The sequence below is a fragment of the Thalassomonas sp. RHCl1 genome, assembly GCF_947387555.1.
Taxonomy (GTDB): domain Bacteria; phylum Pseudomonadota; class Gammaproteobacteria; order Enterobacterales; family Alteromonadaceae; genus Thalassomonas.
Genome location: NZ_CANDNZ010000004.1, coordinates 173015 through 230685, shown reverse-complemented (window position 1 = coordinate 230685; position 57671 = coordinate 173015). Strand labels below are relative to the sequence as shown.

Genomic DNA, 57671 nt, shown 5'->3' with positions numbered 1-57671 from the left:
AAATGAGCGAATTGCTCTTTGTCGGTAAAGGCAGAGGTAATACCGCTAACGGCCATCATGGTATTGTTTTTGTGGCCTGAAATATCTGCGAGTTTGCTGATGGCGTCATCTAAATCCTGGTTGGCTAAACCGTTAAAAATAGCCATTAAACCGGCTGAGTTGGCGCTAAAAGCCCCCTGATTCGGGTTGTTTTCCTGGCTGTTGAGGTACCAGTTGTAGGCACCTTGTGGATCCTGTTTCGACCAGGCACCGATAACAGAGGCCATGGCTGCCATTTTGGTCTGTGATGAGCTGATGTTATCTTCGGTGAAAGCAATCGCCTGCTGCGGATTTAACTCGGCGTAACGCCCGAGTATCAACATCAGCGGCATCATATTGTTTGCCTGCTCCAGTTCATTTTTTAACAGCGACAGACTCTCCAGAACATCCTGCTCGGAGAAGGTTTGCACCAGCAGATAGGATTGGGCTATGCCTTCCATATCCATCAGCATATTGCCATCACCGAGCAGGGATTTTATCTGCACCAGGGAATCTTTTACCTCAGCGGGAGCCGGGGCGCTTGGTGACGCTGTTTGTTTTACCACCAGCGCTGTACTGACACTTTGTTCATTATTGCCGGCTAGCTGAGTGGCGGTATTGCTTTGCACCCGGGATTGGGCAAATGTCGGCTGCTGCCCGCTTGTTTGAGATTGGGGCGCAGGACTTAGCTGGTATCCCAATAAAAACGCCAGGGCAAGCGAAGCCGGCCATAAGGCGAACAATCCTTTTTTCATCATGATAATTTATTGTAAATTGAGGAGAAACGCCTCGGATGTTATCAATATTACCCGGGGTAAACAAGGCAGAGCAAGCCGGGAGAGCCAAGGCGCATCAACAGATTAAATTGCTTTTATAAAAATGTGCTGCAGCAAGCGGGAATATTTCTCTGTCGGGTACTTTAAAAAGGTAATTGTTATCCCCACTTCAATAAAATTAAACCCTTTGCTAGGGGTTAGCGAAATTGCTTGATATAATCCCCGTTTATATCAATATCTGCCTAAGGTCATTTTAGAGGTTAATTAGATGTCGGAAACTGAGAGCCGTCCAACAAATTTTATTCGTCAAATCATAGACACGGATCTTGCCCAGGGCAAGCATACATCGGTGCAAACCCGGTTTCCGCCCGAGCCGAACGGCTATTTGCATATCGGCCATGCTAAAGCCATATGTTTAAACTTTGGTATCGCCCAGGACTATGACGGTTTATGTAATCTCAGGTTCGATGACACTAATCCGGAAAAAGAAGATATCGATTACGTGCACGCCATTGAAAAAGATGTTCACTGGTTAGGCTACGAGTGGGCCGGAGATGTGCATTATTCTTCCGATTATTTCGACCAGCTGCACGGTTATGCGGTTGAGCTGATTGAAAAAGGCCTGGCTTATGTTTGTTTCTTAAACGGCGAACAAACCCGAGAATATCGCGGCACTTTGAAAGAGCCGGGTAAAAACAGCCCGTACCGGGATACCAGCGTTGAAGAAAACCTGGCCTTGTTTGAAAAAATGCGTAACGGTGAGTTTAAAGAAGGTGAGTGTTCACTGCGCGCCAAGATCGATATGGCCTCGAGCTTTATGTGTATGCGCGACCCGATCATTTACCGGGTGAAATTCGCCCATCACCACCAAACCGGTGACAAATGGTGTATCTATCCCATGTATGATTTCACTCACTGTATCTCGGATGCGATTGAGGGGATCACCCATTCTTTATGCTCATTAGAGTTCCAGGATAACCGCCGTTTATACGACTGGGTCATTGATAATATCTCAATTAAAACCCAGCCAAGACAATACGAATTCTCACGCTTGAATCTTGAATATACCGTGATGAGTAAGCGTAAGCTTAACTCATTGGTGGAAGAAAACCTGGTTAGCGGCTGGGACGACCCGCGTATGCCGACCATTGCCGCTTTCCGCCGCCGCGGTTATACCCCGGCGTCTATCCGTGAGTTTGCCAAGCGCATCGGTGTCACTAAGATGGACAACACGGTGGAAATGAGCGTGCTTGAAGCCTGTATCCGCGAAGATCTGAACGACAATGCCCCGCGCGCCATGGCGGTGCTTGACCCGATCAAAGTGGTAATAGAGAACTTTGACCAGGATAAGGTGGAAACCCTGAATGTTAAAAATCATCCCAGCGATGAAAGTCAGGGTACCCGGGAAGTGCCGTTTACCCGTGAACTTTATATCGAAGCGGAAGATTTCCGTGAAGAAGCCAACAAAAAATACAAACGCCTGGTATTAGGCAAAGAAGTACGCTTGCGCGGCGCCTATGTCATTAAAGCCGAGCGTTTTGAAACCGACGACCAGGGCAAGGTGACTACGGTTTACTGCAGTTATGATCCTGAAACCTTAGGAAAAAATCCTGCCGACGGCCGTAAGGTGAAAGGTGTTATTCATTGGGTATCTGCCAGTGAAGCCCTGGATGCGGAAGTGCGTTTATATGACCGCTTATTTACCGTGCCAAATCCGGGCGCGGCGGATGATTTCCATAGCGTGATGAACGATGAGTCACTGATCGTGATTGAACATGCCAAGGTAGAGCCTTACCTGGTTAATGCCAAGCCGGAAGCTGCTTTCCAGTTTGAACGCCAGGGTTATTTCTGTCTGGATAACCAGGACAGTGTCGAAGGCAAGCTGGTGTTTAACCGCACCGTTGGCCTCAGAGATACCTGGGCTAAAATCGAAGCGAAATAAGAGTGCTGTAGCTTTAGTTGATACTTTAGCTAGCCTTTAAGTAAAGCCACCCGGGCCTATGGTCCGGGTGGCTTTTTTTATCGCGATAAAAACTTTAGCTGCCCGGTTTCGCTTAACAGGGATGCTGTTAAGGGGAATTGGTTTGAGATGGAAAATAACCTCATTTAACACTAGACAACACAAATGATAATTATTATCATTTGTGTTATCGGCGTTATGCAAGTGATTCTTTTTTATTGATATCCAGCGCCGGAAAAAGATCTGTTCCTGACTCAGTGAAGGTTTGGTGCAGGTAAAGTGAATGATTGAGCAGCTTTTAAAGGACGTCTATATGATTGGGTGGCAGGACTTGCTGGGTAATGGCAACAGGTGTTTTGACAATAAAGATTATTTGCAAGCCGAATATTATTATCAGCAGGCGCAATCATATCTGGATGAATTATGGATGCAGGACGGCAAGAACAGTATTTTATTAACCGCCTGGATCAAGGCGTCACACCGGCTGGCGAGTTTGTTTGAAGATCAGGGAAATGCACAACTGGCCTTAGCCTATTTACAGCTTCCGCACCAGCGGGTGTTAACCATAAGCCAAGACCAGGATTATGATGAAGACATGCGCCTTATTGCCCTGAGTGCATTAAGGCTGACCTTAGCGGCTCTGTTGGAGTTTGCACAAAGACATCCTATTTGCGAAAACTGTTTGAGGCAATTAACCGAGCTGGAAGCGCAGATCAGCCTGGGCCGCCCCAAGTTACATTGAGGATACAGAAGCTATGATGAAATTTAACTCTTTACTGTGCATGATAATGTTATTGGTCAGCTTTACCGTGCGGGCACATGGCGGTCATGATCATCAGGCGCCCGAGGCAACACTAATCCACCTGTTGTGGATTATCCCGGGTATTATTGCCCTGGCGGTTGTGGCGGGCAGAATCTATCTGAACTCGCTGAGCAAAGCGTATAACATCAATCAGGCAAAAACCAAGAAATATCAAGGATAAAGCGAATGTTCTATCAAGTTATTGCTCTTTTAGACAAAAAATTTAACATCGCCACCGTATCAGCATACAGTGATAGTGCGGAAAAAAGTGCTCTGCTGGCCGGGCACCTTGAGCAGACTCAGCCAAGCCCCTGTTCATCCTTCTTCGAAGATCCCTTGAACTTTTCCGGCAGTGCCTGTGACGGGGGGATATTTTGATTTTCTTCGGCTTTAAACTCTGGAAAGTGCAGGGGCACAGTATGTTTCCCCGTATACCCCAGTCCAGTTATGTGCTGGTCAATCACTGGTTCAGGCTCAGACCCCTGGAAGTGGAGCAAACGGTTTTAATCCAGCATCCCCAGCTTGGCTTGATTATAAAAAAAATTGCCCTGATTGACCGCAATGGCCTGATCTGGAGTAAAGGCGAAAATCCTGCCAGCATTTCCGTTGAACAATTTGGCCCGGTTAATAAAAACCAGGTGATTGGCCGGGTGCTTAAGGTCTTTAAAAAGCCCGAGAACTATCGCGCACCAGAGGCATTATAGCCGACAGTATCATCAGGTTAAGACGATTCCCGTTGCAAGACTTTATCTAAGGTTGCCATATCCGGCATTTCTTCATATTGCACGCCATCATCGCCGATAACGTCCCACTGGCATTTGGAGCCGACAAACAGGTGGGCGGCTACCTTAATATCACTCTCTTCTTCAAGTAAACCCACAGGTATCCAGTACTGTTTTTGGTTGTTCATCAGGTGAGGCACCGTACTGCCGCAATTTTGACAAAAATCCGATCTAAATCCGGTTTCGGTTTGGTAAGAGGATATAAGTTGCTCTCCCGAGTGCCATGAAAATTGCTCGCGGGATAAAAACATCGCACTATCTGAGGATGAACCGGTTAACTTGCGGCATAAGGAGCAGTGGCACTGGTAGATATTGGGGAGTGTGCCGGTAATGGCAAAGGTGACTTTGCCGCATAAACATTTTCCGTTCACGGGATTTCCTTAAAGGTTATTAAAGGTTTAAAACAAATTGTACGGGGGAAGCGGAGCAAGGGCAATTCTAGAGCCAAATACAGACAAGGTTATGCAGCTTGTTTTATGTTCAGGTATTTTACCTGTGATTGAAAAAACGGCCTGGATGAGGGGTTGTCGTCACAAAGTTCTTTCAGTAAGTCAGGGGTAATAAAAAACCGGCAGTGCCGGTTTTTTATTAAAGCAAATCTTTAGTGATTTTCTTTACGGTATGCTTCGCATGCCTGGGTATCTTCACACTCGCCGTAGAGGTACAGGCTGTGGTTGGTCAGCTTAATATTGTGAGACTTAGCAATGTCCAGCTGGCGCTGCTCAATGGTATCGTCTTCAAATTCAACCACTTTACCGCATTTTAAACACACCAGGTGATCGTGGTGTTTTTTATGGGACAATTCAAAAACCGACTTGCCTCCTTCGAAGTGGTGACGGGTGACGATCCCGGCATCATCAAATTGGTTTAATACCCGATAGACGGTGGCTAAGCCAATTTCTTCCTGTTGATCTAATAAAATCTTATAGACATCTTCAGCGCTGATATGCTGATTTTTAGGGTCCTGAAGAATGCTGAGAATTTTGATCCGGGGTAAGGTGATTTTTAAGCCGGCTCTTTTTAGCTCTTCGTTTTGATCTGGCATCTACTGTCTCTGAACGATAATTTTTTATGAGCAAAATTATAGGGGGTTATTGCATAGGTTAAAAGCCTTTGTTGCCTTTCGTGTAAATTTAGTAGTAATTATTCTATGAATTGATGATAATCCGCCTGGTACGATGAGTTGTATTGAAGGATAAAAAGTTGTTATTAGGTAGTTTTCAATGAATTTAATGTTTAAAAAAGCCTGGGTGATGCGCTGGGCGCTTAATTTATGGCCGCCGATATTTTTTAGCGGCATTAAAATCAAGCATTTGTCAGCAGATTATCGATCGGCGCAGGCAACACTGACCATGCGGCCATGGAATACCAATGCCATGGGGGCGCATTTTGGCGGCTCTTTGTATGCGATGACAGATCCCTGCTATATGCTGATGTTGATGGCGCAGCTGGGCAAAGATTATGTTGTCTGGGACAAATCTGCAGATATTGATTATATCAAACCGGGCAAAGGGCTGGTGACGGCTGATTTTCTGATCAGCGAAGCCTTGCTGGACGACATCATCAAAAATACCGCCAATGGTGATAAATACCTGCCGCAATTACCGGTTTATGTCAAAGATGCCCAGGGGGATGTTGTCGCTAAGGTTAACCGTACCTTGTACATTCGACGCAAACAAAATCGTCATAAGTAAATCGACTTTTAAGCGGGCGCCGGGGTTATTTTTCTTAAGTGAACTCTTGAGTGAAAATAATCCCGCGCCGTTTTAACACTTATCATTACTAATGGTTATATGCCTTTCCAGCAGTGACTTTAGCCAGGCTTCAAAGCGTTTAATTTTCTCCCAGTGAAAATGATGGGCGGGCGCCACCAGGTATAAGGTTTTTGGCGTGATATAAGCGTAATCAAGCACATTGACTAAATTGCCGTTTTTTATATGCTCCGCCACCAGGACTTTACTGACAAATGCCATCCCCTGACCGGCCAGTACATGTTGAATGATAGGCACGGCGTCCGTGGTTTTGAGTTTCGCTTTTAATCGGTCACGTTTTACCTGGTACCTCAGGCAAAAGTCTGCAACGGCTTCTTCAATATCGCTACTGGTATCTTCAAGCAAGGGGATAGCTAAAATGCTTGCCAGATCCACCTTGTTTGCCGGTAATAGCCTGGGACAGGCGACAAGCATAATGGCATCATCAATCAGCTTTCTGCTTTCAAGCCCGGGGTAAGTGCCCAGCCCCCGGCGAATGGCAATATCAATATCGGTATCATTAAAAGAGTCCAGGCGGTTGTTGGGGGAAAACTGGATACTGAGTTGCGGATGGTGCTGTTGAAAGTCATGAATTTTTGGGATCAGCAACAAAGAGGTGGTGGAATGCAGTGCACTGATCCTTAAGTTGTTGGCATTGGGCTCAAAGGAAAGGGCATGGATCCCAGAGCTGATTTGTTCAAAGGCCTGTTCAATATAGGGCAGCAATAACGCTCCCTTGGCGCTGAGGCGGGTGTGTTTAGCTTCCCGTTCAAATAACTTGCAGTTCAGATGTTGCTCCAACAGGCGAATTTGTTGGCTCACGGCGGCCTGGGTAACAAACAGCTGCTCAGCGGCGGCTTTAAAGCTGCCGTTACGGGCGGCGCAAAGGAAGACCTGTAACGATTTTAATGGTGGTAATGATTTCATGGCTTAAGAAAAACTTAATTGTTGTTAATTTTATATCGTTTGTAGCACAGGAAAACAAGCGCTAATTTAATAACCGAGTTTAGTTATTTTTAATTGAGGTTATTATGAAATATTTGGCCGTGATAGCAATATTTGTGACATCTGCACTGATGGGAACCATCGCACAGGCGAATGCGGATAAAGTTTATTCCGCCCAGGGTTATCCCTATAAGTTACTGATCAACCGTGCTGATGAAGTTAAGATTTTCTATCGTGAACATAAAACCGGCATTAGTTGCCATGTGGAAGTATCCCGTAACAGGGAAAAAATGACTTCAGTGAAGGTCGAGGTCACTGCTGAGCAATTTGAACAGTTGCCGTTGGCGAGCTGCTTGCCGAGAAAAGCGGCTAAAACCCTATTAGCCAATACCTTCAGCCAATACCTTTAGCAAGAGTTGTAATATCTCCCTTGGATGACGGGTAAAAAAATCCCGGTGAAAGTGCCGGGATTTTTCCTGGCTGATATTGATATAAAGACGGCTTTGACCGGTAAAACGGCAATCGGGAGGTTTAAGCATTATAGTAATAGTTATTGGCAGGGCTGATTATCGGGTGTGAGTAGTATTTTGTTTGTTCACAAAATCCTGGCGTTATCTACTTTTATTTTTAGTGTATTAACTTACCCATTTGTTAATGAAGAGCCAGGAAACAATAACACCGAGCAAGTGATCACCATTTTGGCTCTGGATATCCCGGGGTTACATAACCCGGATGGCCGGGGGGCCTATGATGTGATTATTAAAAAAGTCCTGGCAGGCCAGTTTGCTATTGATATTCAACCTCTGCCGCCGAAAAGATCGCTTGTTTACTTTGACCGCTGTGAGCATTGTTGCTTCAGCCCGGGTAACACCGATGGCAACTTTTATAATTTTAGTGAGGAAGTCAGAGAAACAGAGCCGATGGCAGTGGCCAAGATTTTTATTTTCAGTGATTATGGCCGTGAGCCTTTCAGGCATTTAAGCGAACTTGAAGGTAAGGAAGTTGGGATACGCCTGGGGATGCCGCTCAGCCATAATATTATCGAATCGATCGATAAGAAAAAGTTTAATGTGCAATATGCCGCGAGCCTGGAAGCAAACCTGACCCGGCTTAAGCTCGGCAGAGTGGAAGCGGCGCTTGGCTGGTTTCCTGATTCGGATCTGCTCTTTGCACAAAATAAAATGAAGCCCTATCCGCATAATAAAGCTTTTCCGGTAGCGGTTCATCATGATGCTCTGGCTTGTAAGGGCGTACCCGAACGTTTTTTTCAAGTTTTTAATCAAGGGATTCAGGCTTTAAGGGCAAGTGGCGAGCTGCAACGGCTCATTGGCCCGAGTTATGCTGAACCTCAGTAAACTTATTCTTTTTGGCTCGTGTGACATCCAGTACTGTTTTTTCGGATAATATGTCCCCCAGATCTGTCTTGCTTATTTTTGCCAACCCTGTGATTGGGCTGAGCGCAATGGGCAGGTTAAGCAGGACGCTTTTAACTCTTTGCCTTGGTTGTTGTCGGCGGGCACCAAGCCGGTGCTGTGTTGGCAGGCATAAAATGAAATCCTTCAATATGCAGTATTTTGTCCGGCTTATCTCTTAACCGTCAGTTGCTAAAGTTGAACGGTGCCGGCCTGTCTGCCGGCGCTCAGGTGTTTTTTATCGCGGGCTTTTAAGAGTTTAATTGCTGTTGCCGGTATTGGCTGGGGGTCAGGCCGACAATTTTTTTGAAGAAGGTATTAAAGGTGGCTTTGCTGTTAAAGCCGGCCTGAGCCATGATTTCCAGCATAGTGGTTTTGCGGTGAGCTTCATGTTCCAGCAGCGTCTTGGATTCGTCGATGCGGTAGCCGTTAATAAACTCGAAAAAGTTTTGCTTGAAATGGCGGTTGATGAGCTGGGATAGCTGTCTGGAGGGCATATTCAGCTGGGCCGCCAGGTTATCCAGGGTTAACAGGCGGTTGAGATAAGGTTTATGTTCACGCATATAAGTCCTCAATCTGTCGATATGCTCCGGGTTTATCGGCTGTTTCTCCTGTGTTTGCTCTGCCAGTGCTTTTTGGGGTTCTATACCGGAAAACAAATTGGACAGGCTCATATTGAAAAATATCAAAAAGCTGATTAAAAACATCACCATAAAATTAGCGATTTGTCCCAGTAGGGCATAATCAATCTGGATGCTTAATTCAACCGAGGAAATTACCGCCAAGGTCACCAACACCGCCTGGATGCGGATCACTAAAAATCCCAGTACCAGGATTTTTAGCCAGGTCAGATCAAATGCTTCGATATCGGCATATTCGTTTTTGATTTGCCTTTGATATTGCTGCAATTCCAGCAGGCAAAGTACGCCGCAAAAAGTACGGAAACACTCCCGAAACAGGTTGATAAAACGTTTGTAGGCGGGCTCGGCACTGAGTTCATAACCGTTTAACAACGCCAGCTTGGTCTGGGTATCGAGCAGGTACCAGTTATCGGTTTCGTAAATCAGATAGAACATTAGTGGCAACAGGTATAACAGATCGCTGCGCTTAAAGGTGAAGTTCTTGTAAATCAGGGATCTGACATAAAACAGCAATAACACCGCTTCGAGCCAGTAGGCGCTGCCAAAGGTATAAAAAATGTTCGGGGAATAATCGATGGCAAAGCGGCGAAAGGCTTCTCCGAAATTAATCAGGGTGTCCAGGGGGATCGCCGCATAAGCGCATAAAAACAAGGCCAGCAGCACATTACTTTGCTTTTTCCCTTTCTTGAGGAGCACTAAAAATACGGCAAACAGCAGGCACTGATAAAGGGTAAACAGCAGCGCCAGGTCCAGGGTGTTATATAAAACGGTGCTCATCTTTCAGGTCCTAAGGGGCAGGGCCCCTGAACGGGTTATTGTTTAATTAGCTTTTTTATAAATTAGCCGCTGTTTTGTCTCTTTATAATTGATGAATATAACGCTCAAGTCCCTTTTTCGAGCGGGCAATGGCGCCTATCGGCGTTAAATTGCCGGGATACTCTTCCTGTTCAATCACTATCCATTTGGTGCCGCCGACACTGATATTGGCCTTAAGCAGGGCGAGCCAGTCTATGGTGTCTTCTCCTATCAGCGGCAGTTTCCCTTTAACCCCTTCGGGCAAGCGTACTTTGTAGTGGGTGGTGAAAGTTCTGCCCGGATATTTTTTAACGTAATCTACCGGATCCTTACCGGCATAGGTGGTCCAGCCGACATCCTGTTGTAACACCACAGAATCTGAGGTATGGCGCGCCAGATAATCCCAGTAGGTGCTGCCCTGAAAGTCATTAAATTCCTTCTCGTGGTTATGAAATCCGGTTTTGATGTTATAGGGGGCGAGCTTTTTATCCAGCTTGTTGAGCAAGCTGACTACCTCTTTGATACCTTGTGGGTGCCAGGCGCGCTCATCCCAACCTATGATCAGGGTATCCGGGGCCAGCTGGCGGTAAAATGCCAGGGTCTGCTCGAAGTTTTTGTCATTAAGGGCTTCAAAGGAGACATGGGCGCCGCTGACTTTGAGGTTGAGGGAGTCCAGATAAGCTTTAAGCCCGGCGGGGTTTTGCTGGTACGGACCGAATTCACCGGCCAATTCAACCGCACTAAAGCCCATATCGGATAATTGCTTTAAGGTGTGTTGGAAATCGCTTTTCAGGAGATCTTTAACCGACCAAAGTTGTACGCTTAATAGCGGGACAGCTTTGCTTTCGCCTGACTTGAGGTTATGGCCGACGGCGCTGTTGAACATGCCCGGTATCAGGGCAAGTAGTACATACATGAATTTTTTATATTTTTTCATTTTTTTTCCTTATATTCTTTTGGCGTTCATTTCTTTGGCGCAGTAATCAACCGCCCGTACGGTTAAGGCCATAAAGGTCAGTGACGGATTGGCCACGGCGCTTGAGCAAAAGCTGGCGCCGTCGGTGACAAACAGGTTCGGGATATCATGGCTCTGGTTATAGGCATTTAATACCGACTGCTTGGCATCGGCCCCCATACGGGCGGTGCCGACTTCATGTATGGCAAGGCCCGGCGCTTTAGTGTCTGTGGTGACGCTGGCGTGGACATTTTTCAGCCCCGCCTTGAGCAGCATCTCTTTGCCGGTTTCGGCGGCATCCTGCATCATCAGGATTTCATTTTCCGACCATTTGCAGTTGATATGCAGCTGGGGTATGCCCCATTTATCTGTTTTTGTCGGGTGTAAGCTGACGCTGTTTTCATATCTGGGCAGCATTTCTCCCTGGGCATAAAGGGTCATATGCCAGGGGCCTGCCTGGGTTAATCTGTTTTTAAATTCGGCGCCGATACCGTCGGACCAGCCGCTGCTTTGCCAGTTGCTGCGTGATGAGCCGCCGCCGAAGGCATAACCCCGCAAGTATTTTTTGCTGTATTTGTCAGGACGGTATTGAAAGTTCGGCACCATAATGCCGGAAGGACGGCGGCCGGAATAATACTCGTCTTCAAAACCTTCGAACTCACCGCGGATCACGGCATTGTAGTTATGATCCATCAGGTAATGCCCCAGTACTCCCGAGCTGTTGGCCAGGCCGTTGGGGAAGGTTTTGGTTTTCGAGTTAAGTAAAATCTGGGTTGAACCCAAAGTGGAAGCGCACAGGAAAACCACCCGGGCAAAATATTCCCGGGTTTTTAAGGTGTCGTTGTCTATCACCCGGACTCCTTTTACCCGGTTGCTTTTTTCATCATAGATCAGGCTGTGCACTACGCTGTTGGGGGCGATATGTAAGTTGCCGGTTTTAGCTGCCGCCGGCAAAGTTGAGCTTTGGCTGGAAAAATAGCCGCCGAAGGAGCAGCCTTTCTGGCATTCATCTCTGGCCATGCACTGGCCCCGTCCCTGGCTGAGATGAAACTCACTCGGTTTGGTTAAATGGGCGGTGCGCCCCATGATCAGTGTGCGCTCCGGATAATGTTTTTCAATGCTGGCTTTTAACTGTTTCTCCGGTGATGTCATCTCAAACGGCGGTAAAAACTCACCGTCGGGTAGCTGCTCCAGCTGCTCGGGTGAGCCGCTGATACCGGCGTGTTTTTCTACTTTACTGTACCAGGGGGCGAGATCTTTATAGCGTATCGGCCAGTCGATGCCGTGTCCGTCTGCCTTGTTGGCGTTAAAGTCAAAATCACTGTAGCGGTAAGACTGGCGGTGCCAGAGCAGGGATTTTCCCCCCAACTGATTGGCACGGATCCAGCTAAAGTCGGTGCCGGTTTCGGTAGAATAAGGCAGGTCGCGGTCATTGCCGAAAAAGTGTTTGGTGGCATCATTAAAGGCATAACATTGTTTTTGTATCCGGTATTGTTCCTCCACCAGGAGGTTATCGACCTTCATCCGGTTGGCAAACTGCCACGGACCTTTGCCTTCCCCGATATAGTCTTTTCTGTGTTCTACCACCCGGCCCCTTTCTATTATCAGGGTTTTATAGCCGCGCTCGCAAAACTCTTTTGCCGCCCAGCCGCCGGTAATGCCTGAGCCTACCACCAGGACGTCGAAATGCTCTTTGGTTTCATTGATATAGAGTTTATCTTTCATTCATTTAAGCCATTATTTTTTATTCATTTAAGTTATGGTTTTTTTGCTGACGAGCATGCGGGCAGCGCTAATAATAGGACAGGGAACCCCAGGCCTTACTGTTTTCGTCATAGGGGATAGAACCCCGGAAGCCACCGGGAACTGCCTGGTAATTTAATGCCTGTGTCGCGCCGGCTTCTGAGGTGAAATAACCAAAAACAATTAACGCCTTAAGAAATTTAAACTGTGTTTTGTCTTCCAGGGTAAAACCTGATGTGCTTTCGATATCAAGTAATAATGCCCTCTGTTCTTGCTGAGGCAGGCGTGCAAATTCCTGGCGGTAGGTGTGCCTGCTTTGCCTGCTGATGGTGTCGAGAATGTCGCAGCACTGTTTTTGTTGTTTTTGCTCAAAACAGTGAAATAACTGATGATCGGCAAAACCGTGGCAGTCGAGCTCACTGCCGCTTGGCGTGTCTGTGCGGGGTAAAATGGTATCGCAGACCTTGGCCAGTAAAGTTAGTTGCGCCCGGGTAAAGATCAAGCCTGTTTTATCTTTTATTCCCGGCTCTGCGCTATAGGCCAGGGCGACGGATAACCCGTTTCCTGCGACTAAGCCGGCGGCGGTGGCGCTGCCCAGGGCCAGGGTTAATTGCCGGATAAAATCCCGGCGTTTATGGTTTTTTACGCCCGGTTGTTGTTGCTTGGCTGTCATAGTCAATACCTCCTCTTTTTTGCCGACGGCACTTTTTTTGGCCGACAGTTATCCCTTACCGGCCTCTGGTGAGGCAGCAATAACGAAAGGGACTTGTTTTGTACTTTTTTCGGTTTGGACTTTAGCCGGCAAAGCCCATCAATAAAATCCACAGCGCCAGCAGGAATTTAAGCCTTAGCGGCGGAATTTTTGCTACCAGGGCTTTAGCCACCAGGCCGCCGATAACGGCCCCCGGTCCGGCATACAGCGCCAGTTGCCATACCGGCTGATAACTGAGCCAGCCGGTGGTTAAGCCATTTAAGGTCAAGGCGGCCGACCACACGGAAATGGCGGTTACCACTATGGCGCAGGCAAGTGACAGCTGGATATTGAAACCTCTGATCAGCAGGTAAAACACTAACAGTTCACCTACCCCTACCGATAAACAGGCGGTGATCACCCCGCCGAAATAACCGATAAAGAGCAGGCAAAGGTAATCTATTTTCTTCAGCCCACCAGGCATTGTCAGGGCATTTGTTTGCGATGAGCGTCGGGTAAGTAACAGTTGACATAACAAGCTTGCGCCAAGGGCAATCGAGAAAATACTGAATAGTTTTGGCAGGCTGCCCGGCGGGGTAAAATCGCCGGTATAGGCGTTATAAATACCGGCCACAGAGCACAGTGAGGTAATGGCGACCACAGGTAAAAAGGGTTGCCAGTGGTTTAACTGCTCAGGCGCTTGTTCTACGCCGGTGTTTTTGATGGCATTACGGTAATGCAAGCACCAGGTAATGGCGCCTGCGGTCATGCCAAAACATTGAATGGTGAAGCTGGTGGATAAGGCCTGGGCCTCACTTAAGCCTAAGGAGTTAAATACCGGAATAAAGACCACGCCGCCGCCGGCACCGGATAAATTGGCAAAAACAGCGCCAAGGATCCCCAGTAAGGTATATAAAACCGAGTCCAGCAACTGCATGAGCAGCTGTTCCAGTCCGCCGCTTTGTGCCCAGTTGGACAGTAGCAAATAGCTGCTTAGCGTGACGAATGCCAGGGACTTCTTCCGTGTTTTCCAGTTTGTCTGCATATTATTTTTATTATGGAAATATAACGCCTTGGCTAACATATTACCTCTACTTTACCTTGAAGAAAATCGTTTAATTAAACATCTTGATCTTAAGTGCACATCTCTCTAAGCTGGTTTTAATTTTGTTGTAAGCGCTTTCATTTATAGCATAATTAACACTAAGTTCAACACCCTTTATCGTAGAATTATTATTCATATGTTATCGGACAGGTTGTAAATCAGCGCTTGTTGCTTAGCTAATTTTTTGATTTTTATGGGGCTTTTTATGGTAGAAAATAAAACTGATGATATCCGCGATATTGTTATTGTCGGTGGCGGCACGGCAGGCTGGTTAATGGCAAGTCGCCTGGCGGCAAAATATCAAACTTCTCCTGATTGCCCGGTGAAGATCACTTTGGTGGAATCCCCTTCGGTGAAACCGGTCGGGGTAGGGGAAGGCACCTGGCCCGGGATGAGAAACACGTTAAAGGCGATAGGGCTTAGTGAAAGTGATTTTATGCGTGAATGCGATGCCAGCTTTAAGCAAGGATCAAAATTTAATGGTTGGTGCAACGGCAATGCAGGCGACAGCTATTATCATCTTTTTACCCTGCCTCAGGGTTATGACGACCTTGATATGTTGCGCTTTTTTCAGCAATCGCAAGTGCAGGGGTCTTTTGCTGGCACAGTTTGTCCCCAGGTGGAAGTCTGTCAGCAGGGATTGGCGCCTAAACAGCTCACTACCCCGGAATATGCCGGTGTGGTCAATTATGGTTATCATCTTAATGCCGGTAAGTTTGCCGCCTTATTAAAGCGCCACTGCCTGGAAAAATTTAACGTGTCTCATGTACTCGATGAAGTGGTGAAAGTCAGTGGCGCCGCAAACGGTGATATTGCCTCGGTCAGTACCGAAAATCACGGCAATATCGGCGGGGATTTTTTTATCGATTGCACCGGCTTTGCCAGCCTGTTGCTTGGCGGTTTTTATCAAGTGCCTTTTATCGGGCAAAGCCATGTGCTTTTTGCCGACACCGCCCTTGCCGTGCAAATCCCTTATCCTACAGCCGATAGCCCGATAGCTTGTGTTACGCAATCGACGGCGACAGCGGCAGGCTGGATTTGGGATATAGGGTTAACCAATCGCAGGGGAGTAGGGCATGTTTATTCCAGTCATTATCGCTCAGAAGTCCAGGCTGAGCAGGAGCTGGCAGAATATCTTGGACATGACTTTACCGGGGCAGAGATTAAAAAAATCCCCATCAAACCCGGTTATCGCAGCCGTGCCTGGGAAAAGAATTGTCTGGCGGTAGGCCTATCGGCGGGATTTCTTGAGCCGCTGGAAGCGTCTGCCATTGTCCAGGTTGAACTTGCTGCCGACTGGCTTTGTTTGCAGTTACCCGCAAACCGCCCGGGCATGGATGTTATCGCCAAACGCTATAATCAGGAATTTAGCTACCGCTGGCAGCAGATTATTGATTTTTTAAAGCTGCATTATGTCTTGAGTCAGCGCCGTGATAATGATTTTTGGCTTGATAACCGCCATCCGGATTCTATCCCGGATAGCTTACAAGAGCTGTTAAGCTTATGGTCTTGCCATGCTCCGACAAAAAACGAATTTCCCCGATATCAGGAAATTTTTAGCCTGTACAGCTATCAATATATCCTGGCGGGGATGGATTTTCGCAGTGAAGCGGCTTATGCCTTAACGGCCCGGGAGGGGGATGTTGGCAGGCAACATCTCATGAAAGGAGAACAGCTTAAGGCGCAATATTTACAGCATCTGCCCGGACACAGGGAGTTACTGGAAAAAATTGCCCGATATGGTTTTAAAGGGGTTTAGCGGATGTGACTTTGATTGCCATAGCACTGGTATGCCTTGGTTTAACTGTGGCTGTTGTGTCAGGTTAGCAATATTACTTCTGGCCCTGAAAAGCTGGACCCGGGAAGAAGTACCGGGCCAGTAATAACCCGGTGTAAGGTTATTATGGTTAGTGTGAAGTGACCTCTTGCTCCTGGTACATGGCCTGTTTTTCCTGTTCACTTTCGGCGCAAAGATCTATCACCAGATCTGAGGCATTGATACCGTGAACTTTGGCGTGGTGGTTAAATTCCTGGTTGAGTTTGATATCCCGGTATTCATCCAGGCTCAGGGCCAGGTTGTCGGCATCAGTAGTACTGAGGTTTAATAGCTTATGTTGTAATTCCGGATGCGCAGATAAAAATCTTTCTTTAGCGACCTTTATTCTTTGTTCTTTTGCGATCATTAAATATTTCCCCGTTAAATTGGTGAATTTGTTTATTTTAATAATACAAAATTCCATTTTCTGTAACGCTTTGATTTGTCTTATTTATATAGTTATAACGCCATCTTTGGTGTTATAAAGCACTACAAAATATTCTCCGTGAAGGTTTTTGATACTAGCCTTATTTTCAGGTTAAAACAACTGGCGGATTTAAAATTTTCGGCGAGAAAAATCCGCCGGGTAATCTTTCACCGGTGAAGGTAACGAAAACAAAATACCTTGGCTAAGCTAATCATTAATCACTGTCAAAACTAAGTTTGTTCCGGTTGTTTTATGTCTGCTAAAAGTCTGAAATTTGTTGTGCTGCTGTTCGCCGTATTTTTGTATGATGGAGCCTTTGGTTACCGCGCCTTTGCCGCCGGCGAAAAGCAGGCTGTAAACATTTATATTGCCCATCAAAAAGCACCTTATGTGACTAACCTTTCCCAACGCCAGGGGTTGTATTTTGATCTGGTCAGGCAGTTAAACACTAAGTCGGCAAGTTACCGTTTTGAACTGATTTATATACCGAGAAAGCGTTTGAACCGGAATTTGCACGAGGGTAGTTTGGACGGCATTATCCTCGGTGTTATTCCTGCCTGGTTTAAAGATAAAGCCCGGACGAAATACTTGTGGAGTGAGGGCATTTTTGAAGATTATGACGACGTAGTATCCTCGGTTGATATATCTTTTGAATATCAAACACCGGCGTCTATGATTGGCAATAGCTTTGTCGGCGTAACCGGTTATTATTATTTTGGAGTTGATGAGTTGGTGCGGCAGCAAAAAGTCCAGCGCCTTGATGTTGAAAACGAACACCGTCTGCTGGAAATGATCATCTTAAAGCGGGTTAATATCGGTATTATCGGGCATGCCACCTTAAGGTCGATACTGGCTGACAATAAAAGCTGGGCTGACAAATTGTATTTTTCAAAAAACACTTTCAGTAATAAGTTCTACCGCCGTTTCCTGGTGCCTAAGTATTACCCTGAGCTTTTTCAAAAGTTAAACCCGCTGATCCTGTCAGTGATCAAGAGCCCGCAGTGGCATAAAGTACTGCAATCCTATTATTAAGCTTTTACGCTTTTCTTGGCTCAATAAATAAACATGTGATTTCAATAGTATAGAAATCACCCACTGCTTGTTTGTTTATAAAACCCTCACAATGTTCAATTTTATATTGACGGCAATAGCTTTTTAAATTAGTTTTATGTAAGCGCTTTCATTTTCGAAAAGTGAAAAAATAGCTGTAACAGGAATTTTTTTTACCTTAAACTGAAAGCGCTTTCATTTTTGGGTGCATAGAATAAAATTGAGTTAAAAAAGTGATCTGGATACCCACAATAATAATGATTGACTAGCTCGGGGAAATAACATGATTCAAAGAAGGTTTAAGAAAAATAAGCTGGCGACCACGCTTTCGGTGATCTTGGGTGCTGCGACCGTTGTACCTGCTTTTACCGTGAATGCCGAGGCGCAGGCGGAAAAAGAAATAGAAGTAATACAGGTAACCGGGATGCGATCCAGTATCAAGGAATCCACGCGTTTAAAGCGGGATGCCAGCGGGGTGGTAGATGCCATTTCAGCAGAAGATATCGGTAAATTTCCCGATACCAACCTGGCCGAGTCGCTGCAGCGTATCACCGGGGTTTCCATAGACAGAACCAATGGTGAGGGCAGTCGGGTAACGGTACGTGGTTTTGGTCCGCAATTTAATATGGTTACCCTAAACGGCCGTGCCATGCCGGCGTCATCTCTACCGGAAGGGGGACATGCTTCCGATAACCGGGCTTATGATTTTCAAAACCTTGCCTCCGATGCGATTAAATCCGTTGAAGTGTATAAAACTGGTAAAGCCTCCATTGCCACCGGCGGCATAGGGGCTTCAATTAATATCAATACCGCCAAACCTTTAGATAACCCGGGTCTGCAAACCAGTTTCGGCTCCAAGGCATTATACGATACCAGTGTCCGTGACGGTGTCAGGGATTATAACGACAAGGTGACCCCGGAGTTTTCCGGCTTGATCAGCTGGACCGATGAAGAGGAAGTGTTTGGCGCCTCGTTCAACGGTAGTTTTTCCGAGCGTCACAGCAGTGCTACCGGCGCGACTATCAATAACTGGAGTAACCGTACTTACGACGGCTCCATTAACCGTGAAGTGAATGAAGCTTATACGGTAGATGGTGTGACTTATCCGGCATCGAATATCACCAATGGCCCAGAAATGGGAGAGGCTTACCAGTTACCTTCTGATATTGCCTACCGCCTTGAAGATACCCAGCGCGAACGTACCAATGCCCAGTTAACCCTGCAATATCGTCCGCTTGATAATATCACCACTACCTTAGATTACACCTATACCAAACTTGACTCACAAGTGCATTCCTCGGATCTTTCCGGCTGGTTTGACTCTTATGTCGGCACGGCAGAATTTACCGAAGGTTTAAATCCGACCCCGGAAGTTTATATTGAAAACCGTAATGAAAATGCCCCCCGTGATGTTGCACTAAAGCAGATACATTACAACTCCCTCACCGAAGACAAGTCCCTGGGTTTTAATGTTAACTGGGAAGTGACCGATGATTTTACCCTGGTACTGGATGTTCATGATTCTGAATCTGTCAGCAAACCCACCGAAGGCTATGGTAATGCCTTAACCGTAGGTATCGGCTCTAATGTCCATAAAAGTGTCGGGGCTATCTACGGCAGCAGCGGATTACCTTCGATGCAGGTAGTGTTTGATGACTGTGATCCCAGGGTATCCACTCAGGACGGCGTAGGGGGTTATAACTGTAACGGTCAGCTCGATGTCTCTGATCTGGGCACCACTATGATGCAAACGGCCTATTCCAATAACGACAATGAGATCCAGCAAATCCGTTTAGACGGTGCCTATGAGTTTGAAGACGGCAGCATCAACTTCGGTATCGAATCGCGTAAAATGGAAAATACCACGATACAATCGAATACCGGTAACCAGACCATGGGGGGCTGGAGCGCCTCAAATGCCGGTGAATTACCCGAAGGTTTTCTTGACCCTATCGACTTTAACGACTCCCTTGACGACTACAAAATCAAAGACGGCTGGACCCAGGGCTTTCGCGGCGATGCCAAAGAAATTGGCCAGTGGGCGGCAGATAAATATGACCTGGAATTTGGCCGCAACCCCAACGAGTCCAACCACAGGTTAATTGAAGAAGATATTACCGCACTTTATTTTGAAGTGAACCTCGACGGTGAACTCGGCGGTATGCCTTATCATATGAGTGCAGGCTTGCGTTATGAAAGTACGGATTCGAAATCATCCGCTAAATCGGCGATACCGACGGCGATACAATGGGACAGTAATAACGATACCCAGGTTATACAAGGCAGCTTTGCCGATGCCCAAAGTTATAGCGTCAGCAATAGCTATGATCACCTGCTGCCGAGCTTTGATTTTGACCTGACGGTGGTGGAAAATGTGATCACCCGTTTCTCCTACAGTAAAACCATCGCTCGCCCCAGTTATGGCCAGCTAGATGCGCAAACCGCGATTAACGGCGGCCCGGCCCTGCCGACGATCCTCGATGATCAGGTCTACGGCAGTGCTAACTCGGGTAACCCTGAACTGGTGCCGCTTGAGTCCGACAACCTGGACTTATCGGTGGAATGGTATTTTGAAGATACCAGTTATGTCTCTGCCGGTTACTTTGAAAAACGGGTTGAAAACTTTGTCGGTACCGAGCCGCTTATTGCCAACTTCTTTGACTTAAGGGATGTCACCAACGGTCCGCGTGCGCAGCAGGCAATGGCAGACTTAGCCGCCCTTGGCATCACCAACCCGGACGATACCCAGCTGTTCTCTATGGTTGCCGCCAATGAACTCGGCGTGGATTATGATTCGATGACGGCACTGGAATTTGAAGATGCCATCGATATCTTGCCCAACAGCGACGATCCACAAATGATGTTCCGTTATAACGCGCCGGTTAATAACAAGGAAGCCAAGGTTTACGGTTGGGAATTTGCCGTGCAGCACTTCTTCGGCGACACAGGTTTCGGCGTACAGGCCAACTACACCATAGTCAAAGGGGATATTAATTTTGATGTCTCTTCCGATGAAGTACAGTTTGCCCTGCAGGGGTTAAGTGATACCGCCAACCTGGTGTTGCTCTATGAAAAAGACGACATTACCGTGCGTCTTGCCTACAACTGGCGGGATGAATTCCTGGAAAATGCCAACCGCAGCGCGGGTGAGCCGGAATTTGTTGAAGCTTACGACCAGATTGATATGAGCGCCAGTTACCAGGTCAATGAGAACCTGTCGGTCTCTTTTGCCGGGATCAACCTTACCGGGGAAGACATCCGTAAACACGGCCGTAATAAAAACCAGTTTACCTTTGGTGAAGAGTCCGAGCCCCGTTATGAGTTAGGGGCCAGGTATACCTTTTAAGGCCTGACTTATAAGGCTTAACGCTAAAGTTTAAAGCCGCTTTTTTAAGGGATTAATGAAGCGGCTTATGAACCTGAAAAAGGTAAAAATAAAAGAGAAGTTTTTTAAAAGAACTCATGGTTCGTAATGGAAATAATATCATCGCTTAAGGCCTCTCTCCCGGGCAGAGCCAAAGATATTAATTTTGCTTAGTTATACGGACAATGGACACATGAGTTCTTTTAAAAAGCATCTTGGAAAATACTAAAAAGTTACAGCAGGCACAATATCCGGGGGAAGATGATGGCGAATGCAGTACGGTTAAACCACCTTGAACATAAAGACTTAAGGGTTAACAGCAAAAACTCGGTCAAATTGGGGGATAAGGTTACCAGTACCCTGACTTATCCGAGTGAGTTCATCCATATCCAAAGGGAATATCCGATCTTATTCAGTAAGCACCCGCAAACCGGTGACTTTCAATCTGTAGTGTTACTCGGCCTGGAAAAAGATGAAAACCTGTTTCTTAAACGGGGCAAATGGCAGGCGAATTATATTCCCGCAGTGATCGCCAAAGGACCCTTTCTTATCGGCTTTGAACCTCAACAAATTAACGGGCAAGCGGTTGATACCCCGGTGATTTATATTGATATCGCCAGCCCCAGGGTTAGCCATGCCTCAGAAAATAATGCAACAGACGATAAGGTGGCAGGAGAAGCCCTGTTCCTGGAAAATGGCGAGCAAAGCCCTTACCTGAAACAGGTAGCCCAGGCCCTGGCCACCATCAATGACGGTGCCAAGATCAGTAAAGCCATGTTTGATGCCTTTAGCCGTTATGATCTTATCGAAGCTGTGAATCTCGACATCACCTTAAATAACGGCCGGCAAATCAAGCTGAGTGGTAATTATACGATCCACGAAGAAAAACTGGCGGCACTTGACGGCGATGCCCTGGCGCAGTTGAATAAATCCGGCTTTTTATCCCTGGCCTTTGCCGTGGTGGCGTCGCTGGCTAATGTCAGAAAATTAGTGGATTTAAAAAACGCCGCCTTGTAACCCTCCTTTAGCAATAAAAAGAATAACAGCAGGTTTGATATGAGCAGCTTACAAGACTTCATTAAATGGAACGAAGAGAAGTGGGAAAGTAAAAATCAGCAAATGTATCAGGGCAGAAGTGCTAACCGCTGGCCCTGGTTCAGCGAGGAGCTTGACCCCGACATCAGCGACTTTTTAAAAGTACATGGTATTCACAGCGCTAAAATTCTCGATTTGGGTACCTGCAGCGGCAGCCAGGCAATCGCTTTGGCGAAAATGGGCTATCAGGTGGTCGGCTCGGATATTTCACAAACCGCCCTGGCTCAGGCAAAAAACAAAACGAAAACCTTACCCTGGCAAACGCAAGTTGAATTTGTCTTAGATGATGTCCTTGATAGCCGCCTGGCGCCGGCGCAGTTTGATTTAATTCTTGACCGCGGCTGTTTTCATTCCGTCTGTTGTATCAGTACCAAAAAATATATTGCCAATGTGCTTAAACTGCTCAAAGCGGACGGTAAAGTGCTGCTTAAAACCATGAGTTTACAAGAAAGGCGCTTTAGCGATTATGATATTTTTGCCGGGCAAAAAATTCCCATGCCTTATCGTTTTGACGATGAGATCTTACATAATGTTTTTGCCGAGCATTTCCACATTGAAAAAATTACCGACAGTTATTTTTATAGCTCGGTGATCAAGCCGCCGGCACAGGCAAAATTGGTGGTTTTATCGAAAAAGCCCGATGTTAGCAGCCAGGACAAGGCGGTTTGTGAAACCGCTTCCATTTAACCGTTTACCTGGGCACCCAGCTGTGTTATTTAATAATAAGCCCTCAGGGCACAGGCTGTGCAGTCACTTGGATTATTCAGGAAATGAAGATGCAAACAACAAGTCAAGAAAATAACCATAATAAAAAAGTTCAACGTGTTGTCATTGCCGGTGGCGGCAGTGCCGGCTGGATGACGGCGGCTTCTTTGTCAAAGTTACTGGGTAAAAGCCTGGATATTACCCTGATCGAATCGGAAGAAATTGGCCGCATCGGTGTCGGTGAAGCCACCATACCGCCGTTGCGCACCTTTAATGAACTGCTTGGCATTAATGAACAGCATTTTATGAAAACGGTCCGGGGAACTTTTAAACTTGGTATCGAGTTTAAAAACTGGGGCAAGCAAAACGACAGTTATATTCACTCTTTCGGCGATACCGGGCGCATCTGCTGGGCAGGAGAGTTTCAGCATTTTTACCTGGCGGGACTGAAAAAAGGCATCAATGACGAGTTTGGCGCCTACTGCCCGGAACATGCCGCGGCCAAAGCCGGCAGGTTTTTAGGTTCAAGGGACAGCAAACTCGATTATGCCTACCATCTTGATGCCGGCTTATATGCCGACTATTTAAAGCAGTTGGCGCTTGGCAAAGGGGTGAAGCGCCTCGAAGGCAAAATAGAGGATGTCAGTATCCATGACAAAACCGGCTATATTCAAGCCCTGACCCTGGATAACGGCACCCGGGTTGAAGGTGACTTATTTATTGATTGCACCGGTTTTGCCGCCCGGTTAATCGAAGGGGCGTTAAATACCGGTTTTGAAAGTTACAGCCACTTGATCCCTTGCGACAGTGCCGTGGCGGTGCAAACAGAAAAAGCAGGCGAGCCCAGGCCTTATACCCAGGCGATTGCCCATGACTGGGGTTGGCAATGGCGTATCCCGCTGCAGCACAGGGTCGGTAATGGCCTGGTGTTTTGTAGCCGCTATACCTCGGATGAAGAAGCGATTGCCACGCTAATGAATAACCTGGAAAGCCCGGCCATAACCGAGCCGAAAGTTTTCCGCTATAACACCGGCCGCCGCGTTAAGGGCTGGAATAAAAACTGTATCGCCATCGGGTTGGCCAGCGGCTTTGTTGAGCCGGTGGAGTCTACCGCGATTCACTTGATCATGGCATCGATTTTACGCCTGATGAAGTTATTTCCCCATGATGAGATCAGCCAGGCCAATATCGACGAATATAATAATCAAACCAGGGAAGAAATGGAGCGCATCCGCGACTTTATTATTTTGCACTACAAAGCCACCGAACGGGATGACAGCCCGTTTTGGCGCTATTGTCAAAACATGGAAGTGCCGCCAACCCTTGCCCACAGGATGGAGCTGTTTAAAAAGACCGCCCGGGTGTGCATTACCCAGAGTGAACTGTTCCGTCTTGATTCCTGGACCCAGGTGATGATGGGGCAGGGGATCATGCCGGAAAACTACCATCAGATAGTGGATCAGATGAGTGATGCCGAACTGGCTAAATTTCTCAATGGCATCAAGGGGCAAGTGGATGCTCAGGTTGTAAGAATGCCCAGCCACCAAGCGTTTATCGATCACTATTGCAAGGCCGGGGAAAGCATGTAGCGCTAAGACAAATTTAAAGCCGGTGAGCCGGTAAAATCCCTGCTGAGCCGCCGGTAGCATATCGAGTTTTATCATAAAGCTTTGCGATGATGATGTCGTTGGTTTTACGTTGCCGCCAAGATAGTGTTGCAATGCTCTGTGTTTATAAAAACTTTAAAATCAGTTTGTTAGTTATGAGCTGAACAGGCTTGGCAAAAGGATATTGTGATTTTGTAAGTTTATCAGAGCGGGTCTTGTAATATATAATTGTCCGGTTAAACTACTAAAACGATTAAGTCGCTAAACGTGAAGCCTTGTTAAATGACTAAAGTATTAATCGCCGATGACCATGATTTATTTCGCAGCGGTTTGTCTATGTTGCTTGCCGGTAATGGCTATGATGTTGCCGGGCAGGTAAAATCTACCGACGAGCTCAAAAGCATTGCCGACACTGTCCAGGTCGATATTTTCATCTTAGACTGTCAAATGCCAAGTGAAGGGCCTGTTGCTATGCTGCAATGGCTGCGGCGGAAATTTCCGGAAAGTAAAGTGGTCTTTTTAACGGGATTAACTGCCGGCGGCCTGTTTCGCCAGCTTATTAACCTGAAGGCGTCAGCCCTGGTCAGCAAGGTCAGTGATATTGATGCTGTGCTTGAAGCCCTGGCCGGTTGTTTGCGGGGGGAGCAATATATTTCCGAGGAGCTCAGATCCTTGCTGGAAGAGGCCGAAGATGTGTTAACCCCCAAGGAAGCGAAAGTTTTTGAGTATCTGCTACAGGGAAGATCTAACCGGGAAATTGCCGAGGTTTTGTTTAATAGCGAGCGTACCATTAATATTCACCGCACGAATATCATGAAAAAATTCCATGCCCACTCTATTGTCGAATTAATTGATATTGCCAATAAAAAGGGTTACTACAAGGCACCCTAGCTCTTTCTCTGGCGGTTTTCTTTTGTCCGGCATTTGAACTTGATGCCGGATGTCATGCCCGATTGTTGTGGCTGACTTATTCTTTTTGTCTTTTATCTGACCAATATAGAGCGGCTGCTCTATGGTTGTGACAGGTGAAAATTGTCATCATTCCCCCTGTTAATAGTGTTGTTAAAACTATGGCGGTTACTACCGCAGATAAAACATAAAGTAATGTTATTTATCTGAATACCCGAAACCTGTTTCGCACCCTGAAAAAGTTGTGTACTTCATTTCGCTTTGTATTACGCCGTATCACGGCAGCACTTCCTACTCGATAGATAAAATCTTATTTCGTTAAAATAGCAAAGGGGAAGTTGAGTTGTACCTGTTAATTTTAAAGTATGTGAACTTTAGACCGGCAAAAGGCCTGGTTTTGTTGTTAAGTTTTGTTTTTTTCAATGTTGGCGCCAGTGAAAGCCTGACTTCGGCCAGTCCGGCTACTGTGAGTTACGCACTGGGGGGGAATGATGCTTTTCAAGTTTTTTCGCCGGAAAGTGCCGGGCTTAAGCCGGGAGATAGTGAAGCTATTCAATCGGCAATCACGACTTCTTTTGAGCCTGCCGCCGGAAATATCAATGTCTGGCGAAAATTACCGGATGTAAGCTCCGGAGAAAAAACGGATGTTGGTTTACAGCCGAAAACAGAGAATAATGCAGGTTTGTTTGCTTTATGTTTTTTTCTTTTTTCCCTGTTTTTAATTCTTAGAAGAAAATATTTATATCTGTTCCGTTAATTTATTAGGTTATCTGGAGTTTTACAGGGACTTTCAACTCCAGAGGCAATAACTCAGGATCCCTTCAGTAACGCCGCATACACGGCTCTACTCTCTGATAGCTGATGGCAGCTAAGTCTAATCCATTACATTTGATCATCTAGGTTAGGGCAGGCAAAGGGACTGGTTGTATTTTCTCTTCTTATTCTTCACGATCAACCAGGGGCAATATGATGCTAAAGCAGCTGCCTTTGCCTTGCTTTGAAAAAATGTCTAGCCGGTAGCCCTCTTTGTTACACAGCTCTTTAACGCTATACATGCCCAAGCCAAAACCTTGCTGCTGTAATCGGGTTTTGTCCAGTTGTTCAAATGGCTGGTTAATTTTTTCCAGCGCCGAGCAGGCAATGCCCGGGCCGTTATCCAGCACCTGAATTTCCAGGGCCTTTTCCCTTCGTCTGACGCCAATAACCACTTTGCCTTTACCGGCATAGCGGATGGCATTGGTGATGAGGTTATCGAAAATTCTCGCCAAAATGTAGTAAGAGCCAAAGACCTTAAGTGAGCTTGGCACAAATTTAAGGATAACCTGCTCTTTGGCGGCCAAGGGCTGATGGCGCAGATAAAGATCGTTAAATAATTGCTGTAACCGGATATGGCTGACTATTTCCTGATAATCTCCTTTTGCGGTATTGATAATGCTGGTAAATAAATTCTGGGTATAGTTGATGGTATTATCTATATGCTCGAATAACTGTGCATTTTCCTGTTTATTGATGGACTTTACCGCCATTTTCAATGTGGCAATCGGCTGGGCCATATCATGGGTATGGCTGGCGTAGTCTAAAATACGCTGCTGGCTCTCGGCCAGTAGCCGGTTTTTTTCTTCCTTCATTCTGGCCAGTTGCCGCGATGATTCCAACTGTTGCTGTAAGCTGGTTTGCTGTTGCCGGCTCATCAGGTGTTCACGGTAGGCCAGTATGACCGCAAACATTATCACTTCCAGCACAAAGCCTATTTTGGGTATGGTAAAGCTATGTACATGCAGGGGGAAATTGACATGGTTAAGTTTTATGACAAACAGGATATTAACAAAGCCGACATGGAACAGCAGGTTGCAAGAATATAATCTTGCCAGGGGAAGCTGGTGTTTCAAGGCAAGATAAATGGTTGCCAGAGAAAGTGTTGCGGCAAAAGGAGCAAGTAGCAGTACCAGTGGCACAGGATCTATGACCGGACTTATGGCTACAATCGCCAAAGCTGAACTGACTAACGTCAGGTATGCCCGATATAAGTTAGGGGTATTTCTTTTTAGCCTTAATGTGTGGGCAATAAAAAGAAAATAAAATATCAGCGTCATTAAAACCGCTACAGCCGGTAGCTGGGGATAGACGTTATCATAGCTTAACCAGAGATATTGATAGGTATATCCGGACATATCGGCCAGCCACAAAATGCCAAATAAAATAAAAAACAATAAATAAGCTGAACTCCTGCTCGGGCGTATCAGCATTTGCATGGCAACAATGCTAAAACAGCATAATAAAGCCCCGAACACCATGCCGTTAAACAAACTATTGTCGGTTAAATAATGGGCCAGGGCGGTATGTGAAAATAGCTCAAGCGATTGAATATCGAAAACGCTTGAGTAATGCAGATATAAGGTTAACTGTTCACCGGCTTTCAGCGTCACGGGTATAATTAACATCCGCTCTTGAACCGGACGATCCGCAAAAGAGCTGTTGCTGTCTAACACCGGTAATTGCTTGGACTGGCCGTCACTGACACTAAAGATTTTAAATTGGGGAGCCCAGAGGATATCTATCTGCAGGTACCAGGTTAGCTCCTGTAAACTTTCGTTTTTTACCGAGGTTTTCACCCAGGTTGAGGGAGACCAGGGAGTCAGTGTTTTTTCCGTAAAAGGTAAAAACTTGTGATTTAACTTGATAATTTGCTCAAGCGTTTGTTGTTTCGATTTATCGAAATAATATTCAGCATAGGGCATCAGATCCAAATGATTGGCCTCTGGTGATAAGACAGTATGTTGCTGTGCATAAGCCAAGTGCATTTGGCTTACTAAGAGTAACAGGCAAATGGTATATAATCGTTTCTTGAGCGCTTTCACTATTACCTTAAAATGCTATAAAAAAATTTAAAATCAGCAGTTGTAATATGCTTGTCTGGATCATGCCCGGTTAAGCTTATGGTAGTTCTTGTTGCCTATTAAACAAGGTTTGGATATGCCAGGGGTTGTGTGTTGACTCCCGGACATTGCTGTTCCTCATTAAAAAGTGGCCGGTAGTTGCATTAAAGGGATGTTTTTCTTCATCGAGACTTAAAAAGAAAAGTCCGGCTGATAAGTTCGCTTAACATTTTGTTTTCATTCTTACTTTCATTACCGGCTTAAATTTGGGGGCAGTGTATTTCTCAGAGACTGAAATCACAAATGCTTTTCAGGCTAAAAGCCCTAAATAGAGTGAACTCTCTATGCCTGAAAGTGCCTGTTTTTCAGCCGGTATTTTAGCGGGTATGTTTGTCCAGTCATCATTGATAACGCTTAATTAATGACTGGCCGCTACACTAGCTGAGTTGGTATGCTTCCTTAAGCAAATCTGTGATCCAGTTATGTAAGGGGTCTTGGCTGGATCTGGGATGCCAGGCGGCTATGACATCAAAGTCTATCAGCTTTTCGGCCAGGTTCAGTTTTACCAGCTGGTTGTCGAGTATTGCTCTTGAAGGTAAAAAAGCAATAGCCCCCGTGGTTGCGATATAACCGGGTACAACGGAAAAGCAGGGAGCTGAAATTACCACATTTCGCCTTAATCCGGCTTGTTCAAAAAGGCTGTCGATTGAGCCTTTGAAATTGGGCCTGGAGGGGGAGGCAATAATTTGCGGTTCAGCGGCGATGTCCTGCAGGCTTAATGGCCGATTGGTTAAATGAGATTGCTTTGCTGCGACACAGACATGATGCTCGGTAAATAAGGTTAAGTAAGGATAAGAGGCGGGAATATAGTCGGGAAAAGTTATCGCCAGGTTGACCCGGCTGTTTATCATCAGTTCGTGTAAGTTATCGATATCGAAATCGCGGATGATTACTTTTAACCTTGGCGCCAGCTGCCTTATTTTACTAAGCAGGGCAGGCAGTACCACTTGTTGGGCGTAATCGGTTGCGGCAATGACATAAGTGGCATCAAGTGTTGACGGGTCAAAAGTATCTGAGTCAAGCAGGCTTTCAAAACCTGTCAGGATAGCGGCTATTTTTACGCCTAATGCCTCGGCAACCGGGGTCGGGATCAAGCCATTACTTTTTCGCAGAAACAGCCTGTCATCAAAAATCTCTCTTAATTTTCTTAGCTGGTCGCTGACCGCCTGCTGGGTAAGACCAACCTGGCTTGCCACCCGGGAAACATTACGTTCACGCAATAACGCCTGGAATATTCTCAGCTGTTTGATTTCCAATCTGTTTAACTTGCTCAAACTTGTATCTCTAACAAATACTACCTGTTTCTAATTGTATCTTGGCGGATTTAAGATAGCCAGCCGTTAAAGCATGAGTTGCTGGTGTTAGCCCTTTAATGGCAATACTCAGCCCCTATTTACAGAGGTATAAAATGAGAAAATACAGTTTGTTATTTGCAGCATTATTGGCAACAGGTTGTAGTTTGGCTGAAGGGGGTAAACAGCCCCCTCAGCCTGAGCTAAACAACAGCCAAGTGCACTTTTCAAAGGAAAGCGCAAAGGCAAGTACCAAAGCAAAATGTACCACCGTTTACCGCCATAAGAGAACCCCGATCAGGCAATGTCAGCCGGTAAAACAGGGCAGCTAATTGTATGAGTGAACTTGTATCTCTTACAAAGTTTGTCTGTTTCTGTTGGTAAGTTGGTGGTTATATCCTAGCCATATTGCCGGTAACGAATTTGACGGTGTTACCACAATGTTTGAAATTTTATTGATTAAGAGGTTATGTAATGAAAACAGTTATTGTTATTGGTGCTCAGGGGAAAATGGGCCAGGCGGCCCTTACCGGCTTAGGTAAGCATAAAGTGATCACCGCAAGCCGATCGGGCGAGGGCTGCGACTATAAAGTTGATATTACCAGCGAGCAGTCTGTCAGGCAGTTATTCGAGCAAGTCGGCCATTTTGATGCTGTGGTCAATACCGTAGGTTTTTGCGAATATGCCAATTTTGTCGAGATGACAGAGCAGCAGTGGATGACCACGGTAATGAGCAAAATGATGGGGCAAATCAATCTGGTACGTATCGGCCAGGAATATATTGCCGATAATGGTTCTTTCACCCTGATTTCAGGCATTTTGAATGTTAAACCTATTCCTTTTGCGATTGCCGATGCCACTACCAGTGGTGCGATCGATACCTTTGTAAAATGTGTAGCGCTTGAAATGCCCAGGGGCATTAGGGTAAATGCGATAAACCCGACGGTACTGGAAGAGGCCTGGGAAGTTTATGGTGAGATGATGCCGGGGTTCCAGCCGGTGCCGGGCGCTTTGGTCGGTAAGGCATTTGAACGGGCCGTTGATGGTTTCCTTAATGGTGAAGTGCTTTTTGTTGATGCTTAAGGGCATTGGGTAGTGATTGCCGCCAGGATCATTGCGAAACCTGGCGGCGGTTTTCTTTGTTTGCTTTGTCCGTTCAGGCAGATATCCTGTCAGGTGATGGGGCAAGCCGAACTATTTTTGTATTGCTGTTTTAACGCCATAATAGCTATTGGTATGTGACAACCAGCCATCCATATCTTCTTCTTGATAGCTGGTTTTATAGTTATCAACCCAGGCGGCGATATCGCTGCGGTTAATTGACAAGGCATATTGTTTTAGCGAGTCGGGCTCTGTTAGAAAAAGAAATTGCCAGTCAAAGCCTGAGCCCAGATCCATATCACCGGAACATTTAGCGCTAAACAGCAATTCAAGATCGGATAAGTCCGCTATCTGGTGCAGTAACAAAGCACAGTGATAAATATTTTCATAATACTCATATTGGCTACAGGTTAACCGCATCTTTAGCTCTAGTGTAAAACACTCTCTAAGCCAGGCGTGATGGTTAACGGCATCGTCTATTGTGATGCTGCTTAGCTTGTTTTGTCTCTGTCTGGCGTTCATCGTAATTTCCTGGTTATCCGGTAGTCGATTGTGCTTAAGCCGGTGTCTTGTCCAAGCAATTTTGAGGGTAATACCATAACAAGCATAGTAAAAGCTTAACAAGTAATTAACTTTTTTACTTGTGCATAAATTGGCAATCCTTTAAAGTACCGCTAAATTTAAAAGATAATCGTTATCATTTGTATTAAGGGATTACATGAACTCCAGTCCTTCTGCTTTTACTTTAAAAAAATCATTGCTGGCATCGGCACTAACCCTGGCATTTTCCCCGGCTGTTGTTGCAGAGAAAGCCTCGCTGCAAGAAACAGCTCAAAACTATGAGCAAAACATGGAAATTATTCAGGTCAGGGGCAGGGCTTCACAGTTTTATTTTGTCGAAGAATCGGCGATGGCAACGAAAACACCGACTAATTATATGGACTTACCCCAGTCGGTGCAGGTGTTAAGCCATGAGCTGATCAGTGATCAGGCAGCCAAACAAACCTCAGATCTTTACCGCTCTATCTCCGGCATGACCCAGTTTAGTTATTCCGGGGTTACCGCCAGGGGATTTCGGCAAGACCAGGTAAGATATGACGGCGTACAGGGCGACCCCTATTCCGGCTTTTCTATTCCACAGCTCTTTAATATTGAACGGGTGGAAGTATTAAAAGGGCCTACCGGTATGCTTTACGGCGCCGGCCAGCCGGGAGGGCTGCTCAATTATGTGACCAAAAAGCCTAAGTTCAGCCAAGCTTCTGAAATTGCCCTGGTTACCGGTAATGAAGACCTGTTTGGCGCTTATGCCGATACCACAGGTGCTGTAGATGCCGATGCCAGTCTGGCTTATCGACTGGGAGGTTTCTACCAAAGCAAAAAAGGTTTTCGTAAAAATACCGATGAAAAAAATACCTTGCTCTCTGCCGGCTTGAGCTGGATTGTTAACGATCGGCTGGATTTGACCCTGCAATATGACTTTATCGACCAGGACTTAGGCGGAAACAGGCTTAGGGGCGTACCTGTGGATGATAATGGTAATTTCCTTACCGATATCAGCTATAACGCCAATGAAAAAAGCGATTTTCAGAGATTACAGGCCAATGTCTGGCAGTTGATTGCCAACAGTGAAATATCGGATCAGCTCAGTAACACTACGGTTGTTCGCATACTGGACAATAAGCGGACGCAAAATTATCACGAAAACCGCGGCTTGGCCGATGATGGCCGGACTATGACCCGGGAGTTCCGTGATCAGGTAAGGGAGAATAAAGACTGGAGCATCACGACAGATTTCATTTATCAGCTATCCCTGGCCGATATGGAGCATACCTGGCTGTTTGGTGCTGATTATTTTATCAGCGAATTACACTATGAAGCTAAATTTGGCCGGGGAGCCCCCTCGTTGATCCCGGATTTGGATATTATCAGCCCGGTTTATGGGGCGGACTCAGATAGCTACCTGTTACTGGAAAAGCCGGATACAGATAGCGAAACCATTCGTCATGGCGTTTATATACAAGATCAAATCCGCTTGAATGATCACTGGTTGGCCATTGCCGGTGTACGTTATGATAACTTTGAAGATAAGGATGTTAACAACGGCTTTAATGTTTCTGACCATGACTATAGCCCGCGTCTGGGCGCTATTTATCAGCCTGATGATGAAACCTCTATTTTTGCTAATATTACCCGGGGCTTTGCTCCGCAGTCCCTGTATAATCAGCAGGAGTCTACTTTGGACGATGACATCATCGGCGATCTAAAAGCAGAAACCAGTGTCCAGCATGAACTGGGCATAAAGAATCAATGGTTAAACAATACCTTACTGACCACAGTAACCGCCTACCATATCGTTAAGGACAATGTCAGTTCCTGGAACCCGGCGGATACCGGCATTAATGACGGCATCCCAGCCCTGGTGCAAATTGGCGAAGTCACCAGTAAGGGCCTGGAAATAGATGTCGTTGGAGATATCAGTGAAAACTGGACCGCAACGGTGAATTATGCCTATAACCGCGCGAAAATTACCGGCGGTGCGCCGGATGCCATCACTAACGCCATTGGCGATGAATTTGCCAATGCCCCGGATCACACCCTGGGAGCATGGACCCGCTGGGATATGCCGGCCTTAGCTTCTTCTTTGGCTTTTGGTTTTGATTATGTCAGCGAACGCCTGAGTTTAAGCGGACAAAAGGTTAAGCCCTATACCGTCTGGGATGCCAGCTGGCGCAGCGAGTTTAATGGTGTTGAAATGCAAATCAACCTGAAAAACCTGTTTGATAAAGAATATGCCACCAGCGGCTTTAACGAGCGTAACGGCCACTTCCCGGGGGAACCCCGCAGTATCCAGTTGCAGCTGAGCTATTCCCTCTAATCTTTTCAAGGTTAATCCGGGTTGGTGACTCTCCCGGGTTAACCGCACTTATACAGCTCCCCTTAAGATATTTATCGACAGCAAATACCGGTTGTCGGGAAAAACCGACCGCTTGTCTGCCTGTTATCGCTAAGTCATTGTTTGCTGGGTCACAGCAGTATTAATCTCGGGCTAAGTTCAATAGCAGTCGAGATGATATGATGAATATAACCGATTAACCGCTAGGCCCTGATCCCTGAAAATAAGGTTTGTACCGCAGACTCTGCCGCTTCCCTTGCATCACATTTATTATCGCGCACCAGGTACCAGCCGGCGTAAATGAGACAATCTATCATAGTAACTATCCAGGTGGTGGTCAGGGCGGTATTGATATCACCCGCCTTTTTTCCCTGCTCCACCAGCTCGGCCATTTCATCCAACTGGCGGTTATAGATGTCGGTTACTTCGGGATCATCTTCGGCAATCGACCATAGAGACAATAAAAAGTGGAAGCGGTTGGCAAGTGGCATTACCGCATGCAACATGGCCTCAATCGCTTCCCGTCCCTTTAGTTTTTGCGCCTTTAACGGCTGCATCGCCTTATCTGTCATCGCCAAAGATTCCCGCGCCAGCTCCTGGATTAATTGCTCCCGGGTTTCAAAATGCCGGTACAGGGTCGCCCGGCCGACACCGGCAAAAGCAGCTACTTCGGTCAGGCTGGCGTGTGGGTTGACCAGGAAGACTTCTATACCTGCTGATAATAAGGCCTGGCGTGAGCGGTTCGCCCTGGGGTCTGATAGTTTCATGCCGATTTCCTGATTGCTTCATTTATCGATTTGTATGATACAGGATTGTATCATACAAAGGTGTTTGCTATGGTACATTGATGTCTCATAGTGTTCGGGTTTATGTTTTTATTTGTGAGCAGGGAGATTTTATTGGCATTGCTGTTTCCTGTTGCTATAGCTACAGCATTGGTCTTAATGCCGGGCCGGTATCAGTAATGCTGGCGGAGCAGAGAAAAATTAATGTTAATTGTCAGCAAATACAGCCGGTGGAGCGTATTTAAGCATAACGATATTAAGGTGATCTATGAAAGAGTTATTAAGCCAATACCAGCAGGAAGCGCAGGCCTCTATGCTTGAGGCTAAGGCGCTGCCGTTCGGGGTTTATCACGATAAAGGCGTATTTGAGCTGGAGTCAGACAAGGTTTTTCGCAAGGACTGGATTTTTGTCTGTGCCGCACAGGCCATCGCCGCCCCGGGTTATTATTATGCTTTTGAACTGGCGGGTGAAGCCATAGTGGTTATCCGCGGGCAGGATAAAAAGTTGCGGGCGATGTCAAACAACTGCCGCCACCGGGGCACCCCTTTACTTGATAGCGGCTTTGGTGAAGTGACAGGCAATATTTCCTGTCCCTATCATGCCTGGAGTTATGATGATAAGGGCAATTTCAAAGGCGCGCCTATGCCGGGAAAGGTGAGCATAGACAAGCAAAAACATTGCCTGCCCCAGTTCCGGCTTGAGTCCTGGTACGGCTTATTATTTATCAATCTGGACAAGCAGGCGCCGCCGTTAGCCGAGCGCTTTAACGGTATAGAAGCCTATACCGGTATTTATCAGCCGGAGCGCTTTGACAGCTACAGTGGCGGGGAGGTTGAACACTGGCAGGCCAATTGGAAGGTGGCGATGGAAAATGCCCTTGAAGGTTATCATGTTTTTAAGGTACATAAAGAAACTTTGGAAACCACAGCTCCGACTAAACTGGCTTATTATGTTGCCGGCTCGGCTTACTGGACCATTATTGGCGGCAAGTTGGTTGATAATGCCGGCACACTGGCCAAGTGGCTCAGGGGGAAATATCCCCGGGCTTATGATCATTACCAGATCATCATTTTGCCGCCGTCTTTAGTGCTTATGCTTGATTACGATTCCATGTCCTGGATACACGTGTTGCCGGATGGCCCTGAGACCTGTGTGATCCGCTCGGGCGCCATTTTTCCTAAATCCATGTTTAAAGAGGACCAGCAGAGTAAAGCTTTTACCCAGGCCTTTTTTAAGGAAGATAAATGGATTTGCGAGCGGGTGCAAAAGGGTATGCATTCAAAAGTCGGCAAAGGCGGCAAGTTGGTGGAGATGGAAAGGAGCGTGGTCGACTTTCATCAGTACCTGGCGGCTAAGTTATTTGCTACAGATACCGATGAATTCTTTGAAGGGGAAAATGCCGCCCTGTTTAAAACAGAGTAGGCACTATGGCACCGGGCTGGCTACAACCAGCGCCGGACTTTGTTTTTATAGGCTAAATATTCATCGCCAAATTTATGCTCAAGATAAGCCTCTTCTTTTTTGATGGCCAATTGATATACCAAATAGGCGGAAGGGATAACACTGAGTAATATCCAAAAACTATTCAGGAATAAGCCGATGCCTATGGGAGCCAGGCAAAACGTGGTGTAAATGGGATTGCGTGAATAGGCGAAATATCCGCTGCTGATAATGGCAGAGGTAGGTTTCCAGGGTTCAATATTGGTCTCGACCTGTTTGAACGAGCGGCTGATATGGATCACGATAACAACTCCCGCCAGCACCAGGGTTAACCCTAAGTATTTGAGCCAGGTGATATCGGTAATAGTTACCGGCCAATAATGGTGTATGCCTGCGCCGAGCAGCATAAACAGCAGGAAAATTAACGGCGGAGGAAATTTGACTGCCGCACCGCTTTTATCGTTGTTATTGTCCATGTTTATCTCTTATAAAATCATTTGTAATTTTTGGCCCGAACATGGGGTAAGTATTCGTATAACTTATTAAAAATAATATCTTATCTAGCGTGCAGGTTTATTGGAAGTTTAAAAATGAACTTTGATAAAATAATGAAGAGGTTGTTGATTGGTTTTGCCGAGTTATTGATTTAAGCCTTAAAACTAACCGCCAAAGCATGAGGCGATTAGTTTTGCTGTCTGCTAAAAGTCAGACTGGTTTATGAGTTTTTGCTCTGTGTTACTTCTCTTTGATGGGAATATGTAAAGCCATTTCACTTTTGGGATCCATAACATTATATCCGGGCGGGTAGAGTTCAAAATCCGGCCTTTCAATATAATCGTAGTTGGACTTTGGTAACCAACTGCCCCAGATATACTTCAGGGTTTGATCCAGGTTGCTTATCGGGCCCCTATGAATAAACTTGGCGTACATTTGCTCGGGTAATTCCCTTGCGGTCATGCCCTCTGGAATATCGTCAAAGTTTTCCACCGGTGCGCTGCACACATAGCTGAAGCTGATATCGTCACCGTTCTCTTTATAGGCTTCATAAATACCGAACGATTCATCGCCGATGCGGTTTTTAATTTTATCCCGGTAAGGGCGAAAGGCAGACCACAGGCGCGGCAGGCTTAAATCGCTACTGTCATACTGCTGTGCGATGCCAACGAGTTTCATGGCCGGGCGGGTAATGATCTCCGGCTCCATGGAAAGTTCGTTTTGCAAAAAGTGCAGCATATGCGGACTAAACTGATCTTTGTACAGTAATCTAAAAGGATCGTTTTGTTTACGGTACTGGGCCGGGGTGATATTGAACAGCCCCTTAAACGCTCGGGTAAAGGCTTCTTGTGAATCAAACTGACAATCCAGCGCCAGTTCCAGCAGGCCTATGTCTTCACTGAGCAACCTTTTGGCGGCCACCGTTAATCTGCGTTTACGCAAGTATTCCTTCGGGGTATCACCCACCAGTGCTTTGAAGATGCGGCTGAAGTGGTAGGTGGAATAATGGGACGCTGCCGCGACTTCATGCACCGAAATCTTGTCGTATAAATGTTGTTCAATAAAATCAATGCTTTTAAAGAAGCGTTGCATATTGATATCTCCTTACTTTACTTTTTTGCCTCCCAAGAGCTCTTTTTTCATCACAGGGTCTTGGGCTGATATGTTCAAATCAAAACTAGGGGTATATGCGCTCACTGGTCATGTAAAAGCGGATATGGCTAAAGCCACGGTCTCGCAGCGGCACTATTGCTTCATAAGCCGGATCTTTAAAAAAGTTCATAATAGCATCTCTGCTTGGAAAAGAGACCACAATAAAGACCGCCGGTTTTTCTTCGCTGTCAAAGGCGCTTTCAACATCGTAAGTGGCGATAGGCACAGCGCCATGTGCCTGGGCGATAGCCGGTACCTGGTTTGAATAGGCTTTAAAAGATTCTGTTTCGTTCGGGTTTGGCGTTGCTTCTATGTGTAAAAAAACGGGTAAAATCATGGGTTGCTCCATAATGGTAATTGAATTATGGAACGGCTGAAAGCAGGTTGTCAGCCGTTCGTTTTGATAATTAAATAGGAGATAAGCAAGAGGCTGTTTTGATACCTCTTGCTGGCAGTTTTTTATTCGCCGACGGAAAACAGCGGCCGCTTTACGCTTTTCTTAAATTAAGGATGCGCATATGCCAGATGACTAAAACAGGTATGACAACCAATTCTATTACGGTTGGCCCAACCACCTGGGGGTCAACAACACCATATTCCAGAATATTGGTGGCCCGGCCCAGACCGCCGATAAACAGGGCAAGGGCTGAAAAGCGGAACAGGGTGGCATATTGTTCGATGTTTCTTAAGAAAAACAGCAATACCAGTCCCTGGGTGAAAAACACGCCGAAGCCGAATCGGTATTGATTATCAACAAAGCCCCTGAGCATGCTTTCGCCGTTAAAGATCATCTCGCCGCCTGCTAAAGCGGCACTGCCGTTGATACCGCCAAATGTACTTGCCCCGCCGGGCACAAAACAAATGACGGCCAGTACGGCGATTAATAGCTGGAATACTTTTCTTTCGGTTTTGTCTAACCGAGAGCCTAATCGAGAGCCTGGGCGAGAGTTTAAATGAGTCATAGTTACCTTCTTATATGTTTACCTGGTTGTTTATGTATTTGCCTGAAGCAGATGGTTAAAAGCTTATAGAAGGCCTGTTTGCTTTTTTTGATATTTCTTGCGGTGTTTTGTTTTTCCCGGGGGAAAATCAAGATAGCAAGAAATATCAAAAACCGATTTTTCATATCCATTACATTTACCTCATCACAAACAGGCGAGGTCCAGAACCAGATGTTCGGGCCGACGCATTAACAGAGCGGGTATGGTGTCAAATGTCCGCGTTTAACTCGAATTAGATTAGAAAAGGTGAAAACATGTTAAAAAGTATTTTGATCACAGGTGCAAACGCGGGCTTAGGTAAAGAGAGTGCAAAACAGTTGGCACAGAAGGATGGTGTAGAAAAAATCTATCTGGGCTGTAGAAACTTGGAGAAGGCCGAACTTGCCAAACGTGAGCTGGAAAGAGAGACGGGAAAATTTATTTTCGAAATTCTGCTTATCGATGTTTCAGACCTGAACTCAGTTAGAGAAGCCGTTGCCACATTACCTGAGCCGGTTGAAGGCCTGGTGATGAACGCCGGCGGCACCGGTGGCAAAAGATTTCATGATAAAACCAAAGACGGTGTCACCCAAATCTTTGCCGTTAACCTACTGGGGCATGTCGCTTTAACCGAGGAGCTGTTAAAGGCGAAAAAACTTACCAAAACCGCTTTATATGCAGGTTCAGAAGCGGCAAGGGGCGTAAAGGAAATGGGCATGAAACGCCCTGATCTGAAAACCTCATCGGTCGATGAATTTGCTTCGATTTGTAACGGGGTATTCTTTGGGAAAACCAATGATGCGACAGTGCCATACGGTCCGATCAAATACATGGCCGCCCTGTGGATGTCATCTATTGCCCGCCAGTACCCGGATATTCGTTTTATCACTATGAGTCCGGGAGCAACCACCGGCACCGAAGGCTTTAATACTCTTTCACCTGTAAAACAGTACGTGATGAAGGGCATGATGAAAGTGATGTTATGTTTGGGCAAAGTGCACAAATTGGAAGTTGGCGCCGAGCGTTACGTAGACGGCCTGTTCAATAAGTCCTATAAAAGCGGCGGTTTTTATGCAAGCCAGTCGGGCCTTACCGGTCCTATCGGCGACCAGGCAACGATTTTTGCCGACTTGAACAATGAAACCTTTCAGGATAATGCTAATGAAGCCATCCACAGGTTTATTAAATAAAAAGGGATATTCTCTGGAAGAGAATTGCCGTTGGCATCAAGCTAACGGCTTTACTTACAGGAAGTAAGGTATGTCATGGGTTCATGGATGAACAGGAATGACGCTTACAGGAAGTAAGGTATGTCATGGGTTCACGGACGAACGATTAATCAGGATTTTTTTAAATGGAATAACCGGGAAAATTGCCCCAACGACATCAGGTGGGCATGGATAAGCTTCAGGTAGCCTTTTTTATACAGGCTAAGCAGCTGGTCGCCCGGTAAGGACTTAAGTAATTCTTCATCCACGGAGTAAAGCCCGGTAAGTTCTTTCTTTTCGCCTGATGGCAAGCTGTATCTCAGTTTATGTTGGGTTAACAGCCCCAAGTCATTTATATGATTGATAAAGTTAATTGCTAGTTGTTCCTGCTGCACTAAATGTTCGCATAATTCCCTGATGCCGGTTAATGCCGGTGTTTCTTCGCCCCGGGCACCAAATAAAGATTCCCCTTCCTGTTCGCTGCAGTACTGGCTTTGGGTATCGATGGCGACCAGGCAACTGCCGTCCTCCCGGGTAGCTATGGCAAAAGGGGATTTTTGAATATGCAAGGGGATATAGGGAGCATTCCAGCCAGCAGGACTATAAAACAGGTTTTCACCGCTATCTGTGCCCAGAATGGCGGCAAGTTTAAAATGCTGAGTTTGCTTGTCTTTGATAAAGCATACCGGATAACAACTTGCTGCCTTGATGATTTCATTCGGGATCACGGGCACCAGCTGCTGGCTTTTACTATGGGGAAAGCTGAAATCCCGGCGGATTTTTAAATTTTTATGGCTGTTGTTGTTCAGCGGAACCAGGTTGTATGCTCCCGTGCTGATTGGCCCTGTGTTTACCTGAGCTGTGCTGCTTGTCATACTTTTCTCTCTTCCCTTGGACATTTTACTTTGCATCTTATGTGCGTTTACCCCTTAGTTATAAAAACAAGAGACAGCGCTGTCATTTGTTGGTGATAGTAAAACAAACTTGCGATAAGATGTAAATCCCATGCACGAATCTGATGAAAAACATGACCAGGTGGATTGAAGAATATAATAAAAATAATATCAGCGATTTTGCCTCATATATTTCAAACCATTATGCCCCGGTTGTGATCCGTAACCTGGTAGATAGCTGGCCTGCGGTGGAAAAAGGCAAGCAGGGGGATGAGGCTTTTGCCCGTTATCTGCGCGCTTTTTGCAACAACAGTCAAGTGCCGGTGATCTTGATGGCACCACAGCATCAGGGACGGATATTTTATAACCACGACTTTGAGGGTTTTAATTTTCAGCGCCGCAATGGCACTATCAGTGCCGTTGCCAAGCAGCTAATCGCTTATTTGCATGTCAAGGGAGCAAGTCCTACCCTGGCGGTGCAGAGTGCCCCGGTGAAGCAATGCCTGCCTGAATTTTTAACGCAGAACCCAAGCCCGGCATTTTTATCTAAGGTCTCCCCGAGAATTTGGTTGGGTAATAAGGCATTGGTGCCGGCGCATTATGATGAGTCCCATAACATTGCCTGTGTGATCAGCGGTAAGCGCCGTTTCACCCTGTTTCCGCCGGAGCAGATAAAGAATCTCTATGTAGGTCCGATAGACTACACACCAACGGGACCAGCGATTAGTCTGGTTGATGTGAACAACCCGGATTTAGAAAAGCATCCCAGGTTTGAACAGGCGCTGTCCCATGCCTATGTTGCCGAGTTGGAGCCGGGGGACGGACTTTATATTCCGCCCCTTTGGTGGCATCAGGTCGAAGCGTCAGGAGGAATAAATACCTTGGTCAACTATTGGTGGGGCGGTTCGATTGAACTGGAGCAAAACAAATTGGCACCGGTTGATAGCATGATGCATGCCTTGTTGACGATAAAAGATTTACCTGTGGCTGAACGTTTAGCCTGGCGTAGCTTTTACGATCACTATGTTTTTCAAACCGGGGGTGACCCGCTTGAGCATGTGCCTGCATCTAAAAAGGGTATCTTGGCTAAAAATGACAATGGGACTGAGGCAATAGGCAGGGCTAAAGCCAGTGTGGTTAACTGGCTTATCAAGCAATTAGAAAAGCATCGTTAATCCTGGTAACCCCAAGGTGCTGCAGGCGCTTTGATTGGCTGGGTCAGATCAAAATCTACCCTGAATTCACGGCCCTGACGCACTAAGCGGTAGGTGAACTTTTCCGGATAGATATACATCTGCCAGGTATTGCCGATAGATTGTGGAATACCTTGTTTAACAAACAACTCTTTCGAGTATTGGTCGGCAGGGAACGACTGCACTTGAGGCCAACCGGCATCCTGGGTATGACCGCCATACATGGTTGATTCGTCATCGCTGCCGTCTTTTTTGCGGTGATCATGTTTTAGCGAAATGCCGGAGCCGGTTTTGGTTAATATCCAGGTGCGCGAGGCATCATCACCGACATGGAAAGGGATTTGCAGCTCACGCTCAGAGCATTTTCTGACATGCATCACTAATTTATTTTTAGAAAAACTGCTGGCCGGGGCATTATCTACCGTTACCTTACCTTCAAAAGCCTTGCCGCAATGTTTGCTGATGTTATTGAAAAAGGCATCATGGCTGTCAATAGACACCAAAGGGGCTTCGGCGTAGCTGGCGCTGCTGGCTGCCAGGGATAATAAAGCGCTTGTTAAAAGTGTTTTTTTCATTTTAATCTCCTAAAGCTGCCAAGCACTATAGAGACAAGTTAAGCAGACATCAATTACATATCTCAATTCTCGGTTTTCCCGGGGCGTTTAATTGATTGCTGTGATTATTATTGTTAACCTTTTAAAAGTATTAAAAAATTGTGAATTTTAGTGCTAATTTTTACTGACAAACCACCTGGCCTGAATTCACGCCAATACGTTATCAGCGATACAGGGAGCAGATAAGCATGCGCAGTGTAATATCGCAGTCCATAACCTTGCCGGTCCCGGCCCAAACATTATTTGAGATGTATCTTGATCCTGTTCAGCACCAAGCTATTACAGGCTCGCCTGTCATTATAGGAAAAGAGGCCGGAGCCGAATTTCGCGCTTTTGATGGTGTGCTCAGCGGTACTATATTGGCAGTAAATAGTCCAAATCTCATTGTACAATCCTGGCGCTCGACAGCGTTTAAACCGGCGGATCCGGATTCTACTTTAATTCTGAATTTTATTGATGACGAAGCATTTGGGAAAATTGATTTGGTTCACCTGGATGTGCCTGAGCATGATTATGACGGCGTAACCCAGGGCTGGGAAAAGTTCTATTGGACACCGTGGCGGGAATATTTAGAGAGCAGGGCACAATGACCCGGCCAAAGCTGTTACCAAAGACTTAACTATAGCTATCTGACATAGTTATGGGGGATATAAGCCGTCTGATATCTTGCCGGAAGTCCTTGCGCTAATTAGCAGTACATTTAAGTTAATTTGTCACAGTTGCGGGTATCCGTTACGGAAAAGGAGATAAGCGAGTGAAAGTATTTGTGAACAGTTTCATGGCGATACTGCTGATGTTTTGTGCAGGCGTGCAGGGTAAACCTCTGGTGGCTGACAGTGGCTATGCCGCACAGTCGCTTAACAACTGCAAGACGGATTTACGTTACCTTAACCAGGTTATCGGTTGGCAAGTAAAATGGCCCAGGCAGTGGCAGGGCATTATAGCAAACGGGCCAGACACTGCCGGTGAAGCCATTAAAACCTGGTCTCAAGCCCCGGCTGCTTTTAAGGTGGCGATAGAGAAATTAGGTGCAGGCATCAGCACAAAGGAAACCGCGCCGCGTGCCGTTGTTATTCGTGTTCAGCAACAAGTTCGTGATCTTTTATCCGACCTTACCCTGGAAAATTCTAAATACCGCTTTAACCAGGCTGAACATAAAAATGCGGCACAATGGAATGCCTTGATCAAAGATGAAGTTGTACCGGCTGTTTCAGCGTTTGAAAAATTTCTTGATAAAGAATACCTTCCTGCGGTTAGTATCGCCCCCGGACTTTCGAAACTTAAAGACGGGGCTGCATGTTTTGCTGATGCCGTCACCTGGTGGACGACCTTGAATCTACCTTCGGATGAAATTGAAGCCATCGGCAGACGTTTTCTTAAGGAATCACGTGAGCAATTGCTGGCAACAGGAAAACCAGGGGATACGGTAGCCGGTATGCTCAAAGGTTTGCGTGCTGAAACACAAGCGAATAAAACCGGTGCAAAAGACCTGATTGCCATTTCAGAAAAAGCACTGGCCCGGGCTCATGATAAAACCCTGATGTCATTTTCAAAACAAATAACAAAAGAAATTGTTGTCAGTGAAATGCCCAAATATTTGCAAGACTCTGCTCCTGCGGGTTATTACGGTAAAGCTCAGGGCAAGGCCCTGGCCCGTTATATTATCAACCCGTCGCGTCCTAATGAGCGGCGACTGATGGCAGAGGTGATTGCTTTTCATGAAGGATTGCCAGGCCATCACCTTTGGTCAACCTATCCCAGAGCGAAAGCGTCCACCGGATATAATTCCGGCCTGCTCGAAGGCTGGGCACTTTATTCAGAATATCTGGCGGATGAAATGAACCTCTACTCTTCGACTTATGATCGCCAGGGTATGATCGCAAAACATCTTTGGGCCGCGAGCCGCCTTATTGTTGAACCTGGCATTCATCTGCGCGGTTGGTCGCGTGAGCAGGCGATTGATTTTATGCTGGAAAACACCGTGATGTCCCGCACTGAGATTGAAATTGAAGTAGACCGCTATATTGCCATGCCCGGCCAATCACTCAGTTATATACTCGGTGCTGATGTCATCCTGTCGGAACGTGTACGGGCGCGGGAGATTATTGGCGATACATTTGATATCGCGGCATTTCACGATGTTATTCTAAAGCCTGGGGTACGCCCGCTACCTCAGGTTCGTGCCGATATTCGCGCTTGGGTTCAACGAGAGCAAGAAATAAAGCCGATATAGTCAGCCATGCCTTTATCACTCGTGGTTGCTGACGGCTCTGATAGACCAGCGATAATTCATGTTATTAGTTACATATTCGCTGGTTTGCTGTGCTTGGTTGGTATTTTACAGACTCACATCCTTGCTGTTAAACGATTAAAATCCACTTTCAAAAGAGGCCTTGGCGGATGCCGTATCCCAGGTTCCGTCCTGGTAAAGAATGGTCGCTTTTGCTGTGTAGGTTCTATAAGCACGAATGCTAAAAGAGCAGGATGAACCGGAAACGCCGCAGCTTGAAGCAGCACCACTCCAAATAACCTGACTGATAGGTTTACCGGTTGACCCTGCAATTCTAAATACCGCCGTTGTTTTAGATTGTCCCCATAAAAGCGCAAAGCACTGGTTAGGTGTAAAAGTATCATAGGCTTGCGTATCAACATAACACTCCATGGTTGCAGCGGATGCGTGAGAAGCGACGAAGGATGAGGCAAGCAAAAGGCCTGCGCCGATTAGTTTTTTCATAAGATGTCCCCAAATGTAAATTAGTGGAATGAATCTAATTAGTATTTCCCGACCGTTAAGATCAGGGCTTGTATCATCAGCTTGCCGTAACAGGGCTGCTGATGATGAAGCGGTAACAGCCAAGCCGTGGCCACTTCATTGATACTAGTGTGGGTAAAGGGGAAATGATCTCACCAAGGTAAAGAGAAAATTACCGGTAAGTTAATTCAGTACAGCACAAGTAAGCTTAAAGGTTGATTGTCGTTATTAAATTTAATGATAAGTTTTAGCGAAAGATTAAGGGGGAAATGAAACGGCCTAAAGCCAACTCACCTGTTAGGAATAATTCCAAATAAGATAGAGCAAGCATTGGCCGACGGGTACAGTGATATTAAGCCGTCAGGGCAGGGAAATCGCCTGTGCTGACGGATGAGTTTTAGCCCCGATAAATAGAACTTTTAGCTTTATTCCTGTGTATGATTGGCATCTGCAATAGCTGCCTTAATTAACCGCCCGTATTGTTTAAAGTTCTTTTTGCTCCTGTCATTAGTCGCAAATAATATCAGGATGTTTTCATCGGTATAGTGGCGGAAATCGCTGAAGAAGTATGGATTTCCACCATTGTGAGCAACCAGATTGGTATTACGTTTGGTTTTAAAAATGGCCCAGCCATAGCCATAATGTGAAGTTGCGGCTTCATTTTCGGCAACATGAGGCGAAAACAGTTTGAATTTGGAGGCATCAGTTAAAATTGTCTTGCCGCTAAGGGCTAAATGCCATTTATACAAATCGGTAAGGGTGGAAAGCAGCCCACCATTCGCTTTCAGGTTCCACCATGGGCCATCCTCAGCCCATTCATGCTCTAAAGGGGTTCCCCAGCGGTTATTGCCGTCATAACCGACGACTAAATTTTGTGATGGCCATTGAGGAATTTTATAGCCGGTATCCAACATGCCTGCGGGCTTAAAGAGGTGTTCATTCAAGAATTTCTCGTAACTTACCCCGGAGACTTTTTCAATAATGATCCCCAGCAGGCTATAGCCCAAATTTGAGTACTCATAATTGCTGCCCGGTGTTGCATTTAATGTTGAATGCAACGCGCCATGAATTAAATCCTTGCGGCTGACGACTTCATAATCTTCTTTAAAATCACTTTTTAAACCGGAAGTATGCGTTAACAGCTGGTGAAGGGTTATCATGCGCTTGTCATTTGGCACCTGGTTAAAAAACCGTCCGATGGGATCATTTACACTCAGCAGCCCCTTTTCTTCCAATTTTAAAATGGCTGCTGCGGTAAATTGTTTAGTGACCGATAAAATGTCAAATACAGTATCGGCAGAGAAAGCACGTTTATTCTCTTTGTCGGCAATGCCGTAACCGCGCTTTAGCTTTATCTCGCCGTCAAGTGCGACTAAAACGGCACCATTGAAATGATTCTTTTCAGCATCCTTTGTCCAAGCTGATAGTTTCCCTTCTGGAGCTGCAACAACCGCAACAGACATAAACCACAGGCACAAGGCAGTTAAGTAGGTATTAATTCTCATCATGTTTTCTTATTCTCATTATTCTTTTTATTCGTAGAATTACGGCACTGGTGATCCAAACACTGTTTTATCAAGGAATGGGAGGATGTCATTTATAGATGTTTAATAGCTCACTGCGCCAAAGTATCAAAACTTGTTGTGATTAGAAAGTTATTAAGTAATTTCAATCAAGTATTATGAGGTTATATGGTCAGCCTGGTATCGGCAAAGACGGTTTAACAAGGGGGGATTATCAACTTGCCACAGGCGTGATTGGCTCTCTTGTTATATGAGCTTAAAAGTTGTTTTGTACAGACTCACTTAACTCAGCAAGCGGTTTAGGAAAACCAAGTGAATAAACAAATCTATTTTCGCTGTCCTCAAAAATGCTGTTGCCGACGCCGAGTAAAACAAAACCTTCAGATAACAAAAAGCTAGCATCGGCAGCACACTCGGTTTCAATAATCTTTGTAATCTTGAGCAAGGCTTCTTGTGCTTTGTTTATCTCGGTGTGCGCCATCATTCACTCCGTGCATCATATAGGTTACCTGAATAGAAAAGCATATCAGTAAATTGTCAAAACTGTGAAGTTTGTTGGCAGCGATAAAGCAGGGCGGGGATATACCCCATTTTTGGGGGAACAGGAGCTGTCAGTGCTGCAAAAGCATGACAGCTTTTGGGAGTCATTTAAATCCCTGGTAAAATGGCGCTTTCACGACACATTGCGATAATCTGATACCCTTGATTTTCATAACCTTTATATCTGTCAGCTAGAAATGGAGGATAACTTTCAGGACTCACTATCTTAAAGCCGATTTTACCGTAGAAATCTGCCAGGTGTGAAAACGGCATACAGTATGAGACTGTTTCATTAAGAATAGGCTCAATATGCTTGATAAATGCCGTGCCTAAGCCATTCCCCTGAAATGCTTTGTCGAGATACATGCCACGTAAAATTGAAACTCCCTGATTAGATTCCACTTTCACAGCACCAACAATTTTATTGTCAAAAGTAGCAATAAAAGCTCTTTCTCTGTCGCCCCAGTCACTGTGGTAACCTTGTGCTACATAGAATTCATTTAAAGTTGTTAAATACGACTTGTCTGCTTCAAAAATCTTCAAATGAACTCCTGCTATTTTTGTTGTAGTCTTCTGACTTTATTGGACTTTTTCGCTACAAAATGCCAAGGATGGACTGGCAAAAATTATGTTTTTTTACGGTCAGCATGCCCTAAACTCTTATCCGGCGCGATTACGTCTCGAACCAGTTGTTTCAATTCGGTAATTTCAGGAAAGCGCCCGGCTTCTTTGCGTGACCAAATTACTTGACCATTGGCTATTACTTCAAAAATACCGCCGGTACCGGGTTGAAGTGATAACTCAGTAACTTCTTGATCAAAGGTGGTGAGTATCTCTTGTGCCATCCATGAGGAGCGCATTAACCAACGGCACTGGGAACAATATTTAATTTCTACTTTATTACTCATAATAGGCTTCATTTGTGGGGCAGCTGATACTGCTTTTTTAAGTTTGGTTATGTATTTTATCAGATTTATTAGCTATTTAATTGGGAGTTTCATGTAGCAGAATCAGAGCCCCAAAAATTGAGCTTTGAAGGTAAAGGTTCCGATGAGTCCTGCTTAAAACAAGCGGTGTTAGATTGGCACCATAAAAGCCTGCTTTATTCCTGCCGAACAAGCATTATCACGGCAATAATTCATACCTTTCTAACTTCTTCATTAATGGTTTTTATTCGATATTTTTCATGGTGTTGGAGCTTTTGTACAGCAGGCTATACAGTATCTGTAGTTAAGAACAACACTAAGTGCAAGCATCACCGGACTTATCCGGCATTTTCTACTATAAATGATGAGGTGATTTTAACCAGAGGAGGTATTTCAAGCGCAGCGACTTATTAATGAATAAACAACAAGCGCTACCCCTGAGTGCGACCAACACCCAGAGATAGCTAACCGAAATAGATACAAGAGGTATCCATTATGGCTAAACATAATGATATGCCAGAGTTAAACTCGGCTAAAGTTTTTTTAACAAATCTTTTTATAAAAGAGCACTTTAAGACCCCTCGCCACCACGCTTCTCAATCCTCCTTGCAAGGCCCTTTACAAGCTCCCTTACAACAGCTGTCCCGCTATTGTTTTGAAAAAATACAGTGGAAGGTGAAAAAGCTGCACGTAACAGCGCTGGACTATTTGGGCTTTGCCGCTGTGTTATCGGGGGATAGTGACATGAATGGCATCACTGTTTATGGTTTTAGACGCAATAGCGCTCGGCTCAAAGATGAGCTGATGAGCTTTGCTAAAAACGTACATAAACTCCCAGCATGAAAAAAATTGATATATTAACCGTGAGGGTAGATTCAGAGACAGGTGAGGCGATTCGCTCTTTAGCTCAAGCAGATGAAAGAAGTGTTGCCTGGGTTACCCGAAAACTGATCACCGAAGCACTTGAAGCCCGTAAACTTATAAAACCCCAGGATGATAAAAAGCACTAAACAGCTAAAAACTGATTTATACCAATAACAATTTTTTGGTAACGCTAGTTTTTGAGGGGCCGGAACTAGCGTTATTTTGCCGAAACCTGCTGATTTAGTTATAAAATGTGACAGCTTACGGAATCATGGTTTATGTTCTTGTTAGTCGGCATTGTTAGCCCAATCCAATGAAGGATCATAAATAATCACGCAAGGCTCATCTGAAAATGAATGACTTATCCACAGCTCCATATATTCAACTTCTTTACCATCAGTACAGCGAATATATATATTTGCTGAGTCAACGACACCCACTAATTGAGATGGATTCTGAGGCATACCTATGTGATCAATTTCACCTGCCCATGTAACATCCAATATTGCTCCTTGACGATCAAAAGCTTCAACTGAATGGATAAATGCTTTTCTTTTAGATTTGTTAAATAGAGCACACATCAGTACACAGCGCTCATGTTTTAATTTTTTTAACTCTGGATGTATTGGTGCGCCTAAGATTATGCGTTCGTCTGATTTCATTTCATTTTGGATTTTACGCGCTAATTTATAGCTAAAAAAAGCACATAAACCAGATAATATCGCTGCAAGAGCCGCCAAACTAGTAGCTAGCATAGTTGTTACTTGTAACGTTTCCGGGCTCATAACATGATACCTCGACTGATGACTAATGTTCGTTAGGGTCAGATTTTGAATGATGCATGCACGCATTTGCTAGTGCAAAAAAACAAGACCCTAAAAGACTCACGAGTGGAGTGATTTCCAATAATTTTGGAAATACCCCGTGATATTTCCCGCTAAGGCTAACGATAATTCTAGTTATTTGAAGGGAAGATAAGTTGGATTTTCCCTCGGGCTACCTTTGCTATGTGTACTCAACTTCATCACCATTAGCTTTTACAATTCGTGACTCTAGCATTTTTTGGGTTCCGTGTTCTGTCAGAGACCAGATTGCATCACCCACAGCAGGAACATCAACACTAATCAAACTTAACGCTAAAAACTGAATTCTAATAGTAAATAAATCTTGTTGGTTTATTACTAATTCAGATAAACCATCTACATCTTGATTTACTTTACTTAAATGCTTAGCCAAAAAACGATTTACTTCATCTTCGCGAGGTTTTCCAGCCACAAATGGTGAGAGCTTTGAGTAAATTTTGCTCCAAGTAATGGTTGTTGTCCAGTTACCGTATTCTGTTGGAGAGTAAATATTGAGAGCATTTAATTTATATGTGCCTTTCAAACTTATAGAACTTTCCCAATCAGCAAGCTCTGATATATCTATTTGAGAACTACCAACACTTAATTGTTTCAGGTTTTCTTTTAGTTCTTCATTATGTTTTCTTAACTCATTAATTTCTGCAAGTAACTCTGGAGAAGCTGTAGAATCGGCCCTTACCCATCCAACAGAAGGGTACATTTTTATAGTTTTATTCAAGCTTAGTGCGACTTCACCGGGTAATTGTGAAGCTTCTTTCCAAAAACGTACTAGCCTATTTGTACTAACTTTTTTTATAAAACTCTGTAATTTTTCATAGCCTTCAGGCTCAAGTTCTGTTTTATCACGAGGTAAGGTGTTTGGCTCTTGATGAAGTAATGCAATAACTTTAATACCTTTGCTAACAGCATAATCAAATTCTTTTTCGGTATAACTCAATCCATCTTCTGCTTTAGAACCGTATCTCCCTCCTATGATTAATAGGTAGTAATCACAATCGTCAATTACTCGTTTAATGAACTCCCATTGTTCTTCATCAGCTGCTGGAAATAGTTCCATGCCTGCTGGTATGCAATCCATTTCCATCAATGTTTGCAGCACTTTTTGTCTTTCTTCTTGTAAATCAACGTAGGTTGAACTTACAAAGACTTGATAACGTTTATCCATAGTAACCTTAAGTGGAGAATTGTAGCTTGTTATATCATTTGTTAAACATTGCTAAGGAAAATATTAATTAGTATTGTTGCTAGATGGTACGCATAACGCCTCACAATACAGAGCCTCGGAGTGGTGAATCCCAACAGTCAAAGGTTGCGATTGGTGTGCTTTGTTAGCAGTGAGTTGGCTCAAAAAATACCACCTTTGTAATGAAATCCAGAGAAACGAAACCTTTATACCCTATTTCTATATACGGCACTATTTGTTGAGAGTAAGCTTCTTCATCTTCCCATCTCGTCCAGGGTATTAACTTGCTAAATAAATTTTGCGAAAGAAATAGAACTGCGATTCCATTTGTATGGTTCATAATCTGAGTTGGCCGGCACTTGGGAGCGAATTTATTCCACCGTCTACTACCGTGCTCTCGATAATCAAAAAATGAAACACAATCTCGCAACCTAAAAAATCCTGTTTCAGTATTGCCAAATTTGGACTTTACAGATAAATCTGAATTTGGCTTAAGTCCGTCACTTTCATTAATAGAGTCCATGTTAACAATAGGTGTAACATGAAATACAGAGCCAATAAGTTTTTCTTCTAATTCTTTTTCTGATGAAACTTTTATGAACTCCATAGATAAAACCCTCTTGAACTGCTAACAGCTTATTATGTAGGCGTCTTAGTAATCCCTGCTATATTTGATTCGACATAATACCCCACATTTTCAATATATTAAAAATAATTAAGTATGACTATTTAGTAAGTTAATGAAAGATTAATGAGAAGTCTTAGTAATTCGCTTTATATAAAAGGTGACTATTTACAGTAAAATCAAATTGTTGAATGACTTATGGAGTGTTTTAGTGGCTTTAGTTACGTGCCTTTAGAAAATAAACTATTTCCCTTTCGGTCAGTTAAGCTTGGTAAAGTTCAGAGCCGGGGAAGTCCCGGCTCTGATCCCTAACTTTAAAACCCCCATTCAAACCCGATGGTAAACCTGTCGGTATCTTTAAACTGCCCCAGCAAGCCCGCTTCATTGCCATAAAAAATATCAGCACCCAGATAGAGCTTGATATTACTCTCCAGCATATAACTAAGCTTGGTTTGCACCGAGCCGTCATCCAGTTCCAAACCATGCAAAACCAGGGTTTCAAACTCCCAGGTTTCATTTTCAAAAGTCTGGGTATACATAAACGACAAGGTATGATCATTTTGCCCCCTGATAAGGCCGGGCTCATCGTCGAGTAAATAACTTTGGAACCACTGCACACTTATCATGGCATCTGTTAACCCTTGCCAGTCCAGCCCTATTACCGAGGATATATCGGCGGAGTTATGTATGCCTTGCTGCCGGGCATAAGCTGCAGCTGTTGGCTTAAGCAAATGATAGCTGTCACTGCTATAACCGACTTCCGTGCGCAGGGTAAAATCTCCGAAAGCTTTACTGGCGGTGGCGCCGAGCAAGTGGCTGCGTTGATATTTGGCTTCTATATATACCTGGTTTTGTTCTATGCGCTGGTAATTTACCGGCGAGTCCAGGTAGTGATAAAAGTAGTTAAAGATCAGATCCCAGCCGTGATAAAACATCGAGTACCTTAAGCCTAAATCACTGTCCTTAATCGGGGATGAGGGCTTGTTGTGCCGGTAGCCGCCAAAGGTTATGCCTTGGGCTTGTAAAGCCGATACTTGCGGCGCCAGCAGCGGCGTGGTCAGCTGATAAACACTGCCGTCAACGGCAAATTCGTTATAGCTGAGATCCGGTATCCATAACAGCTGTAAACTGTTTTCATCACCTATGGGAAGCTCAATATTGGCCATCCACAGGGGAATGCGCGAGTCTTCAAAGTCATCGAGAATAAATTCCCGGTAACTTTGCGGGTTCACCACATCCAGCACCTTGAGGCCGTCTGCCTGGCCCCATACCACTTGTTGTTTGCCGATGCGCCAGTAGCTGCCGGCGACTTCGGTATCAAAAAACCATTCGCGTATGCTGATATCGCCATGTTCTGATGTCAGCACCGGGCCGTTAGCTTCGCCATAGTTATCGCCGCGGTCATCATCCGGGCCTAACTTGTCTAAACCGTCAAAACGTACACGGCCGATAAAGGTCATGTCCAGGTTATCCGTTAAGCTGGTGTTCCATTGGGGTTCAAACAAAGTTTCGAATTTTTGCCCGCGGCCCTTGTTATCCACCGCCCATTCCTGCTCATAAATAGCACTATATTCGGCAAAGGCTAACGGGCTGTTTGCCAGTTGGCTTAGCGTCAACAAGGGCAGGGCGACAAGTTTGCATAAGGATTTCATGTTATTTACCCTGCTTCATAGCGCGCTTGCTAAACAGTTGATCTTTAACCTTACTTTTGTAATCAACATTGCTAAAGGTAAAGACCGTCTGATGGCCGGTTTTGCTGTTATCTATGGTTAATACATGCCGGGTTAAAATGCCGTCTATCGGGCGGATATCTGTCATGGTCAGGGTTTTCAGTAACTTACCTTTAAGACCCCAATATTTGCCCTTAACGATCAGCCAGGTGTTGGTGTCTACCCAAAACTCGGTGCGGCTGTAACCTAGTTCTTTGGCGATTTCCCTGGTTTTCGGGGTGCCTTTCATCAGGTAGGTCTGATAACTGGTGCCGTCGTCCAGTGTTAATGGCTCGCTGTTAAGCACAATAAAGTCAAGATCCCTTTTTTCCAGTTTGCCTTCGAGCTTCATGTCTTCATAGGTAAAGTCTGTACCTAAGAAGTAGTCGCCGCGATCCGAGGCGGAAATTCTCCTGACCTTACGCAGGGCAGGTAGATATAACCATTGGTCGTCGTCCTTATCTGTGTTGAGGTAATCAAAGGTTAAAAACGAGGTGCCTTTGACATTGCTGGGTTTTTTATAAAACAGCATGGTACGCTTTTCGCCATCGTAATATTTACGGAAGGTTTTGGTTTCCCGCACCCGGGTTTTACCCCTTTTGTCTGTTAAGGTCATGGTCAGATCCCGGCTGACAAATTCGCCGTCATCTACCGCGTTGACTTTATCGACTATGGTTATGGCGTCGATGGCGCTATTATCGGGCGGGGTAGCAGCATACACCTTTTGGTTAATTGCCAGGCCGCCTAAACTGGCCACTACTAAGATCACACTGGTTAAACGTAGCCATTTTCTGGTCATCACTTTTTCTCCGCTGATTGCTGAATCACTTGTCTGGTTAAGGTCTTGGCTCACTCCCTGGGAGATGAAGCCGGGTTTTAGTACTTTGATAAGGGCCGGTAACAGGCTCAAGCTGGCCAGGAAGCTGGTGGTTACCGAGATCACGACAATAGTGCCGAAGTTGGTGAGCGGTACTACCTTGCTGGAAATCAATACGCCAAAACCCAGGGCGATGGCCAAGTAGTTAAGGAACAGTGCCCGGCCGGTGCTTGGATATAGACGTCTGAGACTTTCATCCCAATCGCCCCAGGTTTGCCGGTATAAATGCTTTAACCTGTCTATGGTGTGGATGGCAAAGTCCACTCCTAAACCTATGGCCACAGAGGCAAACATGGAGGTGCCTATGCCGAGTTCTATATCAAGCAACACCATAGTGGCGTATACCAGTAAAATAGAGCTCACCACCGGGATAATGGCGAATAGCCCGGCAGAGAGGGAGCCGAACAATAATGACGATACCGCCCAGACTAAAAATAATGAGATCGCCAGGCCGACAAAATGACTTTCACCCAAGTCTTTTATCCAGTGATAATTCACTGTTACCCGGCCGCTGATGGTTGCTGTTAATTCCGGGGTGTTGAAATGCTTTTCTATATAGCTTTCAAGTTGTTCTACTACGTCTTTGGTGTCCTGGTAGCTGCCTTTATTCAGATTCAGACGGATATTGGCAATGCGGTAATCGTAATCCACTTCTTCTTCAAAATCGGTTGGATCTGATGATGCCGAGTAGATTAAAAAGTATTGGGCGATCAGTTCATTATCCTGCGGCAAACGGTACTCGGCTTTGTCACCGCCGTTTAATGAACGGTTCATTTGCTTCAGGTAGTCAATAATGGAGGTGGCGCCCTGAACATTAGGCAAGGTTAAGGTGTAATCCTGCAAGGCCTGCATTTTTTGTAAATTAGCTACCTCGAATAAACCTTCGCTGTCGGCGGCTTCGACAACAATGTCGAGATTGTAGGTGCCGTTTAGAAATTTATTAATCGCCTGATCTGCCTGGTATAAAGGTTCGCTGGTATGGAAAGTGGCAATCCTGTCTTCATCTACCGTGAGCGATGTGGCGGCAAAAATGCCACAGAAAATAATGATCACGAAAAAGGCGATGACCGTTTTGGCATGACCCAGGGTCAGTTTACCCAGTACCACCATAAGCCGGGCGAATTTATCCAGTTGCTTCGCTTTTGCCAGTTTGATCATGCCTTTACTGGCAGAAGGTTTAATCAGGGCCAGGGCTGCCGGCAGGAACACCAGTGAATAAAGCCAGGCAATGCCTACGCCTACCGCGGTGAATAAACCGAAGTATTTAAACGGCGGCATATAGGCGGCAAAATACAGGCCGATAAAACCGGCAACAGTGGTCAAGGTGGTTAAGGTGATCGGACGCCACATTTCCACCAGGGTGTCGACCACAATGGCTTTTTTATCCCGCTCAGGAGATTTGGCCTGCAGCTCGAAATAATGGCTGTAGATATGGATGGAGTCGGCAACGGAAATGCCGATCAAAATTACCGGCAGGGCGTTGGTGATAACAAAGAAAGCGACATCGTTTAACGCCATAATGCTTAAGGTCATCAACACAGAAGCGGCGATAATGACATTGGATAATATACCTGGGCTAACGCGGCGAAAGGCCAATAAGATAATCAGGGTGATGATCACCCCCGCCAGCGGGTTTAACCGCTGGGCATCGGCGTCGATATAACTGCCGAGATATCCGGCAATGGCCCCTTCACCGGCCACATGAATGTCATCATCGCTGCTTTTCGGCGCTTTGGCTACCAGCGTCAGTATTTGCTGGTAGGTGTCTTCTACTTGCGACTCGTCGTTGAGTTCGGCGACGATCAGCGTTGCCTGGCGGTTTTTCGCCACCAGGTTGCCCATATAAAGCGGGAAGTCGGATACCTGCTGCCAGATATTTTCGGCAATTTCCTGAGTTTCGGGAAATTCATCGAAGAAAGGGTCAACATCCATGCCTTCGGCGGAACCGGTGATATTGTTTTCTGTTGCCAGACTGGTGACGCGATCGGCATTGATATTCTCCAGTGCGGAGATCTCTTCCGTTAACCAATTCACCAGGTTTAATGAGCCGGGATTAAATACCCCGAGCTTTGACTCATTGATCACTGCTACCACTATCGGGTCGCTTAAGCCAAACTGGGCCTTGACCTTATCCCGGTATACCAGCGCCGGATTATCTTCTGCCAGAAAGGCATCCGCACGGGTATCCTTATATAACTTAGGCAAGGCGCTAAACAGGGCCAGCATCAACAACAGGCTGAGTACGGCATAGCTCTTAGGGTATTGCACGATATTGTTTGCCAGTATCGCGGCAAATGATGTTTGCTTATCGGTTTTCATAAGTCACCTTATGCATATGCATGTTTTGTGTCTAAAATTTCAGTCAGTGTTTGCCGGGTTTTCTGCCACCAGGAGTGAGCGGCCAGCTGTTCAAGCCAATGGCGTACCTGGGGATAAGACTCCAGCGGTATTTGCGCTTCTTCGGCCAATATCAGGTTGCTGCCGATAGCGATATCGGCCAGGGTGAATGAATCTGCCACTAGAGTCTGCTTCCCGGTCAGGGCAAGTTCTAAGCGGGCCATGGCTTTATCAAAATCGGCCAACGCTTGCGGCGTTAGCTGTTCATGGGCGGTAAAGCCCCAATGGGGCAATATCACACGGCGGTGGGCAAAAGGGCCAACAGCTTTTTGCCAGTCACTTACCTGCCATAACAGCCATTTCAGCACCCGGGCCTGATGGAGCACTTCTTTTGGCCACAGAGAGGATTGGTGTTTATTCGCCAGGTATTGCAAGATGGCATTGGACTCGGTCAGCACCTGGTTGCCGTCTATCAATACCGGCACTTTGCCGTCGGGATTTATCTCCAGAAACCTTCTGGTAAGGTGTTCCCCCTGTGGCAGGGCGATATGCTGGTAATTAACTTCAATTTCCAGGGCATGACAGAGCAGCTGTACCTTGATACTGTTAACGGTCAGGGGGTTGTAATAAAGGGTTAAATCCGTGTTCATGCCTGCTTCTCCTTGGGTTGTGTTTTGTTTAGCTTGTTGCTGAGCACCTGTTTAAATACTTTGCCGAAGGCGGTGGTGTTGATACGGCGCGTTTGCAGGTATTTGCCGCTATAGAATAAAAATTTGTTGATAAAGCCGGGTATGATGATGCGCTGTTTGCCCAGTTTCTCTAAGGTGTAGCAGGCAACAAACATAGCTTCCATCGGCTTGATCGGGGTATTGTCGAAGTTCATGTCTGAAGCCAGGTTGGTATCGGTAAATCCCGGGGCGGCAATGGCAATATCAACCCCTTTATCCTGCACTTCAGCCGCAAGTCCTTCGGCAAAAGTGAGCAGATAAGCTTTGGTTGCGGCGTAATTGCTGATCAGAGGTACCCCCTGGAAGGCGACGATGGATGACAGGAATAAAATCCTGCCGCCGCCGTTTTCTGCCATTTTCCTGGCAAAATGATGGCTGAGCAGCATGGGCGCCGAGCAGTTTAAGGCAATAG

Annotated in this window: 58 protein-coding genes (2 of these 58 running past the window's edge); 26 read left to right on the top strand and 32 right to left on the bottom strand. The window is 45.7% G+C overall.

Features of this window, described 5'->3' with window-relative positions:
* On the bottom strand, positions 1 to 776 hold the 5' portion of the coding sequence (locus QL234_RS13905; RefSeq protein ID WP_281558431.1) for a hypothetical protein. Its footprint begins 553 nt before the window's first position; the window shows 776 of its 1329 coding nt (coding positions 1-776); the start codon lies at positions 774 to 776; its stop codon lies beyond the left edge, outside the window.
* Between the two features lie 286 nt (positions 777 to 1062).
* Here QL234_RS13905 and glnS point away from each other — a divergent pair, with 286 nt between their 5' ends.
* The 5 genes from glnS to sodX all read left to right on the top strand — a co-directional run bounded on the left by glnS (position 1063) and on the right by sodX (position 4260).
* Positions 1063 to 2736 carry a glutamine--tRNA ligase gene (gene glnS, locus QL234_RS13900; RefSeq protein WP_281558430.1) on the top strand — a complete coding sequence of 558 codons (1674 nt, stop codon included), beginning with the start codon at positions 1063 to 1065 and terminating at the stop codon, positions 2734 to 2736.
* A gap of 331 nt (positions 2737 to 3067) precedes the next feature.
* On the top strand, positions 3068 to 3496 hold the full coding sequence (locus QL234_RS13895; RefSeq protein WP_281558429.1) for a DUF2753 family protein: 429 nt from the start codon (positions 3068 to 3070) through the stop codon (positions 3494 to 3496).
* 13 nt (positions 3497 to 3509) lie between these two features.
* Positions 3510 to 3737 (top strand): hypothetical protein, encoded by a 228-nt coding sequence (locus tag QL234_RS13890; protein WP_281558428.1) that lies wholly within the window; start codon positions 3510 to 3512, stop codon positions 3735 to 3737.
* Between the two features lie 5 nt (positions 3738 to 3742).
* Positions 3743 to 3934 carry a hypothetical protein gene (locus QL234_RS13885; protein WP_281558427.1) on the top strand — a complete coding sequence of 64 codons (192 nt, stop codon included), beginning with the start codon at positions 3743 to 3745 and terminating at the stop codon, positions 3932 to 3934.
* 26 nt (positions 3935 to 3960) lie between these two features.
* Positions 3961 to 4260: a nickel-type superoxide dismutase maturation protease gene (gene sodX / locus QL234_RS13880; protein WP_281558628.1), complete on the top strand. Its 300-nt coding sequence runs from the start codon at positions 3961 to 3963 to the stop codon at positions 4258 to 4260.
* Positions 4261 to 4277: 17 nt separating this feature from the next.
* Here the strand turns inward: sodX and QL234_RS13875 are convergent, their stop codons facing one another.
* Entirely contained in the window at positions 4278 to 4709 is a 432-nt protein-coding gene (locus tag QL234_RS13875) for a GFA family protein (protein ID WP_281558426.1), read from the bottom strand.
* Positions 4710 to 4939: 230 nt separating this feature from the next.
* Positions 4940 to 5383: a ferric iron uptake transcriptional regulator gene (gene fur / locus QL234_RS13870; RefSeq protein ID WP_044835127.1), complete on the bottom strand. Its 444-nt coding sequence runs from the start codon at positions 5381 to 5383 to the stop codon at positions 4940 to 4942.
* Between the two features lie 178 nt (positions 5384 to 5561).
* Here fur and QL234_RS13865 point away from each other — a divergent pair, with 178 nt between their 5' ends.
* Positions 5562 to 6032 carry a DUF4442 domain-containing protein gene (locus QL234_RS13865; RefSeq protein ID WP_281558425.1) on the top strand — a complete coding sequence of 157 codons (471 nt, stop codon included), beginning with the start codon at positions 5562 to 5564 and terminating at the stop codon, positions 6030 to 6032.
* A gap of 72 nt (positions 6033 to 6104) precedes the next feature.
* Here QL234_RS13865 and QL234_RS13860 read toward each other — a convergent pair whose 3' ends face one another.
* Entirely contained in the window at positions 6105 to 7016 is a 912-nt protein-coding gene (locus QL234_RS13860) for a LysR substrate-binding domain-containing protein (protein WP_281558424.1), read from the bottom strand.
* A 104-nt stretch (positions 7017 to 7120) separates the two neighbouring features.
* Between QL234_RS13860 and QL234_RS13855 the strand changes: the two genes are divergently transcribed.
* A complete protein-coding gene (locus QL234_RS13855; protein ID WP_281558423.1) occupies positions 7121 to 7444 on the top strand; it encodes a hypothetical protein in 324 nt (107 codons plus the stop codon).
* 165 nt (positions 7445 to 7609) lie between these two features.
* Positions 7610 to 8389, top strand: coding sequence for an ABC transporter substrate-binding protein (locus tag QL234_RS13850; protein ID WP_281558422.1), 780 nt, complete (start codon positions 7610 to 7612; stop codon positions 8387 to 8389).
* A 308-nt stretch (positions 8390 to 8697) separates the two neighbouring features.
* Here the strand turns inward: QL234_RS13850 and QL234_RS13845 are convergent, their stop codons facing one another.
* The 5 genes from QL234_RS13845 to QL234_RS13825 form a co-directional block, all read right to left on the bottom strand.
* A complete protein-coding gene (locus QL234_RS13845) occupies positions 8698 to 9864 on the bottom strand; it encodes an AraC family transcriptional regulator (RefSeq protein ID WP_281558421.1) in 1167 nt (388 codons plus the stop codon).
* 82 nt (positions 9865 to 9946) lie between these two features.
* Positions 9947 to 10819 (bottom strand): sugar phosphate isomerase/epimerase, encoded by an 873-nt coding sequence (locus QL234_RS13840; RefSeq protein WP_348650717.1) that lies wholly within the window; start codon positions 10817 to 10819, stop codon positions 9947 to 9949.
* A 9-nt stretch (positions 10820 to 10828) separates the two neighbouring features.
* Positions 10829 to 12562, bottom strand: coding sequence for a GMC family oxidoreductase (locus QL234_RS13835; RefSeq protein ID WP_281558420.1), 1734 nt, complete (start codon positions 12560 to 12562; stop codon positions 10829 to 10831).
* Positions 12563 to 12629: 67 nt separating this feature from the next.
* On the bottom strand, positions 12630 to 13253 hold the full coding sequence (locus tag QL234_RS13830) for a gluconate 2-dehydrogenase subunit 3 family protein (protein ID WP_281558419.1): 624 nt from the start codon (positions 13251 to 13253) through the stop codon (positions 12630 to 12632).
* Between the two features lie 121 nt (positions 13254 to 13374).
* Positions 13375 to 14355 (bottom strand): sulfite exporter TauE/SafE family protein, encoded by a 981-nt coding sequence (locus QL234_RS13825; RefSeq protein WP_281558418.1) that lies wholly within the window; start codon positions 14353 to 14355, stop codon positions 13375 to 13377.
* Positions 14356 to 14581: 226 nt separating this feature from the next.
* On the opposite strand from QL234_RS13825, the gene QL234_RS13820 reads away from it, so the two are divergent.
* Complete coding sequence (locus tag QL234_RS13820) at positions 14582 to 16135, top strand: tryptophan halogenase family protein (protein WP_281558417.1); 1554 nt, start codon at positions 14582 to 14584, stop codon at positions 16133 to 16135.
* 148 nt (positions 16136 to 16283) lie between these two features.
* On the opposite strand, the gene QL234_RS13815 is transcribed toward QL234_RS13820, so the two are convergent.
* Positions 16284 to 16559 carry a DUF6388 family protein gene (locus tag QL234_RS13815; protein WP_281558416.1) on the bottom strand — a complete coding sequence of 92 codons (276 nt, stop codon included), beginning with the start codon at positions 16557 to 16559 and terminating at the stop codon, positions 16284 to 16286.
* Between the two features lie 312 nt (positions 16560 to 16871).
* Between QL234_RS13815 and QL234_RS13810 the strand changes: the two genes are divergently transcribed.
* From QL234_RS13810 to QL234_RS13780, 7 genes are all read left to right on the top strand, one after another.
* The gene (locus QL234_RS13810; protein WP_281558415.1) at positions 16872 to 17651 is read left to right on the top strand and encodes a hypothetical protein; all 780 of its coding nucleotides are present in this window, start codon (positions 16872 to 16874) and stop codon (positions 17649 to 17651) included.
* 301 nt (positions 17652 to 17952) lie between these two features.
* Positions 17953 to 21015 carry a TonB-dependent receptor gene (locus QL234_RS13805; protein WP_281558414.1) on the top strand — a complete coding sequence of 1021 codons (3063 nt, stop codon included), beginning with the start codon at positions 17953 to 17955 and terminating at the stop codon, positions 21013 to 21015.
* A gap of 279 nt (positions 21016 to 21294) precedes the next feature.
* On the top strand, positions 21295 to 22050 hold the full coding sequence (locus tag QL234_RS13800) for a SapC family protein (protein WP_281558413.1): 756 nt from the start codon (positions 21295 to 21297) through the stop codon (positions 22048 to 22050).
* 39 nt (positions 22051 to 22089) lie between these two features.
* Positions 22090 to 22815: a class I SAM-dependent methyltransferase gene (locus QL234_RS13795; RefSeq protein WP_281558412.1), complete on the top strand. Its 726-nt coding sequence runs from the start codon at positions 22090 to 22092 to the stop codon at positions 22813 to 22815.
* An 89-nt stretch (positions 22816 to 22904) separates the two neighbouring features.
* Positions 22905 to 24422 carry a tryptophan halogenase family protein gene (locus QL234_RS13790; protein ID WP_281558411.1) on the top strand — a complete coding sequence of 506 codons (1518 nt, stop codon included), beginning with the start codon at positions 22905 to 22907 and terminating at the stop codon, positions 24420 to 24422.
* Positions 24423 to 24722: 300 nt separating this feature from the next.
* Complete coding sequence (locus tag QL234_RS13785) at positions 24723 to 25331, top strand: response regulator transcription factor (RefSeq protein ID WP_281558410.1); 609 nt, start codon at positions 24723 to 24725, stop codon at positions 25329 to 25331.
* Positions 25332 to 25746: 415 nt separating this feature from the next.
* The gene (locus tag QL234_RS13780; RefSeq protein WP_281558409.1) at positions 25747 to 26106 is read left to right on the top strand and encodes a hypothetical protein; all 360 of its coding nucleotides are present in this window, start codon (positions 25747 to 25749) and stop codon (positions 26104 to 26106) included.
* A 181-nt stretch (positions 26107 to 26287) separates the two neighbouring features.
* Here QL234_RS13780 and QL234_RS13775 read toward each other — a convergent pair whose 3' ends face one another.
* Together QL234_RS13775 and QL234_RS13770 are read right to left on the bottom strand one after the other, a co-directional pair.
* The gene (locus tag QL234_RS13775) at positions 26288 to 28150 is read right to left on the bottom strand and encodes a sensor histidine kinase (protein WP_281558408.1); all 1863 of its coding nucleotides are present in this window, start codon (positions 28148 to 28150) and stop codon (positions 26288 to 26290) included.
* Positions 28151 to 28662: 512 nt separating this feature from the next.
* Entirely contained in the window at positions 28663 to 29559 is an 897-nt protein-coding gene (locus QL234_RS13770) for a LysR family transcriptional regulator (protein WP_281558407.1), read from the bottom strand.
* A gap of 492 nt (positions 29560 to 30051) precedes the next feature.
* On the opposite strand from QL234_RS13770, the gene QL234_RS13765 reads away from it, so the two are divergent.
* Positions 30052 to 30660 carry a short chain dehydrogenase gene (locus QL234_RS13765; protein ID WP_281558406.1) on the top strand — a complete coding sequence of 203 codons (609 nt, stop codon included), beginning with the start codon at positions 30052 to 30054 and terminating at the stop codon, positions 30658 to 30660.
* A gap of 111 nt (positions 30661 to 30771) precedes the next feature.
* Here the strand turns inward: QL234_RS13765 and QL234_RS13760 are convergent, their stop codons facing one another.
* Positions 30772 to 31200: a hypothetical protein gene (locus tag QL234_RS13760; RefSeq protein WP_281558405.1), complete on the bottom strand. Its 429-nt coding sequence runs from the start codon at positions 31198 to 31200 to the stop codon at positions 30772 to 30774.
* A gap of 196 nt (positions 31201 to 31396) precedes the next feature.
* On the opposite strand from QL234_RS13760, the gene QL234_RS13755 reads away from it, so the two are divergent.
* Positions 31397 to 33553, top strand: a complete 2157-nt coding sequence (locus QL234_RS13755; RefSeq protein WP_281558404.1) for a TonB-dependent receptor — start codon at positions 31397 to 31399, stop codon at positions 33551 to 33553.
* A 221-nt stretch (positions 33554 to 33774) separates the two neighbouring features.
* Here the strand turns inward: QL234_RS13755 and QL234_RS13750 are convergent, their stop codons facing one another.
* The gene (locus QL234_RS13750; protein WP_281558403.1) at positions 33775 to 34338 is read right to left on the bottom strand and encodes a TetR/AcrR family transcriptional regulator; all 564 of its coding nucleotides are present in this window, start codon (positions 34336 to 34338) and stop codon (positions 33775 to 33777) included.
* A gap of 80 nt (positions 34339 to 34418) precedes the next feature.
* Between QL234_RS13750 and QL234_RS13745 the strand changes: the two genes are divergently transcribed.
* Positions 34419 to 34601, top strand: coding sequence for a hypothetical protein (locus QL234_RS13745; RefSeq protein WP_281558402.1), 183 nt, complete (start codon positions 34419 to 34421; stop codon positions 34599 to 34601).
* Positions 34602 to 34624: 23 nt separating this feature from the next.
* Positions 34625 to 35779, top strand: coding sequence for an aromatic ring-hydroxylating dioxygenase subunit alpha (locus tag QL234_RS13740; protein WP_281558401.1), 1155 nt, complete (start codon positions 34625 to 34627; stop codon positions 35777 to 35779).
* 20 nt (positions 35780 to 35799) lie between these two features.
* On the opposite strand, the gene QL234_RS13735 is transcribed toward QL234_RS13740, so the two are convergent.
* The 4 genes from QL234_RS13735 to QL234_RS13720 form a co-directional block, all read right to left on the bottom strand.
* The gene (locus tag QL234_RS13735; protein ID WP_281558400.1) at positions 35800 to 36273 is read right to left on the bottom strand and encodes an isoprenylcysteine carboxylmethyltransferase family protein; all 474 of its coding nucleotides are present in this window, start codon (positions 36271 to 36273) and stop codon (positions 35800 to 35802) included.
* Between the two features lie 259 nt (positions 36274 to 36532).
* On the bottom strand, positions 36533 to 37384 hold the full coding sequence (locus tag QL234_RS13730) for an AraC family transcriptional regulator (protein WP_281558399.1): 852 nt from the start codon (positions 37382 to 37384) through the stop codon (positions 36533 to 36535).
* 85 nt (positions 37385 to 37469) lie between these two features.
* Positions 37470 to 37781, bottom strand: a complete 312-nt coding sequence (locus QL234_RS13725; protein ID WP_281558398.1) for a DUF1330 domain-containing protein — start codon at positions 37779 to 37781, stop codon at positions 37470 to 37472.
* A gap of 151 nt (positions 37782 to 37932) precedes the next feature.
* The gene (locus QL234_RS13720) at positions 37933 to 38406 is read right to left on the bottom strand and encodes a DUF4345 domain-containing protein (RefSeq protein ID WP_281558397.1); all 474 of its coding nucleotides are present in this window, start codon (positions 38404 to 38406) and stop codon (positions 37933 to 37935) included.
* Positions 38407 to 38699: 293 nt separating this feature from the next.
* On the opposite strand from QL234_RS13720, the gene QL234_RS13715 reads away from it, so the two are divergent.
* The gene (locus QL234_RS13715; RefSeq protein ID WP_281558396.1) at positions 38700 to 39614 is read left to right on the top strand and encodes an SDR family NAD(P)-dependent oxidoreductase; all 915 of its coding nucleotides are present in this window, start codon (positions 38700 to 38702) and stop codon (positions 39612 to 39614) included.
* Positions 39615 to 39763: 149 nt separating this feature from the next.
* On the opposite strand, the gene QL234_RS13710 is transcribed toward QL234_RS13715, so the two are convergent.
* Positions 39764 to 40507 (bottom strand): SapC family protein, encoded by a 744-nt coding sequence (locus tag QL234_RS13710; RefSeq protein ID WP_281558395.1) that lies wholly within the window; start codon positions 40505 to 40507, stop codon positions 39764 to 39766.
* A 152-nt stretch (positions 40508 to 40659) separates the two neighbouring features.
* Here QL234_RS13710 and QL234_RS13705 point away from each other — a divergent pair, with 152 nt between their 5' ends.
* Positions 40660 to 41700 carry a cupin-like domain-containing protein gene (locus tag QL234_RS13705; protein ID WP_281558394.1) on the top strand — a complete coding sequence of 347 codons (1041 nt, stop codon included), beginning with the start codon at positions 40660 to 40662 and terminating at the stop codon, positions 41698 to 41700.
* Here the strand turns inward: QL234_RS13705 and QL234_RS13700 are convergent.
* The gene (locus QL234_RS13700; protein WP_281558393.1) at positions 41697 to 42293 is read right to left on the bottom strand and encodes a hypothetical protein; all 597 of its coding nucleotides are present in this window, start codon (positions 42291 to 42293) and stop codon (positions 41697 to 41699) included. The two genes, QL234_RS13705 and QL234_RS13700, sit on opposite strands and share 4 nt — an antisense overlap.
* A 227-nt stretch (positions 42294 to 42520) precedes the next feature.
* Between QL234_RS13700 and QL234_RS13695 the strand changes: the two genes are divergently transcribed.
* Positions 42521 to 42922, top strand: coding sequence for an SRPBCC domain-containing protein (locus tag QL234_RS13695; RefSeq protein ID WP_281558392.1), 402 nt, complete (start codon positions 42521 to 42523; stop codon positions 42920 to 42922).
* Positions 42923 to 43086: 164 nt separating this feature from the next.
* Entirely contained in the window at positions 43087 to 44565 is a 1479-nt protein-coding gene (locus QL234_RS13690; protein ID WP_281558391.1) for a DUF885 domain-containing protein, read from the top strand.
* Between the two features lie 135 nt (positions 44566 to 44700).
* On the opposite strand, the gene QL234_RS13685 is transcribed toward QL234_RS13690, so the two are convergent.
* The 5 genes from QL234_RS13685 to QL234_RS13665 form a co-directional block, all read right to left on the bottom strand.
* On the bottom strand, positions 44701 to 45066 hold the full coding sequence (locus tag QL234_RS13685) for a hypothetical protein (protein WP_281558390.1): 366 nt from the start codon (positions 45064 to 45066) through the stop codon (positions 44701 to 44703).
* A 443-nt stretch (positions 45067 to 45509) separates the two neighbouring features.
* A complete protein-coding gene (locus QL234_RS13680; protein WP_281558389.1) occupies positions 45510 to 46592 on the bottom strand; it encodes a serine hydrolase domain-containing protein in 1083 nt (360 codons plus the stop codon).
* Between the two features lie 271 nt (positions 46593 to 46863).
* Positions 46864 to 47091 (bottom strand): hypothetical protein, encoded by a 228-nt coding sequence (locus tag QL234_RS13675; protein WP_281558388.1) that lies wholly within the window; start codon positions 47089 to 47091, stop codon positions 46864 to 46866.
* A gap of 164 nt (positions 47092 to 47255) precedes the next feature.
* The gene (locus tag QL234_RS13670; protein WP_281558387.1) at positions 47256 to 47690 is read right to left on the bottom strand and encodes a GNAT family N-acetyltransferase; all 435 of its coding nucleotides are present in this window, start codon (positions 47688 to 47690) and stop codon (positions 47256 to 47258) included.
* Between the two features lie 83 nt (positions 47691 to 47773).
* Positions 47774 to 48055: a SelT/SelW/SelH family protein gene (locus tag QL234_RS13665; protein ID WP_281558386.1), complete on the bottom strand. Its 282-nt coding sequence runs from the start codon at positions 48053 to 48055 to the stop codon at positions 47774 to 47776.
* Between the two features lie 513 nt (positions 48056 to 48568).
* On the opposite strand from QL234_RS13665, the gene QL234_RS13660 reads away from it, so the two are divergent.
* Entirely contained in the window at positions 48569 to 48916 is a 348-nt protein-coding gene (locus tag QL234_RS13660; RefSeq protein ID WP_281558385.1) for a hypothetical protein, read from the top strand.
* A complete protein-coding gene (locus QL234_RS13655; protein ID WP_281558384.1) occupies positions 48913 to 49083 on the top strand; it encodes a hypothetical protein in 171 nt (56 codons plus the stop codon). Before QL234_RS13660 ends, QL234_RS13655 begins: the two co-directional genes overlap by 4 nt.
* A gap of 141 nt (positions 49084 to 49224) precedes the next feature.
* Here the strand turns inward: QL234_RS13655 and QL234_RS13650 are convergent, their stop codons facing one another.
* The 7 genes from QL234_RS13650 to QL234_RS13620 all read right to left on the bottom strand — a co-directional run.
* A complete protein-coding gene (locus QL234_RS13650) occupies positions 49225 to 49722 on the bottom strand; it encodes a hypothetical protein (protein ID WP_281558383.1) in 498 nt (165 codons plus the stop codon).
* A 220-nt stretch (positions 49723 to 49942) separates the two neighbouring features.
* Positions 49943 to 50965 carry a DUF4062 domain-containing protein gene (locus QL234_RS13645; protein WP_281558382.1) on the bottom strand — a complete coding sequence of 341 codons (1023 nt, stop codon included), beginning with the start codon at positions 50963 to 50965 and terminating at the stop codon, positions 49943 to 49945.
* Positions 50966 to 51128: 163 nt separating this feature from the next.
* Positions 51129 to 51590 carry a hypothetical protein gene (locus tag QL234_RS13640; RefSeq protein ID WP_281558381.1) on the bottom strand — a complete coding sequence of 154 codons (462 nt, stop codon included), beginning with the start codon at positions 51588 to 51590 and terminating at the stop codon, positions 51129 to 51131.
* A 332-nt stretch (positions 51591 to 51922) separates the two neighbouring features.
* Positions 51923 to 53260, bottom strand: coding sequence for a DUF1302 family protein (locus QL234_RS13635; protein WP_281558380.1), 1338 nt, complete (start codon positions 53258 to 53260; stop codon positions 51923 to 51925).
* A gap of 1 nt (position 53261) precedes the next feature.
* A complete protein-coding gene (locus QL234_RS13630) occupies positions 53262 to 56513 on the bottom strand; it encodes an outer membrane lipoprotein-sorting protein (RefSeq protein ID WP_281558379.1) in 3252 nt (1083 codons plus the stop codon).
* 8 nt (positions 56514 to 56521) lie between these two features.
* Positions 56522 to 57181 carry a glutathione S-transferase family protein gene (locus QL234_RS13625; RefSeq protein WP_281558378.1) on the bottom strand — a complete coding sequence of 220 codons (660 nt, stop codon included), beginning with the start codon at positions 57179 to 57181 and terminating at the stop codon, positions 56522 to 56524.
* On the bottom strand, positions 57178 to 57671 hold the 3' portion of the coding sequence (locus QL234_RS13620) for an SDR family NAD(P)-dependent oxidoreductase (RefSeq protein ID WP_281558377.1). It continues 346 nt past the right edge of the window; the window shows 494 of its 840 coding nt (coding positions 347-840); its start codon lies off the right edge, out of view; its stop codon occupies positions 57178 to 57180. The genes QL234_RS13625 and QL234_RS13620 overlap by 4 nt, the downstream gene beginning before the upstream one ends.

Coding starts and splice junctions, on each gene's coding strand:
- glnS (WP_281558430.1), top strand. CDS start 1,063: ATGTCGGAAACTGAGAGCCGTCCAACAAATTTTATTCGTCAAATCATA.
- QL234_RS13895 (WP_281558429.1), top strand. CDS start 3,068: ATGATTGGGTGGCAGGACTTGCTGGGTAATGGCAACAGGTGTTTTGAC.
- QL234_RS13890 (WP_281558428.1), top strand. CDS start 3,510: ATGATGAAATTTAACTCTTTACTGTGCATGATAATGTTATTGGTCAGC.
- QL234_RS13885 (WP_281558427.1), top strand. CDS start 3,743: ATGTTCTATCAAGTTATTGCTCTTTTAGACAAAAAATTTAACATCGCC.
- fur (WP_044835127.1), bottom strand. CDS start 5,383: ATGCCAGATCAAAACGAAGAGCTAAAAAGAGCCGGCTTAAAAATCACC.
- QL234_RS13865 (WP_281558425.1), top strand. CDS start 5,562: ATGAATTTAATGTTTAAAAAAGCCTGGGTGATGCGCTGGGCGCTTAAT.
- QL234_RS13860 (WP_281558424.1), bottom strand. CDS start 7,016: ATGAAATCATTACCACCATTAAAATCGTTACAGGTCTTCCTTTGCGCC.
- QL234_RS13855 (WP_281558423.1), top strand. CDS start 7,121: ATGAAATATTTGGCCGTGATAGCAATATTTGTGACATCTGCACTGATG.
- QL234_RS13845 (WP_281558421.1), bottom strand. CDS start 9,864: ATGAGCACCGTTTTATATAACACCCTGGACCTGGCGCTGCTGTTTACC.
- QL234_RS13840 (WP_348650717.1), bottom strand. CDS start 10,819: ATGAAAAAATATAAAAAATTCATGTATGTACTACTTGCCCTGATACCG.
- QL234_RS13835 (WP_281558420.1), bottom strand. CDS start 12,562: ATGAAAGATAAACTCTATATCAATGAAACCAAAGAGCATTTCGACGTC.
- QL234_RS13830 (WP_281558419.1), bottom strand. CDS start 13,253: ATGACAGCCAAGCAACAACAACCGGGCGTAAAAAACCATAAACGCCGG.
- QL234_RS13825 (WP_281558418.1), bottom strand. CDS start 14,355: ATGTTAGCCAAGGCGTTATATTTCCATAATAAAAATAATATGCAGACA.
- QL234_RS13820 (WP_281558417.1), top strand. CDS start 14,582: ATGGTAGAAAATAAAACTGATGATATCCGCGATATTGTTATTGTCGGT.
- QL234_RS13815 (WP_281558416.1), bottom strand. CDS start 16,559: ATGATCGCAAAAGAACAAAGAATAAAGGTCGCTAAAGAAAGATTTTTA.
- QL234_RS13810 (WP_281558415.1), top strand. CDS start 16,872: ATGTCTGCTAAAAGTCTGAAATTTGTTGTGCTGCTGTTCGCCGTATTT.
- QL234_RS13805 (WP_281558414.1), top strand. CDS start 17,953: ATGATTCAAAGAAGGTTTAAGAAAAATAAGCTGGCGACCACGCTTTCG.
- QL234_RS13800 (WP_281558413.1), top strand. CDS start 21,295: ATGATGGCGAATGCAGTACGGTTAAACCACCTTGAACATAAAGACTTA.
- QL234_RS13795 (WP_281558412.1), top strand. CDS start 22,090: ATGAGCAGCTTACAAGACTTCATTAAATGGAACGAAGAGAAGTGGGAA.
- QL234_RS13790 (WP_281558411.1), top strand. CDS start 22,905: ATGCAAACAACAAGTCAAGAAAATAACCATAATAAAAAAGTTCAACGT.
- QL234_RS13785 (WP_281558410.1), top strand. CDS start 24,723: ATGACTAAAGTATTAATCGCCGATGACCATGATTTATTTCGCAGCGGT.
- QL234_RS13775 (WP_281558408.1), bottom strand. CDS start 28,150: ATGCACTTGGCTTATGCACAGCAACATACTGTCTTATCACCAGAGGCC.
- QL234_RS13765 (WP_281558406.1), top strand. CDS start 30,052: ATGAAAACAGTTATTGTTATTGGTGCTCAGGGGAAAATGGGCCAGGCG.
- QL234_RS13760 (WP_281558405.1), bottom strand. CDS start 31,200: ATGAACGCCAGACAGAGACAAAACAAGCTAAGCAGCATCACAATAGAC.
- QL234_RS13755 (WP_281558404.1), top strand. CDS start 31,397: ATGAACTCCAGTCCTTCTGCTTTTACTTTAAAAAAATCATTGCTGGCA.
- QL234_RS13750 (WP_281558403.1), bottom strand. CDS start 34,338: ATGAAACTATCAGACCCCAGGGCGAACCGCTCACGCCAGGCCTTATTA.
- QL234_RS13745 (WP_281558402.1), top strand. CDS start 34,419: ATGTCTCATAGTGTTCGGGTTTATGTTTTTATTTGTGAGCAGGGAGAT.
- QL234_RS13740 (WP_281558401.1), top strand. CDS start 34,625: ATGAAAGAGTTATTAAGCCAATACCAGCAGGAAGCGCAGGCCTCTATG.
- QL234_RS13735 (WP_281558400.1), bottom strand. CDS start 36,273: ATGGACAATAACAACGATAAAAGCGGTGCGGCAGTCAAATTTCCTCCG.
- QL234_RS13730 (WP_281558399.1), bottom strand. CDS start 37,384: ATGCAACGCTTCTTTAAAAGCATTGATTTTATTGAACAACATTTATAC.
- QL234_RS13725 (WP_281558398.1), bottom strand. CDS start 37,781: ATGATTTTACCCGTTTTTTTACACATAGAAGCAACGCCAAACCCGAAC.
- QL234_RS13720 (WP_281558397.1), bottom strand. CDS start 38,406: ATGACTCATTTAAACTCTCGCCCAGGCTCTCGATTAGGCTCTCGGTTA.
- QL234_RS13715 (WP_281558396.1), top strand. CDS start 38,700: ATGTTAAAAAGTATTTTGATCACAGGTGCAAACGCGGGCTTAGGTAAA.
- QL234_RS13710 (WP_281558395.1), bottom strand. CDS start 40,507: ATGACAAGCAGCACAGCTCAGGTAAACACAGGGCCAATCAGCACGGGA.
- QL234_RS13705 (WP_281558394.1), top strand. CDS start 40,660: ATGACCAGGTGGATTGAAGAATATAATAAAAATAATATCAGCGATTTT.
- QL234_RS13700 (WP_281558393.1), bottom strand. CDS start 42,293: ATGAAAAAAACACTTTTAACAAGCGCTTTATTATCCCTGGCAGCCAGC.
- QL234_RS13695 (WP_281558392.1), top strand. CDS start 42,521: ATGCGCAGTGTAATATCGCAGTCCATAACCTTGCCGGTCCCGGCCCAA.
- QL234_RS13685 (WP_281558390.1), bottom strand. CDS start 45,066: ATGAAAAAACTAATCGGCGCAGGCCTTTTGCTTGCCTCATCCTTCGTC.
- QL234_RS13680 (WP_281558389.1), bottom strand. CDS start 46,592: ATGATGAGAATTAATACCTACTTAACTGCCTTGTGCCTGTGGTTTATG.
- QL234_RS13675 (WP_281558388.1), bottom strand. CDS start 47,091: ATGATGGCGCACACCGAGATAAACAAAGCACAAGAAGCCTTGCTCAAG.
- QL234_RS13665 (WP_281558386.1), bottom strand. CDS start 48,055: ATGAGTAATAAAGTAGAAATTAAATATTGTTCCCAGTGCCGTTGGTTA.
- QL234_RS13660 (WP_281558385.1), top strand. CDS start 48,569: ATGGCTAAACATAATGATATGCCAGAGTTAAACTCGGCTAAAGTTTTT.
- QL234_RS13655 (WP_281558384.1), top strand. CDS start 48,913: ATGAAAAAAATTGATATATTAACCGTGAGGGTAGATTCAGAGACAGGT.
- QL234_RS13650 (WP_281558383.1), bottom strand. CDS start 49,722: ATGAGCCCGGAAACGTTACAAGTAACAACTATGCTAGCTACTAGTTTG.
- QL234_RS13645 (WP_281558382.1), bottom strand. CDS start 50,965: ATGGATAAACGTTATCAAGTCTTTGTAAGTTCAACCTACGTTGATTTA.
- QL234_RS13640 (WP_281558381.1), bottom strand. CDS start 51,590: ATGGAGTTCATAAAAGTTTCATCAGAAAAAGAATTAGAAGAAAAACTT.
- QL234_RS13635 (WP_281558380.1), bottom strand. CDS start 53,260: ATGAAATCCTTATGCAAACTTGTCGCCCTGCCCTTGTTGACGCTAAGC.
- QL234_RS13630 (WP_281558379.1), bottom strand. CDS start 56,513: ATGAAAACCGATAAGCAAACATCATTTGCCGCGATACTGGCAAACAAT.
- QL234_RS13625 (WP_281558378.1), bottom strand. CDS start 57,181: ATGAACACGGATTTAACCCTTTATTACAACCCCCTGACCGTTAACAGT.